Annotated in this window: 47 protein-coding genes and 2 pseudogenes (2 of these 49 only partly in view); 20 read left to right on the top strand and 29 right to left on the bottom strand. The window is 66.4% G+C overall.

Annotated features, from left to right (window positions below; translation table 11 throughout):
• Positions 1-190: the 5' end (the start) of a BA14K family protein gene (locus N2603_RS24400; RefSeq protein WP_018647518.1), read on the bottom strand. It extends 512 nt beyond the left edge of the window; only the first 190 of its 702 coding nucleotides appear in the window; the start codon lies at positions 188-190; its stop codon lies off the left edge, out of view.
• 243 nt (positions 191-433) lie between these two features.
• Here N2603_RS24400 and N2603_RS24395 point away from each other — a divergent pair, with 243 nt between their 5' ends.
• Entirely contained in the window at positions 434-841 is a 408-nt protein-coding gene (locus N2603_RS24395) for an NADH:ubiquinone oxidoreductase subunit NDUFA12 (protein ID WP_026312721.1), read from the top strand.
• Positions 842-1,198: 357 nt separating this feature from the next.
• Here N2603_RS24395 and N2603_RS24390 read toward each other — a convergent pair whose 3' ends face one another.
• A complete protein-coding gene (locus tag N2603_RS24390; RefSeq protein WP_260384154.1) occupies positions 1,199-1,918 on the bottom strand; it encodes a DUF899 family protein in 720 nt (239 codons plus the stop codon).
• A gap of 82 nt (positions 1,919-2,000) precedes the next feature.
• Positions 2,001-2,687: a DJ-1/PfpI family protein gene (locus tag N2603_RS24385; RefSeq protein ID WP_018646952.1), complete on the bottom strand. Its 687-nt coding sequence runs from the start codon at positions 2,685-2,687 to the stop codon at positions 2,001-2,003.
• 105 nt (positions 2,688-2,792) lie between these two features.
• On the opposite strand from N2603_RS24385, the gene N2603_RS24380 reads away from it, so the two are divergent.
• On the top strand, positions 2,793-3,731 hold the full coding sequence (locus N2603_RS24380) for a GlxA family transcriptional regulator (protein WP_260384153.1): 939 nt from the start codon (positions 2,793-2,795) through the stop codon (positions 3,729-3,731).
• 35 nt (positions 3,732-3,766) lie between these two features.
• Positions 3,767-4,561: a methyltransferase domain-containing protein gene (locus tag N2603_RS24375; protein ID WP_260384152.1), complete on the top strand. Its 795-nt coding sequence runs from the start codon at positions 3,767-3,769 to the stop codon at positions 4,559-4,561.
• A gap of 7 nt (positions 4,562-4,568) precedes the next feature.
• Here N2603_RS24375 and N2603_RS24370 read toward each other — a convergent pair whose 3' ends face one another.
• A complete protein-coding gene (locus N2603_RS24370) occupies positions 4,569-5,576 on the bottom strand; it encodes a Na+-dependent transporter (protein ID WP_260384151.1) in 1,008 nt (335 codons plus the stop codon).
• A gap of 119 nt (positions 5,577-5,695) precedes the next feature.
• Positions 5,696-6,643, bottom strand: coding sequence for an alpha/beta hydrolase (locus N2603_RS24365; RefSeq protein ID WP_260384150.1), 948 nt, complete (start codon positions 6,641-6,643; stop codon positions 5,696-5,698).
• A gap of 220 nt (positions 6,644-6,863) precedes the next feature.
• Here N2603_RS24365 and N2603_RS24360 point away from each other — a divergent pair, with 220 nt between their 5' ends.
• A complete protein-coding gene (locus tag N2603_RS24360; protein ID WP_260384149.1) occupies positions 6,864-7,901 on the top strand; it encodes a DUF2155 domain-containing protein in 1,038 nt (345 codons plus the stop codon).
• 10 nt (positions 7,902-7,911) lie between these two features.
• Here the strand turns inward: N2603_RS24360 and aat are convergent, their stop codons facing one another.
• From aat to N2603_RS24310, 10 genes are all read right to left on the bottom strand, one after another.
• Entirely contained in the window at positions 7,912-8,592 is a 681-nt protein-coding gene (aat, locus tag N2603_RS24355; RefSeq protein WP_020608089.1) for a leucyl/phenylalanyl-tRNA--protein transferase, read from the bottom strand.
• Between the two features lie 52 nt (positions 8,593-8,644).
• The gene (locus N2603_RS24350) at positions 8,645-9,760 is read right to left on the bottom strand and encodes a sensor histidine kinase (RefSeq protein WP_018646959.1); all 1,116 of its coding nucleotides are present in this window, start codon (positions 9,758-9,760) and stop codon (positions 8,645-8,647) included.
• Positions 9,757-10,197 (bottom strand): response regulator, encoded by a 441-nt coding sequence (locus N2603_RS24345; protein WP_018646960.1) that lies wholly within the window; start codon positions 10,195-10,197, stop codon positions 9,757-9,759. The genes N2603_RS24350 and N2603_RS24345 overlap by 4 nt, the downstream gene beginning before the upstream one ends.
• Complete coding sequence (locus tag N2603_RS24340; RefSeq protein ID WP_260384148.1) at positions 10,194-11,711, bottom strand: sensor histidine kinase; 1,518 nt, start codon at positions 11,709-11,711, stop codon at positions 10,194-10,196. Before N2603_RS24340 ends, N2603_RS24345 begins: the two co-directional genes overlap by 4 nt.
• A 107-nt stretch (positions 11,712-11,818) precedes the next feature.
• On the bottom strand, positions 11,819-13,177 hold the full coding sequence (accC, locus tag N2603_RS24335; RefSeq protein ID WP_260424242.1) for an acetyl-CoA carboxylase biotin carboxylase subunit: 1,359 nt from the start codon (positions 13,175-13,177) through the stop codon (positions 11,819-11,821).
• A gap of 60 nt (positions 13,178-13,237) precedes the next feature.
• Positions 13,238-13,726 carry an acetyl-CoA carboxylase biotin carboxyl carrier protein gene (accB, locus tag N2603_RS24330; protein WP_260384147.1) on the bottom strand — a complete coding sequence of 163 codons (489 nt, stop codon included), beginning with the start codon at positions 13,724-13,726 and terminating at the stop codon, positions 13,238-13,240.
• A 35-nt stretch (positions 13,727-13,761) separates the two neighbouring features.
• Positions 13,762-14,229 (bottom strand): type II 3-dehydroquinate dehydratase, encoded by a 468-nt coding sequence (gene aroQ / locus N2603_RS24325; protein WP_129273091.1) that lies wholly within the window; start codon positions 14,227-14,229, stop codon positions 13,762-13,764.
• Between the two features lie 225 nt (positions 14,230-14,454).
• The gene (locus tag N2603_RS24320; RefSeq protein ID WP_260384146.1) at positions 14,455-15,249 is read right to left on the bottom strand and encodes a DUF1236 domain-containing protein; all 795 of its coding nucleotides are present in this window, start codon (positions 15,247-15,249) and stop codon (positions 14,455-14,457) included.
• Positions 15,250-15,463: 214 nt separating this feature from the next.
• Positions 15,464-16,231, bottom strand: a complete 768-nt coding sequence (locus N2603_RS24315) for a DsbA family protein (RefSeq protein ID WP_260384145.1) — start codon at positions 16,229-16,231, stop codon at positions 15,464-15,466.
• Between the two features lie 98 nt (positions 16,232-16,329).
• A complete protein-coding gene (locus tag N2603_RS24310; protein WP_260384144.1) occupies positions 16,330-17,733 on the bottom strand; it encodes a M48 family metalloprotease in 1,404 nt (467 codons plus the stop codon).
• Between the two features lie 206 nt (positions 17,734-17,939).
• Between N2603_RS24310 and N2603_RS24305 the strand changes: the two genes are divergently transcribed.
• The 3 genes from N2603_RS24305 (at position 17,940) to N2603_RS24295 (ending at position 21,191) form a co-directional block, all read left to right on the top strand.
• Complete coding sequence (locus N2603_RS24305) at positions 17,940-19,127, top strand: pyridoxal phosphate-dependent aminotransferase (RefSeq protein WP_260384143.1); 1,188 nt, start codon at positions 17,940-17,942, stop codon at positions 19,125-19,127.
• A gap of 87 nt (positions 19,128-19,214) precedes the next feature.
• Positions 19,215-19,772 carry a biotin transporter BioY gene (locus tag N2603_RS24300; RefSeq protein WP_018646969.1) on the top strand — a complete coding sequence of 186 codons (558 nt, stop codon included), beginning with the start codon at positions 19,215-19,217 and terminating at the stop codon, positions 19,770-19,772.
• Between the two features lie 84 nt (positions 19,773-19,856).
• Positions 19,857-21,191 carry a dicarboxylate/amino acid:cation symporter gene (locus N2603_RS24295; protein WP_018646970.1) on the top strand — a complete coding sequence of 445 codons (1,335 nt, stop codon included), beginning with the start codon at positions 19,857-19,859 and terminating at the stop codon, positions 21,189-21,191.
• Positions 21,192-21,210: 19 nt separating this feature from the next.
• Here the strand turns inward: N2603_RS24295 and N2603_RS24290 are convergent.
• Positions 21,211-22,097 (bottom strand): annotated as a pseudogene (locus tag N2603_RS24290) (SDR family oxidoreductase).
• A gap of 92 nt (positions 22,098-22,189) precedes the next feature.
• Here N2603_RS24290 and N2603_RS24285 point away from each other — a divergent pair.
• The 3 genes from N2603_RS24285 (at position 22,190) to N2603_RS24275 (ending at position 26,131) form a co-directional block, all read left to right on the top strand.
• Positions 22,190-23,026 carry a helix-turn-helix transcriptional regulator gene (locus N2603_RS24285; protein ID WP_260384142.1) on the top strand — a complete coding sequence of 279 codons (837 nt, stop codon included), beginning with the start codon at positions 22,190-22,192 and terminating at the stop codon, positions 23,024-23,026.
• A 48-nt stretch (positions 23,027-23,074) separates the two neighbouring features.
• Positions 23,075-25,216: a tetratricopeptide repeat protein gene (locus N2603_RS24280; protein ID WP_260384141.1), complete on the top strand. Its 2,142-nt coding sequence runs from the start codon at positions 23,075-23,077 to the stop codon at positions 25,214-25,216.
• Between the two features lie 180 nt (positions 25,217-25,396).
• The gene (locus tag N2603_RS24275) at positions 25,397-26,131 is read left to right on the top strand and encodes a phosphotransferase enzyme family protein (protein ID WP_260424241.1); all 735 of its coding nucleotides are present in this window, start codon (positions 25,397-25,399) and stop codon (positions 26,129-26,131) included.
• A gap of 33 nt (positions 26,132-26,164) precedes the next feature.
• Here N2603_RS24275 and N2603_RS24270 read toward each other — a convergent pair whose 3' ends face one another.
• Together N2603_RS24270 and N2603_RS24265 are read right to left on the bottom strand one after the other, a co-directional pair.
• Entirely contained in the window at positions 26,165-27,397 is a 1,233-nt protein-coding gene (locus N2603_RS24270) for an NAD(P)/FAD-dependent oxidoreductase (protein ID WP_260384140.1), read from the bottom strand.
• 27 nt (positions 27,398-27,424) lie between these two features.
• Positions 27,425-28,921: an amidase gene (locus N2603_RS24265; protein WP_260384139.1), complete on the bottom strand. Its 1,497-nt coding sequence runs from the start codon at positions 28,919-28,921 to the stop codon at positions 27,425-27,427.
• A gap of 209 nt (positions 28,922-29,130) precedes the next feature.
• On the opposite strand from N2603_RS24265, the gene N2603_RS24260 reads away from it, so the two are divergent.
• Positions 29,131-29,811 (top strand): helix-turn-helix domain-containing protein, encoded by a 681-nt coding sequence (locus N2603_RS24260; RefSeq protein ID WP_260384138.1) that lies wholly within the window; start codon positions 29,131-29,133, stop codon positions 29,809-29,811.
• A 62-nt stretch (positions 29,812-29,873) separates the two neighbouring features.
• On the opposite strand, the gene N2603_RS24255 is transcribed toward N2603_RS24260, so the two are convergent.
• The gene (locus N2603_RS24255; RefSeq protein ID WP_260384137.1) at positions 29,874-32,969 is read right to left on the bottom strand and encodes an Rne/Rng family ribonuclease; all 3,096 of its coding nucleotides are present in this window, start codon (positions 32,967-32,969) and stop codon (positions 29,874-29,876) included.
• Positions 32,970-33,672: 703 nt separating this feature from the next.
• On the opposite strand from N2603_RS24255, the gene N2603_RS24250 reads away from it, so the two are divergent.
• From N2603_RS24250 to N2603_RS24230, 5 genes are all read left to right on the top strand, one after another.
• Complete coding sequence (locus N2603_RS24250; protein ID WP_260384136.1) at positions 33,673-34,971, top strand: N-acetylmuramoyl-L-alanine amidase; 1,299 nt, start codon at positions 33,673-33,675, stop codon at positions 34,969-34,971.
• 245 nt (positions 34,972-35,216) lie between these two features.
• The gene (locus N2603_RS24245) at positions 35,217-37,727 is read left to right on the top strand and encodes a penicillin-binding protein 1A (protein ID WP_018641683.1); all 2,511 of its coding nucleotides are present in this window, start codon (positions 35,217-35,219) and stop codon (positions 37,725-37,727) included.
• A 106-nt stretch (positions 37,728-37,833) separates the two neighbouring features.
• Positions 37,834-38,965, top strand: a protein-coding gene (prfB, locus tag N2603_RS24240; RefSeq protein ID WP_100234372.1) for a peptide chain release factor 2 whose coding sequence is annotated in 2 segments (ribosomal slippage) — positions 37,834-37,902 and positions 37,904-38,965 — 1,131 coding nt in all. Because the reading frame shifts where the segments join, the coding sequence is not laid out codon by codon here.
• Positions 38,966-38,967: 2 nt separating this feature from the next.
• On the top strand, positions 38,968-39,849 hold the full coding sequence (locus N2603_RS24235; RefSeq protein WP_260384135.1) for an NAD(P)-dependent oxidoreductase: 882 nt from the start codon (positions 38,968-38,970) through the stop codon (positions 39,847-39,849).
• Between the two features lie 135 nt (positions 39,850-39,984).
• On the top strand, positions 39,985-40,911 hold the full coding sequence (locus tag N2603_RS24230; RefSeq protein ID WP_260384134.1) for a DMT family transporter: 927 nt from the start codon (positions 39,985-39,987) through the stop codon (positions 40,909-40,911).
• Between the two features lie 51 nt (positions 40,912-40,962).
• Here the strand turns inward: N2603_RS24230 and N2603_RS24225 are convergent, their stop codons facing one another.
• Genes N2603_RS24225 through N2603_RS24205 form a run of 5 tightly spaced genes read right to left on the bottom strand, consistent with a single transcriptional unit; the run spans position 40,963 to position 46,473 of the window.
• The gene (locus N2603_RS24225) at positions 40,963-42,243 is read right to left on the bottom strand and encodes an O-antigen ligase family protein (RefSeq protein ID WP_260384133.1); all 1,281 of its coding nucleotides are present in this window, start codon (positions 42,241-42,243) and stop codon (positions 40,963-40,965) included.
• Positions 42,240-43,634, bottom strand: coding sequence for a glycosyltransferase family 4 protein (locus N2603_RS24220; protein WP_260384132.1), 1,395 nt, complete (start codon positions 43,632-43,634; stop codon positions 42,240-42,242). Before N2603_RS24220 ends, N2603_RS24225 begins: the two co-directional genes overlap by 4 nt.
• Positions 43,631-44,371, bottom strand: coding sequence for an ABC transporter ATP-binding protein (locus N2603_RS24215; protein WP_260384131.1), 741 nt, complete (start codon positions 44,369-44,371; stop codon positions 43,631-43,633). Before N2603_RS24215 ends, N2603_RS24220 begins: the two co-directional genes overlap by 4 nt.
• 3 nt (positions 44,372-44,374) lie before the next feature.
• Positions 44,375-46,303 carry a glycosyltransferase gene (locus N2603_RS24210; protein WP_260384130.1) on the bottom strand — a complete coding sequence of 643 codons (1,929 nt, stop codon included), beginning with the start codon at positions 46,301-46,303 and terminating at the stop codon, positions 44,375-44,377.
• Positions 46,304-46,311: 8 nt separating this feature from the next.
• A complete protein-coding gene (locus tag N2603_RS24205) occupies positions 46,312-46,473 on the bottom strand; it encodes a hypothetical protein (protein ID WP_260384129.1) in 162 nt (53 codons plus the stop codon).
• A gap of 126 nt (positions 46,474-46,599) precedes the next feature.
• On the opposite strand from N2603_RS24205, the gene N2603_RS24200 reads away from it, so the two are divergent.
• A complete protein-coding gene (locus N2603_RS24200; protein ID WP_260384128.1) occupies positions 46,600-47,496 on the top strand; it encodes a DUF6502 family protein in 897 nt (298 codons plus the stop codon).
• The gene (locus N2603_RS24195) at positions 47,493-48,692 is read left to right on the top strand and encodes a DUF5666 domain-containing protein (RefSeq protein WP_260384127.1); all 1,200 of its coding nucleotides are present in this window, start codon (positions 47,493-47,495) and stop codon (positions 48,690-48,692) included. Before N2603_RS24200 ends, N2603_RS24195 begins: the two co-directional genes overlap by 4 nt.
• 33 nt (positions 48,693-48,725) lie before the next feature.
• On the opposite strand, the gene N2603_RS24190 is transcribed toward N2603_RS24195, so the two are convergent.
• A complete protein-coding gene (locus N2603_RS24190) occupies positions 48,726-50,093 on the bottom strand; it encodes a M23 family metallopeptidase (protein WP_260384126.1) in 1,368 nt (455 codons plus the stop codon).
• A gap of 112 nt (positions 50,094-50,205) precedes the next feature.
• Positions 50,206-50,886 (bottom strand): peroxiredoxin, encoded by a 681-nt coding sequence (locus N2603_RS24185; protein ID WP_260384125.1) that lies wholly within the window; start codon positions 50,884-50,886, stop codon positions 50,206-50,208.
• A gap of 195 nt (positions 50,887-51,081) precedes the next feature.
• Here N2603_RS24185 and N2603_RS24180 point away from each other — a divergent pair, with 195 nt between their 5' ends.
• Positions 51,082-54,888, top strand: a complete 3,807-nt coding sequence (locus N2603_RS24180) for an AsmA-like C-terminal region-containing protein (protein WP_260384124.1) — start codon at positions 51,082-51,084, stop codon at positions 54,886-54,888.
• Between the two features lie 57 nt (positions 54,889-54,945).
• Here the strand turns inward: N2603_RS24180 and N2603_RS24175 are convergent.
• Positions 54,946-56,641: pseudogene (locus tag N2603_RS24175) on the bottom strand (methyl-accepting chemotaxis protein).
• On the opposite strand from N2603_RS24175, the gene N2603_RS24170 reads away from it, so the two are divergent.
• The gene (locus N2603_RS24170; protein WP_145831989.1) at positions 56,624-56,836 is read left to right on the top strand and encodes a hypothetical protein; all 213 of its coding nucleotides are present in this window, start codon (positions 56,624-56,626) and stop codon (positions 56,834-56,836) included. The pseudogene N2603_RS24175 and the gene N2603_RS24170 sit on opposite strands and share 18 nt — an antisense overlap.
• 166 nt (positions 56,837-57,002) lie before the next feature.
• Here N2603_RS24170 and N2603_RS24165 read toward each other — a convergent pair whose 3' ends face one another.
• Positions 57,003-57,446 (bottom strand): DoxX family protein, encoded by a 444-nt coding sequence (locus N2603_RS24165; RefSeq protein ID WP_260384123.1) that lies wholly within the window; start codon positions 57,444-57,446, stop codon positions 57,003-57,005.
• A 219-nt stretch (positions 57,447-57,665) separates the two neighbouring features.
• Positions 57,666-57,671, bottom strand: the final stretch of a protein-coding gene (locus N2603_RS24160) for an MFS transporter (RefSeq protein ID WP_260384122.1). It continues 1,251 nt past the right edge of the window; 6 of the gene's 1,257 nt are visible here — the last part of the coding sequence; its start codon lies beyond the right edge, outside the window; the stop codon is at positions 57,666-57,668.

Below are 57,671 nucleotides of genomic sequence, written 5' to 3'. Positions count from 1 at the left end.
AGGCCGCGCCGCCGCCGCCAATCCTCGCGCCGCCGCCGCCGCCGCCGAAGTGAGCACCCCCACCACCGCCGTGGAAGGCCGCACCACCACCGCCGCCGCGACCACCATGGCCCTGTGCGAAGCTCGGGGTCGCCAGCGGAAGAACCAGCGCCAAGGTGGCTGCCGCGCTCAAGACTTTCAGACTTTTCATGATCAAACTCCTTTCCCGGAAGCCAACCCCACGACAGCGCGGTGGTTCCTGGATCACGCCGGTTTGCGTGTGAGGAAGCGTCTCACCGGACCGCTGTACCCGGCATGAACGGATCGCGTCCGATTTGCGGCGGAAGCGGGTGTCCAGGGCGCGCATTTGTGGCGGGGCGTGCCCGCACCCGGCGAACTGGACATTTCGCCCTCCGGATGGCATCAGGACCCGACGAAGCAGGGCCCTTGCCGCATGAAACAATTCTTTCTCAAGTTCTTCACCTGGTGGAGTGGCCAGACGTTTGGCACCCAGCTCTGGACCAAGCGGTACGGCGAGCTGGTCGGCCAGGACGAGCAGGGCAATCTCTATTATCGCACCCGCGGCGGGGAGATCGATCCGACCCTCGGCTTCGAGCGGCGCTGGGTGATCTATAACGGCTATGCCGAGGCGAGCCGCATCCCGCCGGCCTGGCACGGCTGGATCCATCATGTCGTCGACACCCCGCCGACCGAGATCAACTACCAGCCCCGTGAGTGGGAAAAGCCGCACCAGCCGAATCTCACCGGCACGGCCAAGGCGTACCGGCCCTCCGGCTCGACGCTCGCCAGCGGCAAGCGTCCCAAGGCGACCGGCGACTACCAGCCCTGGACGCCCGGCTAAACCACCCGCGATATTCAATCGTTCGACTGGATGCACATGCATCCCCGCTACACCGCTGTGGACAACGGGAACAGCGGGGATGTCGCTTGCGCGGGCGTTGCATTGATACGGGCGATGCGGCTCAATGATCCCATCTTACGGAGATGGGAGACCATCGCGTTCGGTTCGGGCAACAGCTCGCGACTGTCCCGAAATGCAGCGGCCGCCGACAAGGACTCGATCGGGAGATAGGCCCCCGGTCAGGAAGCTCCGAAATCGCCCGATGTGAATGTGCAGCCGCCGTGAGACAGGAAAGGCCGCTTGTGAAACCGAGCGGCCTTTTTCTTTGACGCCGCTTCGTCAGCCGGTTTGTGCACCTCAGTCGTAGCGCACCTTCGGGAAGAAGTCGCCGCGGCCTTCAGGCGTCATGTCGAGCAGGCCCCAGAGCGGATCGACCAGATCACCGGCGCGATGATGCTGCTTCGCCGCGGGCGGCGCGAAGCTCATCTCCGAGCCCCAGAAGTGCCTGATCTTGCCGTTCGCTCTCTTGAAGACGTTGAAGATCGTTTCGTCCCAGTTCTGCCCCTCGGGAACGTGGTGCTGCGCGCGCATACCCCTGGAGAATTTCGAAGTGTCGCCGAAGTAGTCCGCGTCAAAGCCGTTGCCGGCGGTGGACAGCAGCGACAGATGTTCCCAACCGCGTTCGTGGGCCCAGGCGGCGAGACGCGCGATCGGCGATTTTGCAACGATGTGAAGTGCGGCACGCTCGCCGATATGCCGTGCGGCGCCGTCGAGCCCGTCAAGCAAATGGGTACAGCCGGGGCAGGGCAGCTCGCGCTCCGGCCCATACATGAAGCTGTACAGGATCAGCGTGTCATGCGGGCCGAACAGCTCCGACATCCTGACCTGTTCCGGCATGCTCGTTTTGCCGATGCGCTCGAAGACGTAATTCTGGGGCACCTCGCCGCCGAGTGGCAGCGCGCGACGCCTGGCGGAAACGGCCTCAATCTGGGCCCGGAGGGCAATCTCCTCGTCCAGCAGCGCATTTCGCGCGGCACGATACTCGGTGCTTTCGTTGGGATAGTGGAGATGCTCCATGATTGCGCTCCGGATGCCGTGAGTTTCGTGCGGGCTTAACTCGTCCCCCGAAATCTCAGTTCCACCACCGAAGCCCGAATGCCTACATCACACGCGCCGCCGCGCGTTCGACGGCATCGAGGCGGTAGGCCTGCAAAGGCTCAATGCGCTGTTTGACGAAAGCGAGCACTTCGGCGGGCGCGGTATCGGGCGAGCCGGAATTGAACGGCGGCGCCGGATTGTATTCGATCCCGAGCTGGATCGCCTCCGCCGCGGTGCGGTTGACCAGGATCGACACCAGCGTCAGCGCGAAATCGATACCTGCGGTGACGCCGCCGCCCGTCACGCGGTTGCGATCGACGCAGACGCGCGTCTTGGTCGGCGTCGCGCCGAACTGGCTGAGCATCTCCATCGCGCTCCAATGGGTGGCGGCGCGGTAGCCCTTCAATAGGCCGGCGGCGCCGAGCGCCAGCGAACCCGTGCAGACCGAGGTGACGTATTTGGCGCCCTCGGCCTGCCGGCGCAGGAAGTCGAGCACCTCCTCGTCATTGAGCAGGTCGTCGGTGCCGCGGCCGCCGGGCACGCAGATCACGTCGAGTTGCGGGCAGTCGGCGAATGTCGTGGTCGGCGTCACGATGAGCGCGGAATCGCTCGGGACCGGCTCGATCCGCTTCCAGATCAAGTGCAGCTGGGCGCCGGGAACGGCGGAGAACACCTGCAACGGGCCGGTGAAGTCGAGCTGGGTGACGCGCGGGAACACCAAAAGTCCAATCTGGAGCGGCGCCGACATGAGAACCTCCAATGAAGAGCTTGACGGGCGCAAACTGGCATGATGCCCTTCTGTCCAAAATGGCGTAATTCCCTCTATTTCGGACATTTCATTCGGAGCGGGCCCATGATCGGCATCCTGATCTTCCCGGACTTCCAGCTGCTCGACGCGGCAGGTCCGATCTCGGTATTCGAGATCGCGGCGCGTGCGTCCGGCAAGCCGCTTGCACTGCGGGTGCTGGCGGCGAAGGCGGGGCTCGTACGCAGCTCGTCGGGTGTCGAGATGATGGCGCGAGATCTCAAGTCGGCGAACGCCATCACGACGCTCGTCATCGCGGGCGGCGCCGGCGTTGCGGAGGCAGCGCGCTGCGAGGTCACGCGGGCCTTCGTGCAACGGCTGGCCAAGCGCGGTGTGCGGGTCGCCAGCGTCTGCTCGGGCGCCTTTGTGCTCGCCGAAGCCGGCTTGCTCGACGGCCGCCGCGCCACGACGCATTGGGGCCGAACGCGCGAGTTCGTCGCGCGCTATCCGAGGGTGAAGTTCGAGCCGGACCAGATTTTTACCCGCGACGGTCACGTGTGGACGTCGGCGGGCATCAGCGCGGGAATTGACCTCGCGCTGGCGATGGTCACCGAGGACGACGGCGAGGAGATCGCGCAGGCGACGGCGCGGCAGCTTGTGCTGTACCACCGTCGCAGCGGCGGCCAGTCGCAATTCTCCTCGCTGCTGGAGTTGAAGGCGCCGAACGGCCGCTTCGGCGCGCTGCTGTCCTGGGCGCGCGAAAATCTCGACGCGCCGCTGACCGTGGAGGAGCTCGCCGATCGCGCCGGGATGAGCGCGCGGCATTTTGCCCGCGCCTTCGCTGCCGAGACCGGCACCACGCCCTCCAAGGCGGTCGAGCGGCTCCGGCTCGAAGTTGCGCGCGAACGCGTGCAGTCCTCGCGCGAGGCCATCGAGCTCGTTGCGGAAACGACCGGCTTCCGCGACCCCGAGCGCATGCGCCGCGCCTTCATCCGTGCCTTCGGCCAGCCGCCGCAGGCGCTGCGGCGCGCGGCGCGGGCGGGGTAGGACATCTCACTTGCCGTGCGACCATGGAGGCGACGATGAGCGGAATGGAGTACAGCAATGAGAACGCGAAGCGGCTCCAGCGACTCTATCTCACGGAAGATGTGAAGGCCCAGCGCGCGGAGACCATCCGGCAGCTCGACCTGTCTGCCGGCGAGCGTGTTCTCGATATCGGATGCGGTCCGGGCTATCTCTGCGAAAGCATGGCTGAACTCGTCGGGCCTCATGGATCTGTCGTAGGCATCGATGTGTCGACCGACCTGATCGCCTTCTGCAACCGGCAGAAGGCTTCGGAGTGGATTTCATATGCCCTCGGCAACGCGACGGAACTGGATCAGCCCGATGCATCGTTCGACGCCGTCGTGTGCACTCAGGTCGCCGAGTATGTGCCCGATGTCGACCGCGTCCTCATCGAGGCATGTCGCGTCCTGAAACCGGGCGGCCGAACGATTTTTGTCGCAACGGATTGGGACGCCGTGGTCTGGCATTCCGATAGCCGGGAACGCATGGCTGCCATCATGAAATCATGGGAGGCGCATTGCGCCCATCCGCGTCTGCCCAGGTCGATGGCCTTAAGACTGGTCAATGCCGGATTTCGTCTGGACGGCGCGTCCGTCTTTCCGATTCTCAATTTGCGGTACGATGACGCGAGCTACAGCAAGGGACTGGCACAGGGGATCCGGGATTTCGTCGGCCGCACGAACGACGTTTCAGCCGATGATCTCACTGCATGGCACAGCGAGTTCGAGCGCCTCGACGGGGCGGGACAATATTTCTTCAGCACCAATCGCTATATCTTCAAGGCGTCGAAACCTGCTCCGGCGCCGGCATGAGAGCGGCCTAGCTCGTGCTGTCTGCGGCAGCCGCGCCGGCGCCGCCGCTGTGCGCCGTCAGGCGCCGCGCGATCGGCGTCAGCAGATAGGGCGCAAGATGGATCGGAAACTGCGTCAGCGCGAAATAGAGCCAGGTCGTCGGCGGCAACGCGCCTGCGGTTGCCGCCAGCATCAGGCCGAGATTGCGCTGTGACACCATCAGGCCGATCGCAAACGCACGCTCGGTGCCGGCGCGGCGGAAGATCAGTGTCGTCAGCGCGAGCAGGGTGAAATAGACCGCGAAGGCGAGCAGCGCGACGCCGATCGCGAACACGGGATCGGCGACGAAGTCACGCGCGACGTCGCCCATCACGGCGGACGCGAAGACCAGCAGGATGAGGATGTTGAAGCCGTCGATCGGCCGCTTGTGGCGGTGGATCGCAGCGGCGCCGACAATCCAGCGGATCGCCGTCGCGCCAATCAGCGATGCCGCGAGGATGCCGAGCAGCTTCAGGCCGAGCGTGAGCGGCGAGATGCTCAGCATGCCGCCGAGAAACAGGCTCGCGAACAATGAAGCGGTGAAGGGCACGAGCGCGGTCGCGGTGACCAGCGTGACCAGCGGGAGCGTCGCATCGAGGCCGATCAGCGCTGCGAGCGCGGGCGCGGCCATCATCGGCGAGGCCATGGCCTGGAGCATCAGCGCGAGGAAGAGGCCGGGCGAGCTTCGGTCGAGCCCGCTGCCATGGGCGAGCAGTCCGACGATCAGCGGCACGGCGATCGTGGTCCAGGCCGTCGCGCCCGCGATCAAGGCAGGCCGGCGCAGATGGCCGTAGAGCGCCACGAGATCGACCCGCATGAAGGAGATGCAGAGCAGGCAGAGGATCGCCTCGGTTACGTAGGGACGCAGCAGCGCGCCGAGCGGCGGCACTGCGACCGCGATGAACGCGATGGCCGCCACGGCGCGCGTGCCCTGGTCACCGAGCCAGGTCAGGGCGCGAAGGGGGAGGGCGAGGAGGGTTTTGAGGAGGGAAGGCATCTCGATCGGCGTTGTAAGTGCGTAGCCCGGATGAGCGCAGCGATATCCGGGACAGGTCTTTCCGTGTGGTGAGAGCGGTCCCGCATGTCGCTACGCTCATGCGGGCTACGGCGTTCGATCTACCCCAATCCCTTCAACCACGCGCCGATCTCGCTCACGGCGACATTGGCCTGCTGCAAGAGCTTGCCCATGGTGAAGAAGCCATGGAACTGGCCGGGATAGTGCTTGTACGCGACTGATACGCCGGCCTGCTTCAGGCGCGCGGCATATTCATCGCCTTCGTCGCGCAGGGGATCGGCGCCGGCGGTCAGCACATAGGCCGGCGGCAGGCCCGCGAGGTCTTGCGCGCGGGCCGGCGAGGCCCGCCAGTCGTGGATGTCGGCGGTGCCGTTGAGATAGTGATCGCGGAACCAGCGGATCACCGAATGGGTCAGCAGCACGCTGGTCTCGGGCTCGCGGTGCGAGCCGTGCGTCATGGCGAAATCGGTCGCCGGATAGATCAGCAGCTGGCCGGCGATCGCGGGGCTGCCGGCGTCGCGGGCGGCGAGCGCAACGACCGCGGCGAGATTGCCGCCGGCGCTGTCGCCGCCGATCGAGAGGCGGGAGGCGTCGATGCCGAGCTCGCGCGCGTGGGCGGCGATCCATCTGGTCGCGGCGATCGCGTCATCGGCGGCGGCTGGAAACTTGTGCTCGGGCGCGAGGCGGTAGTCGACCGAGATCACGATCAGCGCGCCTGAATCTGCAAGCTGGCGGCAGACCACGTCGTGGGAGTCGAGATCGCCGATCACCCAGCCGCCGCCGTGGAAGAATACCAGAGCCGCCGAAAGACCATCGTGCCGGCGCGGTTCGCTCGGAACGTAGAGGCGGGCGGGGATCTCCCCGTGCGGCGCCGGGATCGCGAGAGAGGTGACGCGGGCGAGTTCCGGCGGCTCCGGGTTGGTGGCAAAGCGCGCCTGCAGGTAATAGGCGCGGGCCTCCGGCGCGGTCAGGGTCTCGTAGGCAGGGCGGCCGGCCTCCTGGAAGGCCCTGTAGACTGCGGCGGCATCGGGATCGAGGGCAACGGGCATCGGGGGCGACCTCTGAGGTTTCTGGTTATGGTTGGACGTCGTGTCCGGGAGGCGAATGCCCGCCTTATGCCCGCCTTGGGTGCCGGGAGGGGGTATCCGACTATCCCATCCGGGAGCCGGTCTGGCCAGACAGCGCCGGGAAGGGCTGGGATGCCGCCCTTCCCCCGCCGTATTCGGCGTGTTAACCGGAGGGCCTGCGAGCGGCGGTATCCCCTGTAGAATGTCCAACAAGCCCGATTCGCTGTTGAAGCCGCGCGAGATGTTCAAAACCTTTTCCCTGACAGGCCTTGCGGCGCTTTTGGCCGCTACCGCGCTGACGGTTGCGACGCCTGCGCAGGCCCAGATCGGCACCATCTTCTCCGATCCGCCGCCGAGGCCGCCGGGTGCGATTCCGCGCGGCCAGCCGCAGCCTCAGATCCCTGACGACGACGAGGAGGTCCCCGAGCTGCCGCCGCAGGGCCGCGTGCTGCCCTCGCGCCCGATGGCGCCGCCTCAGGGACGGCAGGGGAATGTCATGCCGGGACCGGTCGAGACTCAGCCTCTGGCGCCGCCGCCGGGCTCGACCGTCGCTCCGCCAAATCAGCCGCCCTCCGCCGCGATCGCTCCGCCCAGTCCGCAAGGCGCCCCGGGTGCGCCCGGTCAGCGCCAGCCGCAGCAGAAGGGAGGGCCGGGCGGCGCCGTGCCGCAGACGCCGGCGAGCCTCCAGCCGGGCGACGAGGTCGTGACCGAGCCGCCGGCCCAGAAGATCGTGAACAAGAAGGCGACCTTCTCCGGCCTCGACAAGATCACCGGGCGCATCATCAATTTCGACGAGGAGATCGGCGAGACTGTCCAGTTCGGAGCGCTCCGCGTCAAGACCGACGCCTGCTACGCGCGCCCGGCGACGGAAGCCGCCAACACCGACGCCTTCGTCGAGGTCGACGAGATCACCTTGCAGGGTGAGGTGAAGCGGATCTTCTCGGGCTGGATGTATGCGGCGAGCCCAGGCCTGCACGGCGTCGAGCATCCGATCTACGACATCTGGCTCACCGACTGCAAAGAGCCGCAGCAGACCATTGCGACCGCGGCGCCCGATCCTGCGAACAAGCCCGCGCCTCCGCCGCCGCCTCCCGCGCAGAAGAAGGCCGCGCCCAAGCAGGCGGTGCAGCAGCGTCCGGCGCAGCCGTTGCCGCCTCCACCGCAAGCGCAACCAGCGCCGCCACCTCCGCAGCCGCAGGAGCAGCGGGGTCTGTTCGGCTTGCCCGGCTTCGGCCGCTAGCCTCGTTTGTCTATTGCCTTGAAGCGATGATCTCGAGCGCGCGTGCGCCCGGGATCGCGTCGCCAGACGAGAGCCTCAGGAAGTCGCCGGCATCTCCAGCGAGCGCCTTGTCGAGCAGCGCAGTGTAGCGCCGCCGCGAAATCTCGACCGCGCCAAAACTCTTCAGATGCTCGGTGACGTACTGCGTGTCGAGCAGCTCGAAGCCGCCATGGATCAGCCGCGCCACCAGATGCACCAGCGCGACCTTCGAGGCATCGCGCGCGGTGTGAAACATGCTCTCGCCGAAGAAGGCGCGTCCCAGGCTCACGCCGTAGAGCCCGCCGACGAGCTCGTCGCCCTGCCATGCCTCAACGCTGTGGCAGTGGCCGAGCTCGAACAGGCCGCCATAGAGGTCGCGGATGCGCTTGTTGATCCAGGTGTCTTCGCGCCCGGCCTGCGGCGCGGCGCAGCCGGCGATCGTGGCCTTGAAGGCGGTGTTGACGGTCACACGAAACGCCTCCGAGCGCACGGTGCGTGCAAGACGCGAGGCCACGCGAAAACCGGCGAGCGGGATGACGCCGCGCAGCTCCGGCTCGACCCAGAACAGGGTCGGATCGTCGGCGCTTTCGGCCATCGGAAAGATGCCGCAGGCATAGGCGCGCAGCAGTACGGCCGGCGTGATCTCAGACGAGGCGGAATCGCGCGAAGTCATGGCCTGCGACAATAGCAGGATCGCAATGCGGTTGCGATGGGGGCGAGGCGGGTCAGCTCGCGGCGGCGTTGTTGGCCTTGCCGGGCGGCGCGGGCAGGCGCTGGAACCGGAGCACGATGCGGGTTCCGGAATGGGTGGGGTCACGCTCCACCGAGGCGTCGAGCTTGGTGGCCATGGCGGCGACGATGCGCTGGCCCATGCCGGTGGAACGCGGGTCGGCCTTGACGTTGTCGCCGACGCCGTCGTCGGCGATCGTCAGCAGGAGATCCTCGCCCTGCGAGGTCAGCTCGACGTGGATCGGGCCGGCGCCGTCGGGATAGGCGTATTTCACCGCGTTCATCACCAGCTCGTTGACGATGATGCCGACGGCGACCGCGCGGTCCGGGTCGATCTCGATCGGCTCGGCCTTCAGCGTCAGGCGCGACATCCGGTTACCTTCGGCCGAGCGGCGCAGATCCTCGAGCAGCGAATCCAGATACTGGTTCAGCACCACGCTCTTCAGATCCTGCGAGGTGTAGAGGCGGCGGTGCACCTGCGCGACCGCGGCGACGCGGCCCATCGCGTTGGTCAGCGCGGCCTTGACCTCTTCCTGCGCGGCGGAGCTGGCCTGAAGGTGCAGCAGGGAGGCGATGATCTGGAGCGAGTTGCCGACGCGGTGATTGACCTCGCGCAGCAAGAGCTCGCGCTCGGCGGCAAGCGCGGCGTAGCGGTCGCGCGAGGCGTGAACCTCGGCTTCCGCCTCCTCGCGTGCCCTCTGCAGCTCGGCCTGGCGCAGCGCGCCCTCGGCGGCGACGTGGAGCAGGGGGATGAAGTCACCCTTGACGTCCTTGACGAGATAATCGGCCGCACCCGCCTTCAGCGCGGTGACAGCGATGCTGGAGTCCTGCGAGGCCGTGACGAACACCACGGGAGGCGCGTCCGGGATCGCCATGATCTGCTCGAGCGTCTCGAGGCCGTCGAGGCCCGGCATGTACTGGTCGAGCGCAATAACGTCGATGCTGCCTTTGATACCGTCCTGCGCGCCGGCCCCGCGGATGTGCTCGAGGCCTTCCTCGCCGCTGGCGGCGTGGATGACCCTGTAGCCGCGCCGCGTCAGGCCGCGTTCGACCAGGCGCGCGAGCGCGTCGTCGTCGTCGATATAGAGCAGTGTCGGCGTTGGCTGGTTCATGGGGCGGCGGGCGGAACCTGGATGACCGAGAAGAACAGCCCGAGCTGCCGGATGGCGTTGGCGAAATTCTCGTAATTGACGGGTTTGGTGATGTAGACGTTGCAGCCGAGCTCGTAGCAGCGCTTGATCTCCTGGGAATCGTCGGTGGTCGTGAGCACGACCACCGGCGAGGCCTTGAGATATCTGTTTTCCTTGATCTGCTTCAGGATGTCGATCCCGCTCATGTCGGGCAGGTTGAGGTCGAGCAGGATCAGGAGGGCGTTGCCCTTCTGGGGAAGCCCGCTGCCGTCGGCGCCGAACAGATGCTTCATCGCATCGGTGCCGTTGGCGAACGAGATGATCTCGTTGTTGACGCCGGAGCGGCGGATGTTGCGCTCGATCAGCCGGGCGTGCCCCTCGTCGTCCTCGATCATGATGATGGTGACTGGCTGCGTCATCGATCTGTCTTCCGGGTGGTGGCGTTCCAGGCGACGGGCAGCGTGATGGTGAACGTGCTGCCCGCGTTGAGTTCCGACGATACCGACATGGTGCCGCCGAGACGACGCACAAGTGCACGCACATGTGCAAGACCTATGCCCTGTCCCGGCTTGTCCTGGGTTCCCGCACGGCGGAACAGGTCGAATATCCGCTGATGATCCCTAGCGTCGATGCCGCGGCCGTTGTCGCTGATCTCGAAGATAGCGTAGCCGAGCTTGGTCCGCCCGCGAATTCTGATCTCGCCGGGCACGCCGTTCTTCAAGTACTTGATCGCGTTGTCGATCAGATTCGAGAAGATCTGCTCCAGCGCAAGGCGATCGCTGACGATGTCAGGCAGCGGCTCGACGTGGATCTCGGCCTGCGCTTCGACGGCCTGATGCGCCAGCGTCGACACGATGGCCTCGACGAACTCGCGGATGTCGATCTTCTCCGGCTGGAATTCGCGCCGGCCCTCGCGGGTGAGGTTGAGGATCGCCGAGATCAGCCGGTCCATCTTGGCGATCGACGATTTGATGAAGCCGAGCGCCTCGGAGAAATCCTCGGAAAGCTGCTTGTCGGGACCTTCGAGTGCGATCTCGCCGGAGGCCAAGGGCGGCCCGTCGGCCGGAACGTGGGTGAGGCTGCTGACGCGACGGAAGATGTCGCCGCCGAGCTCTTCGAGCTCGCTGGTGAAGCCCATGATGTTGACGAGCGGTGAGCGCAGGTCGTGGCTCACGATATAGGCGAAACGCTGGATCTCGTTGTTGGCCTCGCGCAGGTCAGCCGTGCGTTCGTCGACGACGGCCTCCAGATTGAGGTTGGCATCGCGCAGACGCGTCTCGGCCTCGTCGCGAATGCGCGCCGAGCGCCGCAGCAGCCAGATCGAGATCAGGGCGAGCACCACCACGAGGCCCGAGCCGATGCCGGTGAGGGACGCGGCCAGCGTCTGGCTGCGGTCGGCATTGACGGAGCGCTGCCGGAACAGCCGCTCCTCTTCGCGGATCATCGCGTTGGCGAAGTTGGTGATCGTGGTGGTCGTGGTGCCGGCGGCGGCCTCGCGGACGAGCGCCTTGGCATCGTCGGGCCGACCTTGCTTGACGAAATCCATCTCGCGCGCGAACTGGCCGAGCCGGACCTCGATCGCGGCGCTCAGCTTCTCGACGCTGTCGCGCTGCGCCGGACTGTCGCCGATTTGGCGCGTGAGCTTGTCGAGCGCCGGAATGATCGCTGCGATGGCCCGCTCATGATCCGCCTGGAAATCCGGTCCCTGCGTCAGGAGAAAGCCGCGAGCGCTGCTCTCGGCCCGTCGGACCTCGAGCAGCAGCGTGTTGACCTGGTTCTCCACCTCGATGGTGTGGAGCACCCATTTGCTGTCGTCGCGCGCCTTGTTGACGAGGTAGACCGAGCCGGCGCTGATCACGGTCAGCACCACAAGGCCCGCTGCGAACAGCAGGATGTGCCAAAACGCGCGCCGCCGCTGCGCTTCAGCCGTCACGACGGTGTCGCCCGGTCGAGATCAATGGAAATCCAACGCCCCTTTTCAAACAGCTCCCAGCTGCTCAAAACGCCCGTGAAGGCAACGGGTTCCCGGCGGTGGGGGATTTATTTGGGGGCGGGTTCCGCCTTGCCGGCCAGATACTGTTCCAGCCAGTGGATGTGATAGTCCCCGTTGATGATGTCGTCCTGACGAACGAGGTCGCGGAACAGCGGCAGTGTGGTCTCGATGCCTTCGACCACCATCTCGTCCAGCGCCCGGCGCAGCCGCATCAGGCATTCGGCGCGGGTCTTGCCGTGCACGATCAGCTTGCCGACGAGGGAATCGTAATAGGGCGGGATCGTGTAGCCCTGATAGACGGCGGAATCGATCCGCACGCCGAGCCCGCCGGGCGGGTGATATTGCGTGATGCGGCCCGGCGAGGGCCGGAAGGTCTGCGGATTCTCCGCGTTGATCCGGCACTCGATGGCGTGGCCGATGATCTGGATCTCGCTCTGCTTCGCCGGCAGCTCGCCGCCGGCGGCGATGCGGATCTGCTCCAGCACGAGGTCGATGTCGGTGATGCTCTCGGTGACGGGATGCTCGACCTGGATGCGCGTGTTCATCTCGATGAAGTAGAACTCGCCGTCCTCGAACAGGAACTCGATGGTGCCGACGCCGAGATATTTCATCTCGCGCATCGCCTTGGCGCAGGTCTCGCCGATCTTGGCGCGCGCGGCGGCGGCCAGCACGGGCGAGGGGCCTTCCTCCCAGACCTTCTGGTGGCGGCGTTGCAGCGAGCAGTCGCGCTCGCCGAGATGGATCGCGCCGCCGCGGCCGTCGCCGAGGATCTGGATCTCGATATGGCGCGGCTTCTGGAGGTATTTTTCGAGATAGACCGAGGCATCGCCGAAGGCGGATTTGGCCTCGTTGGCCGCCGTCGACAGCGCCAGCTGGAGGTCGGCCTCGCTGTGGGCGACCTTCATGCCGCGGCCGCCGCCGCCCGCCGCCGCCTTCACCAGCACGGGAAAGCCGATCTTCTTCGCGATCGCCATGGCGTCATCGTCGGGGCCGACCGCACCGTCCGAGCCGGGCACCACGGGGATGCCGAGCTTCTTGGCGGTCTTCTTGGCCTCGATCTTGTCGCCCATCAGGCGGATGTGCTCGGCCTTGGGGCCGATGAAATGCAGATTGTGCTCGCCGAGGATTTCCGCGAAGCGCGCGTTCTCGGAGAGGAAGCCGTAGCCGGGATGCACGGCATCGGCGCCGGTGATCTCGCAGGCCGCGAGCAGCGCGGGCACGTTGAGATAGCTGTCCTTGGACGCCGGCGGCCCGATGCAGACGCTCTCGTCCGACAGGCGCACATGCATGGCATCAGCGTCGGCCGTGGAGTGAACGGCAACGGTCGCGATCCCGAGCTCCTTGCAGGCCCTGAGGATGCGAAGGGCGATCTCGCCGCGGTTGGCTATGAGGATCTTGTCGAACATGGTGCCCTTGAGGGACTGGCGCGCGGAAAGCGGCGAGGGCGGGCTGGCCGCCCTCAACAATTACTCGATGATGACCAGCGGCTCGCCGTACTCGACCGGCTGGCCGTCCTCGACCAGGATCTGCGTCACCGTGCCGGCGCGCGGCGAGGGGATCTGGTTCATGGTCTTCATGGCTTCGATGATCAGCAGGGTCTGGCCGACCGAGACCTTGCTGCCGACCTCGATGAACGGCTTGGCGCCGGGCTCCGGCGCCCAATAGGCGGTGCCGACCATCGGCGAGGTCACCGCGCCGGGATGCTTCGACAGGTCTGCCGCTGCGGGTGCTGCGGCGGCGACGGCTGCCGGCAGAGCGGCGGGAGCGGCTGCAATCGGCATCGGCATGGTCGCGGCGACGCTGATGTTGCGGGCGACGCGCAGGCGCAGGCCCGCGCGCTCGATCTCGATCTCCGTAAGGCTGGTCTCGTCGAGCAGAAGGGCGAGCTCGCGGACGAGCGCGGAATCCTCGCTGGAAAACTTTGCGGCTGCTTTGTCGTCTGGCTGGCGCGCCATGTTGTTTGATCCGAATGTTCTGTTGGAAGGGAGCGTCAGGCTTTGGGCTTGATGCCGAGCTTGGCGGCAAGGCCCTGGATGGCGAGGCGGTAGCCTTCGATGCCGAAACCGCACAGCGAGGCGAACGCGGCGCGCGCGGTGTAGGAGTGGTGACGAAAACTCTCGCGGGCGTGGATGTTGGTCACATGCACCTCGACCGTCGGGATCTGCACCGCGAGCAGCGCGTCGTGCAGCGCGATCGAGGTGTGCGAATAGCCGCCGGCATTGATGATGATGCCCTTCATCTTGCGCGCATGCGCCTCGTGGATGAAGTCAATCAGCTCGCCCTCGCGGTTGGACTGGCGGCAGTCGGCCTTGAGGCCGAACGCCGCCGCCGTCTCGCGGCACAGCGCCTCGACGTCGGCCAGCGTCGCATGACCATACTTTTCAGGCTCGCGCGTCCCCAACATGTTGAGGTTCGGCCCGTTGAGAACGAGGATCGTGTCGGTTGCTGGTTCTGCCATTCCAATCCCGGAAGAGGTGCTTCGGCGTGGCGGGGTTATAGGTAACAAAGCGCCCTAGGGGAAGCCTTGAAGGACCTCCCAAGGGGCTTCAGGCACCTCATCCGGGGTGCAAAAACCTGTGCGGAAGCTACGGAAATTGCTTGTTAACCAGTCCAAAGCATGGCTGCCGGCCAAACGCAAGGAGGCGGGCATTGCTGCCCGCCCCCGAGATAGTCGTCATCAGCCCTAGACGTCGAGAACCGCGATGATCTCGTAGGTGTTCGGATCGATGATCACGATCTGCTCGCGGACCATGACGTAGCGATAGGTCCGCCACTCCGGATAGATCGTCGCAACCCGGGACGGCAGGGCGTGCAGCTCGATGCCCTCGCGCGGAATGCGGGTGCCGACCGAGACCGCGAAGTTCACATTGGTCACGGGAGCCACGCGCTGCTCGCGGATCACCGAGGTGATCTGGGTCCGCTGCTCGGTCGAGAGCTTGGCGGCCGCGCCAACCTGGCCGGTCGTCGTCTGCGACCGCTCGGTCCCGGTCTGGGTCTGGGTCTGGGTTTGCGAACCCTGGTGGCCAGGCGCGTTCATACCGCTGCGGTCTTCCTGACCTTGGGCCTTCATGTCCTTGGTGCCCTTGGTCTCGGTTTCCTTGCTCATGCTACCCTTGGACTTCTCGTCGCTCCGCGGGCTCTGGCCGACCGTCGACGACTTCTCCGACTGCGTCGACTTCTCACGCGTCGCACCCGGCTGGTCCTTGTTCATCTTGTCGGACTGAGTCGACTTGTCATGAGCGCTCGGCTGATCCTTCATGCCACCGGCCTGACCAACCGTTCCCTTGTCATGCTTGTCTTGCTTGTCCATGGACTCTTGCTTGCCCATGGAGCCGCTGCGCTCGCCAGAAGGCTGCGTACTGTGCTGGGTCTGCTGGCCACCCCCGTAGTCCTTGGTTCCGGTTCCTTGCGCGTTGGCAAAACCGGTGCCGGAGATCAGCGCCAAGGCTGCAACCGAGACCAAAAAGCGATTAGTCATTTGAACCTCTCCTCACGTGATTTCTTTGCGTCATTGCCCGCGCCGACAACGAAAGGAGAGCGTGGTCGTTCCGAATTCCAGGGGGTTCCGACGCGCTTTGTTTATTGAACGCCGGATGAACAGTCTCGCCCGGATCGCGACAAACTGCGTGCGAACCCGCGCAAAAAAAGAGGCCGGCGGTGAGCCGGCCTCTTTCAACGCAATGTCGTGTCGCTCAGCAGGTCGCCTTGCCGCAGCGGGCAATGCCGATCTTTTCCTTCAGGCCTTCAACGCCGACCGCGCCGATCACGATCTGCTTGCCGATCACGTAGCTCGGCGTGCCGTTCATGCCCATCGCCTCGGCGAGCTTGAAGTTCTCTTCGATGGTGGCGCGCACTTCGGGGCTGGTGAGGTCCTTCTCGATTTTCGCGGTGTCGAGCCCGGCGTCCTTGGCCGCCTGCATGGCGCGCGCCTTGTCGGCCGCGCCGCGGCCGCCGAGCAGCTTCTGGTGGAAATCGAGATACTTCTTGCCGGAGGGATCCTGCATACGCACGGCGACCGCGACCTGGGCGGCTTCGACCGAGCCCTGGCTCAGCACCGGAAACTCCTTCAGCACGACCTTCAGCTTCGGATCGCCCTTCATGAGGGTCAGCATGTCATCCATCGCGCGCTTGCAGTAGCCGCAATTGTAATCGAAAAACTCGACGAAGGTGACGTCGCCGTCCTTGTTGCCGAGCACGACCTGGCGCGGCGAGTTGAAGATCGCCTCGGAGTTCTGCGCGATGCTGGCCTCGTGCTTCTGCGTTTCGGCTGCGGCCTGGCGCTTGGTGAGCTCGGTCATCGCTTCCTCGAGCACCTCGGGATGGGTGACGAGATAGTTCTTGATGATCGCCTCGATGTCGGTGCGCTGGGCATCGGAGAAGCTGTCGGCCGACGCGGGCGCGGCTGCGCCGAACATGGCGAGCGCAAACAGCGCGGGGGCAAGCAGACGCAGCGAAGGCATAGGCAAATCCTCTTATCCAAAGCAGGTTTCGGAAAACGTCCCGGCGGACTCAAAGCTCGGTGTCGTGACGTCGTGGTCTCAAGGCGTCGTTCCAGTTTTCAGTTGCGCGGCGGCTTGGCCGCCACGATGTCGTCGGCCTTGACCCATCCGGGCGTGCCGACGGCGAAACGGGTTTTCGCGCGCGTTGCGAGCTCGCGGGCGGTCTTGTTGTCGCCGCGCAGGTAAGCGGCCTGCGCCGATGCGAGATCCGCCTCGGCATAGTCGCCCTTCCGGCCATAGGCCATCGCGAGCTGGGTATAACCGAGCACCGCCTCGGGCTCCCGCGCCACGGCGGTGCGAAGAATCCGAACGGCGTCTTCGGTGTAGGCTTTATTATCGGTTCCAACCAGAGCCTGCCCAAGTAACATCTCGATGAGGGGCGAGTTGTTGGAGAGTGCGACAGCCTTGCGCAGCGGAGCGATGGCCTCGGCGGGCTTGCCGCTCTCGAGCAGCGCCTGGCCGCGTACCTCGTAGAAATACGGGTTGTTGGGCTGGACCTGGATCAGGGCGTCGATCTGGGCGAGGGCGCTGCGCAGATCGCCGTGCAGATAGGTGCTGATGGCCCGGGCATAGCGCGCCGGCATGCTGTCGTTGGTCTGCGGATAGCGGCGATACACCGTCTCCGGCCGCTCCATGAAGGCCGAGATCTTGGCGCGCACCATGTCGTGGCGGAGCTGGAGTGCGGGATCGTCCTTCTTCTCCCAATAGGGACTGCTGCTGGCGAACTCCTGCAGTGCCGCGACGCGCTCGGCCGGCATCGGATGCGACTGGAGATAGGGGTCGGCGCCGCGCGCGGCGAACAGGCTCTCGCTGGTGAAGCGCTTGAAGGTCTCGTACATGCCCCTCGGCGACTGCTGGGTCGCGGTCAGGAATTTCACGCCGGCGCGGTCGGCGTTCTCCTCCTGCTGGCGCTGGTAGGACAGCAGCGTGCGGCGGATCATCTCCTGCGGTCCGGCGATCGCGGCGGCGCCCGCATTGGCAAGGCCGTTGTTGCCGGCGCTGCTTGAGCTGCGGGTGCTGCCGGCTGCGATCGCACCGGCGCCGAGCAGCATCGCGATGATCATCTGGGTCTGCGCGTTGGCGAGCTGCTCGCGCAGCTTGGACAGATGCCCGCCGGCCAGATGCCCGGTCTCGTGCGCGAGCACGCCGATGATCTGGTTCGGCGTCTCCGACTGGAGGATCGCGCCGTAATTGACGAAGATGCGGCGGCCGTCCGCGACGAACGCGTTGAACGCGCTGTCGTTGATGATCACCATCTGGATGTTCTGCTTCTCCAGACCGGCGACGCGCAGGATCGGGCGGGTATATTCGCGCAGCAGCTGTTCGGTCTCGGTATCGCGCAGGATCGGCGGCCCCTTGCTCTGCGCACGTGCCGCCGGGAGCGGCGCCAGTGCGATCGCCGCGGCCGTGACGAGGGCGGTGAGGGCGGAGGCCTTCTTGCGCAATGCGGTCTGGAGCAACATCAGGCGGTCTTGGTCAAACGGTCTCGGCAAAGGGACCTGGAATGCAGTTTTCGTGATTGGTTTTGGCGATTGGCGGCGGACCGGATACGCGATATGGCCTATGAGCCGTACCCCTTATGAGCCGTACAATGCGGCCAGTCTGGGGCGCAAGCGCCCCGTTTTGAAGGACCGGACGGACCGGTCCGCCAGCGAAATAGCAGAAATCGATGCAGGATGCGACATTGAGGAACCGGTTGGGGCAGTGGCTCGAGCCCTCCCGCCGCAGCGACGTTCCCCCGTTCATGGTGATGGACGTGATGGCCGCGGCGGCCCGAATCGAGGCCGCCGGCGGTCATGTCATCCACATGGAGGTCGGCCAGCCCGCGGCCGGCGCGCCGAAAACCGCGATCGCGGCCGCCCATGCCGCGCTCGAGGCCGGCCGGATCGACTATACCTCCGCGCTCGGCATCCCTTCCTTGCGCGAGCGGATCGCGCGGCACTATCGCGACATCCATGGGTGTGACGTCAGCCCCGAGCGGATTGTGGTGACGACGGGCTCGTCCGGCGGATTCATCCTCGCGTTCCTGTCGATGTTCGAGCCCGGGGACCGCGTCGCCGTGACGGTGCCGGGCTATCCGCCATACCGCCACATCCTGACTGCGCTCGGCTGCGAGCCGGTGCTGATCGAGACGACGAACGAGACACGCCACGCGCTCACCGGCGAGGCGCTGCTTGCCGCCCATCGCAAGGCGCCGCTGAAGGGCGTGCTGGTCGGCAGTCCCGCCAATCCAACGGGAACGATGATGTCCCGCGAGGCGCTCTCCGGCCTGATCGCGGCGGCGGAAGACGCCAAAATCCGCTTCATCTCGGACGAGATCTATCACGGGCTGGACTACGCGTTTCCGGCGGTGACGGCCGCGGCGCTGTCCGACCACGCACTCGTGATCAATTCGTTCTCGAAGTATTTTTGCATGACGGGCTGGCGCGTCGGCTGGATGGTCGTGCCGGAGATTTTGGTGCGCCCGATCGAGCGGCTGCAGCAGAACCTGTCGATCTCGGTGCCCTCGCTGTCGCAGATCGCCGCCGAGGCCGCCTTCGACGGCGCCGCCGAGATGGAGGAGATCAAGCACGGCTATCAGGAAAACCGGCGCATTTTGATCGAGGGACTGCCCAGGGCGGGGCTCACCAGGTTCCTGCCGGCTGACGGCGCGTTCTATCTCTATGCCGACGTCTCCGATTTCACCTCGGACAGTTTCGAGTTCGCCAAGCAGATGCTGAAGCAGGCCCATGTGGCGGCGACGCCGGGCGTCGATTTCGATCCCATCCATGGCCGTTCATTCATACGGTTCTCTTATGCCCGTTCGGCAGAAGAGATGCGGGAGGCAGTTGACCGGATCGCTCACTGGCTTAAATAGCCGCCAGTTTTCGCCAGCCTTCCGGAGTGCAACTTGTCTGACCGTTCCGTGCCCACCGCCGCCACGCATTCTCCTCTCGCCGCATTGATGTGGCCGACCCGTCCGGGCGAAACAGTCGGTGCACTGCGTGCAGTCGCGCTGATTGCGCTCGGCACCGCCTTGATGGCGCTATCAGCCAAGGTGAACCTGCCGCTGCCTTACGTGCCGATGACGTTGCAGACGCTGGTGGTGCTGATGATCGGCGCCGCCTATGGCTGGCGCCTTGGCAGCGCAACCATGATCGCCTACCTCGTCGAGGGTGCGCTTGGCCTGCCGGTGTTCGCTGGTCCCGTGGGTGGGATTGCACCGCTGGTCGGCCCGACCGCGGGCTATCTGTTCGGCTTCGTGCTCGCTGCCTTCGTCACCGGCTGGCTCGCCGAGCGCGGCTGGGATCGCAGCGTGGTGCTGCTGTTCGCCGCGATGGCCGTCGGCCACATCGTCATTCTGGCCGCCGGCTTCGGCTGGCTGGCCTTCGGCCTCGGTCTGGGCGCGGCGAAGGCCTGGCAGGTGGGCCTTGCGCCGTTCATTGCGGCGTCCCTGGTCAAGAACGCGCTGGGCGCGACGCTGATGCCGGCGGCGCGCCGGCTCGTCGATCGTCGCGGGTAAAGCGCACCATTCCGATCGGTTCCAATTGACAGGGCCGGCCAAGTTGATCTTGGCTGGCCCCAATGTTCGAGGGGGAGTGAAACGATGACGACGACAACGATGGCGGGGGCGCCGGTCGCGCCGGCCGCAGCAAAGCCGTGGTACAAAGTCCTCTATGTCCAGGTGCTGATCGCCATCGTGCTCGGCGCCATCGTCGGCTGGCTGTGGCCGTCGTTCGCCACCAACGACTGGATCAAGGCGATGGGCGACGGCTTCATCAAGCTGATCAAGATGGTGATCGCCCCGATCATCTTCTGCACCGTGGTCTCGGGCATCGCCCATATCCAGGATGCCAAGAAGGTCGGCCGCATCGGCGTCAAGGCGCTGGTCTATTTCGAGGTCGTCTCGACCTTCGCGCTGGTGATCGGTCTCATCGTCGGCAATCTCGTCAGGCCGGGCGCAGGCTTCGGCAATGCGGCGGCGAGCGAGGCGGCCGTTGCGAACTACGCCAAGCAGGCCGCCGGCCAGAAGTCCGTCGACTTCGTGCTGCACATCATTCCGGACACCGTGGTCGGCGCCTTCGCACAAGGCGAGATCCTGCAGGTGCTGCTGTTCTCGGTGCTGTTCGGCTTCGCCATCATGAGTCTGGGTGAGCGCGGCCACACCATCCGCAGCTTCATCGACGATGCCGCGCATGCGGTGTTCGGCGTCATCTCCATCGTGATGCGCGCGGCGCCGATCGGTGCGTTCGGCGCGATGGCCTACACCATTGGCAAGTTCGGCACCGGCGCGATCCTCAATTTGATCGGCCTGATCGCGACGTTCTACGTCACGGCTGCGCTGTTCGTGTTCGTCGTGCTCGGCATCATCGCGCGCATGGCGGGGTTCTCGATCTTCAAGTTCCTCGCCTACATCAAGGACGAGCTGCTCATCGTGCTCGGTACCTCCTCCTCGGAAAGCGCGCTGCCGTCCTTGATGGAGAAACTGGAGCGGCTCGGCTGCTCGAAGTCGGTGGTCGGCCTCGTGGTGCCCACGGGCTATTCGTTCAACCTCGACGGCACCAACATCTACATGACGCTGGCGACGCTGTTCATCGCTCAGGCGCTCGGCGTCGATCTCTCCTTCGGCCAGCAGCTGACCATCCTGGTGGTGGCGATGCTGACCTCGAAGGGCGCCTCCGGCATCACCGGCGCGGGCTTCATCACGCTGGCGGCAACGCTCGCCGTGGTCGATCCGCGCCTCGTGCCGGGCATGGCGATCGTGCTCGGCATCGACAAGTTCATGAGCGAGTGCCGCGCCTTGACCAATCTCTGCGGCAACGGCGTCGCCTGCGTGATCGTCGCCTGGTGGGAAGGTGAGCTCGACCGCGACAAGCTCAACGCCAACCTCTCCAAGCAGGTCGACCCGACCGACATGGAGACGGCGATCACGACGGACTGATCCGGACGCGAGCCACGCGTCAGACCTCGAAGTAATAGGGCTGGTCGAGATCCTCGATCAGCCCTTTTTCTTTGGGCTCCCAGCCGAGTACCGCACGCGTCTTCGCGCTCGAGGTCGGAACGTCGATGGTGGCGAACCGCGCGAACCATCCGAAATGGGACTCGGCTTCGTCACTGGACTTCGCGACCACGGGCACGCCGAGCCGTTTGCCGATCACTTCGGCAATCGTCTTGAACGGCACGCCTTCCTCGGCGATGGCGTGATAGCGGCGGGCGGATGCGCCTTGCTCCAGCGCGAGCCGGTAGACACGCGCGGCGTCGAAGCGGTGCGCGGCCGGCCAGCGGTTGCTGCCATCGCCGATATAGGCCGCAGTGCCTTTCTCGCGCGCGATCGCGATCAGGCGCGGGACAAATCCGTGGTCGCCCTCGCCGTGGGTGGTGGGGGCGGCAGCCGCACGATGCCGGCGCGGACGCCTTGATGCATCAGATCTTCGGCGGTCGCTTCCGAGACGCGTGGAAAGTGGCGGGCTGCGGCATCGTCCTCGGTCGCGAGGCGTCCGGGCGCGAGCAGGGCCACGCCTGACGTGACGATCAGCGGGCGATCGGAGCCCCTCAACCCGTCGCCGAGCGCCAGGATGGCGCGGCGGTCGAGCTCGCAATTCTCGGCGAACTTCGAGAAATCGTGGTTGAAGGCGAGGTGGAGCACGCCGTCGGATGCGGCCGCGCCGCTGCGTAAGGAGGCATGGTCCTCGAGCGAGCCGCGATGGACCGCGGCGCCCATCGCCGCGACGGCGGCAGCACCGGCGTCGGTCCGGGTAAGGCCGGTGACCGCGTGGCCGGCGGCGATCAGGTCGCGAACGACGGCGGAGCCGACAAAGCCGGTGGCGCCGGTGACGAATACGCGCATGAGATATCTCCTCGGGGTTGGTGGCGAGGACCATCTGCGCTAGACTTATCCGGGTAAAGTAGTGACATTATCGGGGTATAATAGCTAACAGGATGAGTGAGACCGCCCCAGCCGAGAACCTGCTCGGGACCTACCTGAAGGACCGCCGCACCCGGCTCGATGCCGCCGCGTTCGGCCTCAGTGGCAGCCGCAGGCGCACGCCCGGGCTCCGTCGCGAGGAGGTGGCGCAGCGCGCCAATATCAGCCCGACCTGGTACACTTGGCTGGAGCAGGGCCGGGGCGGGGCACCCTCGGCCGACGTGCTCGATCGCATCGCCCGCGCCTTGATGCTGACCGATGTCGAGCGCGAGCATCTGTTCCTGATCGGCCTCGGCCGCCCGCCCGAGGTGCGCTATCAGGCGGCGGAGGGCGTCTCGCCCCGGCTGCAGCGCGTGCTCGACGCGCTCGCATTCAGCCCTGCATTGGTGCGGACCGCGACCTGGGACGTCGTCGCCTGGAATCGCGCGGCGAGCGTGGTGCTGACCGACTATGGCGCGATCCCGCCGGGCCAGCGCAACATCCTGCGCTTCATCTTCTGCGATCCGCGCGTGCGCGCCGCGCAATACGACTGGGACAGCGTGGCGCGCTTCGTGGTGGCGGCATTCAGGGCGGATGCGGCGCGCGCCGGCGCCGTCTCGCATGTCGCCGATTTCGTCGACGAGCTCTGCCGCACCAGCCCGGAATTCGCCGCGCTCTGGCGCGACAACGACGTGCGCCATCATGGCGACGGTACCAAGCGGCTGCGGCATCCCGTTCACGGCACCATGTCGTTCGAATATTCGAGCTTCAACGTGGAGGGCCGCTCCGACCTCAGCATGATAGTCTACAACCCGGCGACGCCTGATGACGCCGACCGCATCAGGACATTGCTCGCCGAGCGCGCCGACTGACGGAATTTTCGAGCTCGCGCGTTTAACCCGCATCTCGGAGCTTGAGGGGTGGGTATCGTGAGCGACGCGGCTGTGAATCCGATTGTGTTGCAGGCGGCGGAGCATTTTGCGGCGGGGCGGCCGGACGAGGCGGATGCTCTGTGCGCCGAGGTTCTGAAGGCAGAGCCGGATCACGTCCCGGCGCTGCATCTGGCCGCCGTCGCCGCCTTCGTCAGCGACCGCGCGGCGGAGGGCGCCGCGTTGCTCGGCCGCATCTTCAGCGTCGATCCCGAGCACGCGCCGGCGCTCGTCACGCTCGGCGATGCACTCGCGGTGAAGGGCGAGCAGGAGGGGGCGGTCGCGGCATTCCGGCGCGCGCTGGTGCGGCGGCCCGACGATGCCGGCCTGCACAACAAGCTCGGCGTCGCGCTCGGCGAGCTCGCGCGCTTCGACGAGGCCGAGGCCGCCTATCGCCGCGCACTCGCGCTCGATGCGCATCTGACGCGGGCCTGCTTCAACCTCGCCGTCGTGCTCGCGGAGCAGGGGCGGCTAGCCGAGGCCGACGAGGCCTATCGCGCGGTCATCGCGCGGGAGCCTTCGTATCGTGGCGTCTGGCTCAATCTCGGCAATCTCCTCATCGACCAGGTGCGGCTCGGCGAGGCCGAGGTGGCCTATCGCCACGCGCTCGACGTTGATCCTGATGATCCCGGCGTGCTGTGCAATCTCGGGGCCGCGCTCTATCGGCAAGGGTCGCTGGAGGACGCCATCGTCCAGTATCGCCGCGCCATCGCGCTTGCACCCGACAATGCTCCGGCGCTGCGCCTGCTCGGTCTGGTCCTGCACGAGGCCGGTCATCTGCAGGAGGCCGCTGAGGCCTACAGGCGGAGCTTTGCGCGCGATCCGTCGGACAATGTGATCGCCAGCAACCTTGGTGCCTGTCTCTCCGAGCTCGGCGAACTGGACGAGGCGATCTCGGCCTGCGAGCACGCGCTGCTGCTGAAGCCGGATCACGCTCCGGCCTGGACCAATCTCGGCATCATCTTCGAGAAGCAGGAGCGCGCTGCCGACGCGGTCGCGGCGCATCGCTGCGCGGTCGTCGCCGATCCCAAATATGCCAAGGGCCACGCCAATCTCGCGGTCGCGCTGCGCAATGCCGGCGAGATCGACGAGGCGCTCGCGGTCTCGCATCGTGCCATCGCGCTCGATCCCGAGCAGCCGCTGGCACAGTACAACCACGCGCATTTTCTGCTGATGAACGGCCATTTCGCTGAAGGTTTCGATGCCTATCGCTGGCGATGGAGGTGCAAGATGCTGTCGGACGGCGATCCCGTGTTCGCCGAGCCGGAATGGCAGGGCGAGCCGCTCGATGGCCGCACGCTGCTGCTGTTCGCCGAATACGGCCTTGGCGATGCCCTGCATTTCGTGCGCTATGTGTCGATGGTGGCCGCGAAGGGCGGCCGGATCGTTCTGCAGGTTCAGCCCGCGCTCGCCGGACTGCTGCAGCAGCTGTCCGACGTTACCGTGATCCCGCGCGGCGTGCCGCTGCCGCCGTTCGATCTGCAACTGCCGCTGATGAGCCTGCCGCGCATCTTCGGCACCACGCTCGACACCGTTCCGGCTGATGTCCCGTACCTCCATCCCGAACTCGCAAAACTGTCGCGCTGGCGCGCGGCGCTTGCGGATGTGACGGCGCTGAAGGTCGGCGTGGTCTGGGCCGGCAATGCCAGGCACAAGGGCGACCGGCAGCGCTCGCTGTCAGCCGAAGCCGTGCTGCCGCGCCTCGTGATGCCGGGCGTGCAGCTCTACAGCCTGCAGAAGGAGCCGCGCCCGGAGGATGCCGCGGTGCTGGCCGCGCTCGGCACGGACATCATCGATCTTGCGCCCGCGCTCGGCGATTTCGCCGACACCGCGGCGGCGGTCGCGGCGCTCGATCTCGTCATCGCCGTCGACACGTCGGTTGCGCACCTAGCCGGCGCGCTGGGACGCACCGTTTGGATGCTGACGCCTTACGCGCTCGACTGGCGCTGGCTGCGGGATCGCGAGGACAGCCCGTGGTACCCAACCATGCGGCTGTTCCGCCAGCGCAGCCCCCGCGAATGGGACGATCCGTTGCTGCGCCTCTCGGCTGCGCTCGCGGTGCTTGCCGCAAGCGCGGAGAGCTGGACCAATGCTTGCTGCCGCAGCTCAATTGCAGATGGGGCGACGAAGTAGGCCGCGCGGGACTAGGGCGCGTACTCATTGGAGCCGGGGCCTTTCGTGTTGCGGGGGCGCAACAATCGGATACGGCCGTCACGGCAGGCCTGTTGCATCGTCTGCTTCGGGCCAATAGTGGCATTCGCCAAAACGTCTTTTGCCAGCCAACTCGATGAGGAGCGCCTTTTGATGTCGCCAGTGGGATGGGAGGCAATCCGGCAGTGGGGTGAAGATGTCGCTCGCATCGAACCCCTCACTGGCGGAGTCGCCAACGACGTGTGGAGCGTGCGAGTCCACGGGCACCTCGCAGTCGGTCGTCTCGGTACAAGGAGCGACGCTGATCTCGCATGGGAAACCGACCTCCTCCAACACCTCGATCGTGAAGGTCTAACCGTGCCGGTGCCGATCCCGACGACAGACGGCAGGTTGTTCGCGGACGGTCTAGTGGTGATGACATACGTGGAAGGCGGACCGCCCGAGACGGAGGCCGACTGGCGTCGCGTGGCGGACACGCTCCGCCGACTGCATCAGTTGACGCAGGGCTGGCCGCAGCGCCCAGGTTGGCGATCGTCGACCGATCTCCTGCACGCCGAAACCGGGACGAGGATCGATCTCGGCGCGATGCCGCCTGAGAGCGTTGCTCGATGCCGAGCAGCGTGGGCACGGCTCGCCGGACGGCAGACATCCGTCGTTCACGGCAACCCTAACAATCCCGGTAACGTCCGAATAACCGCGAACCGGGTCGCACTGATCGACTGGGACGAGTCGCACGTCGACGTCTCCGACCTCGATCTGGTGCTGCCCCACAACGCCGCCGGTCTCGACACTGGCGCGCACGACATTGCCGCCCAAGCGTCGGCCGCATGGGAAGCCGCCGTCTGCTGGGACGACGAGTACGCAATCAAGCGGCTCACCGAAGTTCGAGCGGTCTGAACGGCCGCGCGGCCGCATCATAGACGCCGCATCCTAGAACCGCTCCGGCCGGTAAGGCGCAGGATCGATCGACGGCGTCTCGCCGCTCATGATCTCGGCGAGCAGGCGCCCGGTCGCAGGTCCCAGCGTAAAGCCCTGATGGCCGTGGCCGAAATTCATCCAGAGGCCGGGATGGCGCGGCGCCTGTCCGAGCACCGGCAGCATGTCGGGCGTGCAGGGGCGGGTGCCGAACCACGGATCGGGCTCGACGCGCTTGCCGAGATCGATCAGCTCGCGTGCGGAGGCTTCGGCGCTGGCGAGCTGCACGGGCGTTGCGAGCGCATCCGGACCGGTCAGCTCGGCGCCGGTGGTGATGCGGATGCCCTTGGCCATCGGACCCATGGCGTAGCCGCCGCCCTTGTCGACGAGCGGCAGATCGAGCGAGGCGCCGCCGCTGTAATGCATGTGGTAGCCGCGCTTGCGCACCAGCGGGATGCGATAGCCGAACTTGAACAGGAGATCCGGCGACCATGGCCCGAGCGTCACGACGGCATGGGCGGCGTCGATGCGTCCCTGATCGGTGTCGACCGACCAGCCGCTCGTGGTCTGCTGCAGCGACTGCGCATCGCCGAGCACGATCCTGCCGCCGAGGCGCGCGAACAGCTCGGCATAGGCCGTGACCAGCGCGCCCGGATCGGACACGGTCCAGGTGTCGAGCCAATGGATCGCGCCGGGCAGGTCATCGCGCAGGATCGGCTCGGCCTTGGTCAATTCGCTGCCTGACAACACGCGAAAGTTCACGCCGAATTCGCGCTGGTCTTGTTCCGCGTCCTTGATCGACTGCTCCAGGGCTGCGGCATCGCGATAGAGCGCGCGATAGCCGGCGCGGCGGATCAGATTGTCGGCGTGGGCTTCGCGGATGAGGATGTCGTGCTCGCTCGTGGCGTCGCCGATCAGGCGCGCCCAGCCGACGATGGCTTCGCGATGCCGCTTCGGCGCCGAATGCCACCAGTAGCGCAGCAGCGGCTCGATGTGACGATGCAGCGAGGACAGGCTGTAGCGCACGTCATTGGTGCGGCCGGTCGCGATCTTCAGCAGTGTGGCGAGGTCGCGCGGCATCGGATAGGGGCGCACGGCTTCTGCCTGGATCATCCCGGCATTGCCGTAGCTGGTCTCGCGACCGGGCTCCCTGCGGTCGACGAGCGTGACGGCCCAGCCGCGCCGCTGCAGGTGCAGCGCTGCACCCACACCGACCATGCCGCCGCCGAGAACGATCGCGCTTTGCATCGGACAAATTCTCCTGTCAGGCCCGGGTCATTCCCAGGTGAGAAAATCGGGCGCGGCCGACAGCGGCGGCGCTGCGGCGAGTCGCGCGAGGTCAGGTACGGGCCGGCACATTTGTGCGTCGTTCGCGAAAGCCGCCTCGATGCTCGCGGCGACCGAGAGCACGATGGCATCGCCGCCGCGCGGGCCGACGATCTGCAGGCCGAACGGCAGGCCGGCCTCATCGAGGCCGAGCGGGATGCTGATCGCCGGGTGGCCGGCAAGCGTAACGGCATAGGCGAGCGCGAGCCAGTGGAAATAGGATTTGGTCGGCACGCCGTCGATCTCGGCGGGATAGAGCTCCGACCACGGCCGCGGGCTCAGCGTGATGGTCGGGCTGATCAGCACGTCGCAACGCGCGAAGAAGCTCTGGTAGGCGCGATAGATCCGCGTCTGCGTCGTGGCCGCGCGCGCGTGGTCCTCGAGCGTGTAGCCGAGGCCTTCCTCGACATTGGCGCGGACGTTCGGACCGAGCATGTCAGGCCGTTCTTTGTAGTTCTTGCCATGCGTCGCCAGGAACATGCCCGCGCGCAGCACGGCGAAGGCGTCGTCCGCACCGGAGCAGTCGGGCGTTGCCTCGCGGCTTTCGGCGAACAGCGGCGCGAGCTTGCTCACGCGATTGCGGAACACGCGGCGGATCGCCTGTTCGGTCGGCGCGAAGCCGAAGTCTTCGGTGAAGGCGAGACGCAGCTTGCCGAGATCGGCGGGACGCGGCGCGGCCCAGCGCTCGGCGCGCGCACGCAACGGTTCGCCGGGCAGGGTGTAGGCGAGCGGATCGCGGGCATCGTCGCTCGCCATCACCGACAGCATCAGCGCGGCGTCGGCGACGTTGCGCGCCATCGGCCCGTCGGTCGACAGGTTCGACCAGCCGAAGATGCGCTTCTCGCTTGGGACAAGGCCATAGGACGGACGCATGCCGACGATGCCGGAGAAGCCGGCCGGATTGCGCAAGCTTCCGCCGGTGTCGGAGCCCGAGGCGAGCGGGGCCATGCCGCAGGCGAGCGCCACCGCCGAGCCGCCGGAGGAGCCAGCCGCCGAGCGCATGGGATCGAACGGATTGCCGGTCGCGCCGAACACGGGGTTGCGGGTGTTGCCGCCGGCCGCCCATTCCGGCGTGTTGGTCTTGCCGAAGATGATGGCGCCGGCGGCCCGTATGCGAGCGACCGAGCCCTGGTCGGCGGCCGGCACGTTGTCGCGCAGCAGCGGGCTGCCGTAGGTGGAGCGCATCCCGGCGGTGTCCTGGGTGTCCTTGATCAGGACCGGCAGGCCATGCAGCGCGCCGCGATCCTCACCGCGCAGGATGGCTGCCTCGGCCTCCTTCGCCGCAGCGCGCGCGCCCGGCTCGTCCAGCGTCACGACAGCGTTGACGGCGCCATTGACGGCGGCGATGCGCGCGAGGCAGGCATCGAGCAGCTCGACAGGCGAGATCGTCCGCGCAGCCAGCAGGCGGCGCAGCTCAACGGCACTGGAATCGCACAGTTCGGACAACACCCGCTCCCTTTCAGATTATGAAAACGATTTAGCATATCGGAAAGCAGAGTGGGGCGCCAATATTCGCCAGTCTGAGCTATTTTCATGCACCAATGGAGCACGGCCTGCCCGATCAGCGCCAAATTAGGGCCGATTCGGACTGTTTAGGTCGAAAAGATTAGATCTATCGATCAACTATTTTTCTTTGGTCGTGCTAGCATCGCGACATGAGCGAGATCACGACATCAGAAACTGCCAATTCCCAGCTCGGCCAATGCCTCAAGGCCGCCCGCCAGGCGCGCGGCCTGACGCTCAAGCAAGTGGCGGAGCGGACCGGGATGGCGCTCTCGACCCTGTCCAAGGTCGAGAACGGCCTGATGTCGCTGACCTACGACAAGCTGCTCCAACTCACCTCGGGCCTGAAGATGGAGATCGCCGAGCTGTTTAATCCCGCGGTCGCTGCGCCCGCGCAGGGGCGGCCGGTGACTGCGCGGCGGAGCATCAGCCGGGCCGGGCAGGGGCAGGTGATCACCACGAAGTTCTACACCTACACCTATCAATGCACCGACCTGATCGGCAAACGCATGGTGCCGATCGTGGCCGAAGTGCGCGCGCGCTCGCTTGAGGAGTTCGGTCCGCTGCTGCGTCACGGCGGCGAGGAGTATTTCGTGGTGACGCGCGGACGCGTCGCGGTCCACACCGAGTTCTATGCGCCGGAGATCCTGGGCGAGGGCGACGGCATCTATCTCGATAGCACCATGGGCCACGCCTACCTCAATGCCGGCGAAGGACCTTCGGCAACAGGCGTCTGCCTCTGCACCAGCGAGGCGCCCGATCTCTACGACCAGCTCCGCCAGATCGCCGCGCGCGACGTCGCGCCGCTCGGGGATGACGAGCTGCCGTCGTAGGGGCGGCCCCCTGAAATGAAAAACGCCCGGCTTGGCCGGGCGTTTTTTGTTTGGCGTTCGGCTTACTCGCCGCCGCCGAAGCGGCGGGACCACCAGCCGGCGCGGCGTGGGGCAGCCGGCGTCTCGGTTGCCGCTTCCGGCGCGGGCTCCGGGGGCGGTGCGGGCGGAGCGACCGGCTCGGCTGCCTGTGCAAGCGGCGCTGCCGGCTCGCTCGCGCTGCTCGACAGGAAGCTCACCTTTTCGCGGACCGTGGAACGGCGCCGCGTGGCCTTGTCGTCGGTGGATTCTTCTTCTGTCGCAACGGGAGCGGGAGCCGGCTCGGGCTGGGCCGGCGCTGCAGCCTGAACTTCGGCACGCGGCTCCGGCTCGGCGATCTGCGGTTCAGCGCTGTCTTCGATCTGCGCGATCGAGGGCGCAGCCTCACCGCTGGCGCCGTCGAAATCGGCCACTGCATCGCTTGCTTCCGGCGCCGCATTGGCCGCGAGCTCGTCGCTGATGGAGCCGGCGAGACCTTCCTCGTTGCCGCCACGACGGCGACGTCCGCCCCTACGACCGCGCCGGCGCCGGCGCTCGCCGCTGCCCTGCTGCTCGCCACGGGCTGCCTGCTCCTCGCCTTCCTCGCCGTCCTGCTCGGACTCGGAATCCTCGTCGCCTTCGCTGGCTGCCACGGCCGCCTCGGGGAGACTGGGCGCACCATCCTCACGCAGTTCGCCCTCGCGCTGGCCACCGCGGCCGCGCCGGCGACGGCGGCGCTTGCGGCGCTGACCGTCCTGCTCGGGGGCAGCCTCTCCAGAAGCCTGCTCCTCAGTGAGACCTTCGGTCTCCTCGGACTCGATCTCGGATTCCAGCTCCGAATCGAACTCCTCGTCGTCATAGGCGTCTTCGACCAAGGGCGGCGGGCTCGCAGCCGCCTGCGCCGCGAGCAGCGCCTTGGCGGCTTCCAGCGTGTGCACCTGCTCACCGCGGTCGATGAGATAGGCCTGCGGGCCGCTGACGCTGGGATCGGCGATGACCGACAGCGTGACCTTGAAGCTGTTCTCGAGGTCGCGCAGATGGCCGCGCTTGTGGTTCAGCACATAGAGCGCGACGTCGGTGCGGGTGCGGACCACGAGATTGTGGGTCGCGCCCTTCATCAGGATCTCTTCGAGGCCGCGCAAGAGCTGCAGCGCCACCGAAGACACCGAACGGACGTGGCCGGTGCCGCCGCAATGCGGGCAGGGATCGGTCGAGCTCTCGAGCACGCTGGCGCGGATGCGCTGACGCGACATCTCCAGGAGGCCGAAATGCGAGATGCGGCCGACCTGGATGCGCGCGCGGTCCTGGCGCAGGCAGTCGGACAGCTTGCGCTCGACCGCCCGGTTGTTGCGCTTCTCGTCCATGTCGATGAAGTCGATGACGATCAGGCCGGCAAGGTCGCGCAGGCGAAGCTGGCGGGCGACCTCTTCGGCCGCCTCCAGATTGGTCTTGAGCGCGGTGTCTTCGATATGGTGCTCGCGGGTCGATCGTCCCGAGTTGACGTCGATCGAGACCAGCGCCTCGGTCTGGTTGATCACGACATAGCCGCCGGAGCGAAGCTGCACGGTCGGCGAGAACATCGCATCGAGCTGGCTCTCGACGCCCATGCGCGAGAACAGCGGCTGGCCGTCGCGGTACTGCTTCACCGCGCCGACATTGGCGGGCATCAGCATCTTCATGAAGTCGCGCGCTTCGCGGTAGCCGCCGTCGCCGGCAACCTGGATCTCGTCGATCTCCTTGTTGTAGAGGTCGCGCAGCGAGCGCTTGATCAGCGAGCCTTCCTCATAGACGAGAGTCGGGGCCTGCGACTTCAGCGTCAGGTCGCGCACCGTCTCCCACATCCGGATCAGGTACTCGAAGTCGCGCTTGATCTCGGGCTTGGTGCGGGAGGCGCCTGCGGTGCGCAGGATGATGCCCATGCCCTCGGGCACGTCGAGATCCTGCACGACCTCCTTGAGACGAGAACGGTCCTGCGCGCTGGTGATCTTGCGGCTGATGCCGCCGCCGCGGGCAGTGTTGGGCATCAGCACGGCATAGCGGCCGGCGAGCGAGAGATAGGTCGTCAGCGCCGCGCCCTTGTTGCCGCGCTCTTCCTTGACGACCTGCACCAGCATCACCTGGCGGCGCTTGATGACTTCCTGGATCTTGTACTGGCGGCGCGGGCGGAAGGTACGCTCCGGCACTTCCTCCAGCACGTCGTCGCCGCCGACGGATTCGACGACTTCCTCTTCGGCTTCCTCGCCGTCTTCTTCGTCCTCGTCGTCGTCGTCTTCGCCGGCTGCTTCCGCGGCTTCGGCATGCGGCGCTTCAACGCTCTCGCCGGCGGCGTAGACGGCATCGGCCGGCTCGGTGGCCGACGTCACGGCTTCGGCGAGAGCCTCGGCGTGCGCTTCGAAGGCGTGAGCTTCGACGGATTGGGCCTCCTGCGGCTCGGCAACGGGCTCGCTCGCCACGACAGGCTCGGCGCCGACCGCGGCGACGGGCGCGGGCGTCTCGTCGGCATGATCATGGTCATGGTCATGATGATCGTGTTCGCCGTCATGACCATGGTCGTCATGATCGTGAGGGTGATCGTCGTCATGGGCGTGGTGGTGGTCGTCGCGCCCGCGATCGTCGTGATCGTGCTCGCCGTGGTGCTCCGCCTCGGTGTGCAGATGCTCGCCTTCGAGCGGAGCGCCTTCGGTGTAGTCCGGCTGCGGCGCGCCCTCGAGCGGCTGGGCGGCGGGATCGGCGCCGAGACCCTCGACGATCTCGCTACGCACGCGCTCGCCATGACCGCGGCGGCGGGCATTGCGGTGGCGCGAGCGGCGGCGGCCGTGGGAACGGTTCTCGCTCTCTTCCTCGGCCTCGCGATGGGCCTGTTCCTCGGCCTCGATCAGCGCCTGCCGGTCGGCGACCGGGATCTGGTAGTAGTCGGGATGGATTTCGCTGAAGGCGAGGAAGCCATGGCGGTTGCCGCCATATTCGACGAAGGCGGCCTGGAGCGAAGGTTCGACCCTTGTGACCTTGGCGAGGTAGATATTTCCGCGCAGTTGCTTGCGTTGCGCGGTCTCGAAATCAAACTCTTCGACGCGATTGCCGCGGACCACGACGACCCGGGTCTCTTCCGGGTGGGTGGCATCGATCAACATCTTGTTGGGCATGTCTTAACTCTTGGCGGCGGCGGGCGCGACTCACCGTGGGCGCAATCTGCGCTGCCGGGTGACGCGACGGTCCACCTGATTCGGGGGTGAGGGGAAGGCCGAAACGCCGTCTCTCGCGCCTTGCCGAACCGGAAGCTTCAGGACCACAGCGGCGCGCGGGATTGTCACTCCGCAGCGTCGCGAATGGTCCTTCAGAGTTCGTCGGCACAGTCTGGCGCATCAAGCGTCGGCCCGTATGAAACATTGGGCGGCGGGGCCGCCCCTCAATCAGTTGCTGCAGGCCAGGCATGGCGCGAGCGCGCTCGCCCTGGGGGATCACGAACCGTCCCCTTGGGATCAAGGGACCGGGTAATGGGTTACGTCGCTGTCTGAACCGTCCCGGAAACGAGGTAACCGGAAACCGTCCGCCGCCGGGGCTTGGCCCGCTCCGCCTCGCTGCCGCGCACCGCGCTGGCCTTAGAGGAGAACGGAAAACGCTGGAATTCCCAAATCTTGGGAGCTCCGGCGCTGCACCGGGAGGCTGAATGCGACACAACCGGAAATATCGGCCGTCAGCATTCCGTACATACGAGGAATGGACCATCGGTGCAAGGGAGCGTCGCACGGCGGTCACAGTCAGCGAGTTTCGCGAATTCGTCATTAAGGATCGATTAACCCTGTGGTTCTATTGCGTTAAAATAGCTGCTCGGAGGCACGGAAATCGGTGGCGAGCCGCGCAAAACAAAGGGTCTTGCTGGGATGCGTGCTGTTGTGCGCTGCGGCATTGCCGTGCGCCGATTCCTCGCGCCTGAGCGCGGCGGAGAGCCGGTCGCAACCCGCTGTTGCGGCAGCAAATTTTCCAATCGCCTCGGGCGCCCGGCTGGCCGGTGACGGCAAGCAGACCCGCTTCATCCTCGACATCGACCAGACCGTGACGTTCCGCGCCGTGACGCTCGCCGACCCATACCGGGTGGTGGTGGACGTCCCCCAGGTCAATTTTCAGCTCCCCGCGGGGACCGGAGCGGCGGGACGGGGCCTGGTCAAGGCCTTCCGCTACGGGCTCGTCATGCCCGGCGGCTCGCGAATCGTGTTCGACCTGACCGGGCCGGCCAAAATTGCCAATTCCTATGTGGTCGAGGCGGCCAACGGTCAGCCCGCCCGGCTCGTGCTCGAGCTGGAGGAGGTTGACCGCGCCGCCTTCGTGCAGGCGCTCGGCCCGGAAAACCGTCCAGAGCTGCGGCCTGCGGTCGCCGAGGCGCCGCCTGCAACCGTTCCCGCCGTAGCAGCCCCGGACACGCCGCAGCAGAAGGCTGACAGCCGGCCGGTCGTCGTGATCGATCCCGGCCATGGCGGCATCGACAACGGCACGCAGTCGAGCGGCGAGAGCGAGAAGAACCTGGTGCTGGCCTTTGCCCGGGCGCTGCGCGACCGGCTGGACAAGGCCGGCAAGTACCGCGTGGTGATGACGCGGGACGACGACACCTTCATCCCCCTCAATGACCGGGTCAAAGTCGCGCGCAACCTCAAGGCCGCGCTGTTCGTGTCGATCCATGCCGATGCGCTGCCGCGGGCCGAGGGCGATGCCCAGGGCGCCACCATCTATACGCTGTCCGACAAGGCCTCTGACGCCGAGGCCCAGCGTCTGGCGGATGCGGAAAACCGCGCGGACGCGATCGCCGGCTTCAACCTCGCGGAGGAGCCGACCGATGTCGCCGACATCCTGATCGACCTGACGCAACGAGAAACCCGTACGTTTTCAAACCGTTTTGCCCATCTGCTGATGGGCGAAATGAAGTCCACGGTGCGGATGCACAAGCATCCGCTGAAATCGGCCGGTTTCCGGGTGCTGAAGGCCCCGGACGTGCCCTCGGTGCTGGTCGAGATCGGTTATGTCTCCAACAAGGGCGACCTCGAGCACCTGGTGTCCGAGGGCTGGCGGTCCAAGGCCGTGGGCTCGATGGCGCAGGCGATCGACGGGTTCCTGGCCAAACGGCTGGCGACGTCCGCCGGCGCGTCGAATTGAAGAGGGTTTTTCCGTCCCGCCGCAAAGGCCCTAGTTTGGCCACAGCGGACGCTTTATAAAAATGCCGCAGGGGGTTCCGGAATCGGAGAGAATCCCGCTCGGCAAGCGTCTTTAGGCCCAGCTTGATGTGATTGCGTAGGCCGATGAATTCGCGACGTGAGGTTGGCGCCAGTTTGGGGTGCCAGTTTTTAGGTCCTATGGGGCTGATACTGGGCTGATCCAGAGTTTGAACGGATAAACACATAATGCGCTTGCTGGTGCGGTTCATGGGCTTCCTGTTCGCCGCGGGAACAGTGGTGTTCCTTGTCGGTGTCGGGGCCGTGGCAGGCCTGATCTGGCATTTCTCCAAGGACTTGCCGGACTACTCTCAGCTTCAGGATTACGAGCCGCCGGTGATGACGCGTGTGCACGCGGTCGACGGATCGCTGCTCGGCGAATACGCCAAGGAGCGGCGGCTGTATCTGCCGATCCAGGCGGTGCCGAAGCTCGTGATCAACGCCTTCCTCGCGGCCGAGGACAAGAATTTCTACGAGCATGGCGGCATCGACTACACCGGCATGGCGCGCGCGGGCGTGCTCTATCTTCAGAACTTCGGCTCCAACCGCCGTCCGCAGGGCGCTTCCACGATCACCCAGCAGGTCGCCAAGAACTTCCTGCTGACCAACGAGGTCTCCTTCTCCCGCAAGATCAAGGAAGCCTTGCTGGCGATGCGGATCGAGAAGACCTATTCGAAGGACAAGATCCTCGAGCTGTATCTGAACGAGATTTATCTCGGCCTCGGCGCCTACGGCATCGCGGCCGCCTCGCTGGTTTATTTCGACAAGTCCGTGAACGAGCTGACGGTGGCGGAAGCGTCCTATCTGGCGGCGCTGCCGAAGATGCCGGCGACGCTGCATCCGGTGCGCAACCGCGACCGCGCCATCGAGCGCCGCAACTACGTGATCGACCGTCTCGTGGAGAATGGCTGGATCAAGCAGGCCGACGCCGACAAGTCGCGCAAGGAGCCGCTGGCCGTCACCAACCGTTCCAACGCCGCCCACACCTTCGCCGGCGAATATTTCGCCGAGGAAGTCCGCCGCGACATCTTCGAGCGTTACGGCGAGAAGAAGCTGTATGAGGGCGGTCTCTCCGTCCGCACCACGCTCGATCCCAAGATCCAGGTCATGGCGCGCAAGACCATGGTCTCCGGCCTCGTGAATTATGACGAGCAGCAGGGCTATCGCGGCGCCATGAGCAAGCTCGATATCTCCGGCGACTGGGGCGTGAAGCTCGCAGAGATCAAGTCGCTGTCGGATATCTCGCCGTGGCGCATGGCGGTGGTGCTGGAGACCAGCGACCAGTCGGCGCGCATCGGCTTCCAGCCGAGCCGCGAACTCGGCGGTGCCGTCAGCAAGCAGCGCGAGACCGGCCTCGTCACCCTCGACGGCGTGCGCTGGGCGAGGGCGGTCCAGGGCAATGCCAAGGGCAAGACGCCGACCTCAGTGGCGCAAGTGCTGGCGCCCGGCGACGTGATCTATGCCGATCCGCTCTACAGCAAGGAGGGACAGCCGGTCGAAGGCCAGTACCGGCTGCGCCAGATCCCCGAAGTCTCCGGCGCGATGGCGGTGATGGATCCCTGGACCGGCCGCGTGCTCGCAATGGTCGGCGGCTTCTCGTTCGACCAGAGCCAGTTCAACCGCGCCACGCAGGCCTACCGGCAGCCCGGGTCGTCGTTCAAGCCGATCGTCTATTCGGCCGCGCTCGACAACGGCTACACGCCTTCGACGGTCGTGCTCGACGCGCCGATCGAAATCGACCAGGGCCAGGGCGCCGGCGTTTGGCGGCCAGAGAATTTTGATGCCGGTAAATATAACGGTCCGATGACGCTGCGTAATGCGCTTCGACTGTCGCGTAACACCGTGACGGTGCGGCTTGCCCAGGACATCGGCATGCCGTTGATTGGCGAGTATGCTAGGCGTTTCGGCGTCTATGATGAGCTGCCCAATTACCTGTCGTACTCCCTGGGCGCCGGCGAGACCACCGCGATGCGCATGGTCACAGCCTACTCGATGCTCGCCAATGGCGGCCGCCGTGTGAAGCCGACCCTGATCGACCGCATCCAGGACCGCTACGGCCATACCATCTACAAGCACGACCAGCGCGAATGCCGCGGCTGCGACGCGCCAGGCGGCTGGAAGAACCAGCCCGAGCCGCAGCTGATCGACCGCCGCGAGCAGGTGCTGGATTCCATGACCGCCTACCAGATCACCGAGCTGTTGGAAGGCGTGGTCCAGGCCGGCACGGCAACAGTACTTAAGGAAGTGGGCAAGCCGATCGCGGGCAAGACCGGCACCACCAACGAGGCCAAGGACGCCTGGTTCGTCGGCTACTCGCCGGACATCGCGGTCGCGGTCTATATGGGCTATGACAAGCCGCGTCCGCTCGGCAGAGGCAATGCGGCGACCGGCGGCCATCTCGCCGCGCCAATCGTGCGTGATTTCCTCAAGCTGGCGCTTGCCGACAAGCCCGCCGTGCCGTTCAAGGTGCCGGCCGGCATCAAGCTGGTGCGCGTCGTCGCCAAGACCGGCATGCGTGCCGGCCCCGGCGAGACCGGTGGAACCATCCTCGAGGCCTTCAAGCCGGGCACGGCGCCGCCGGACAACTACGCAGTTATCGGAGTCGCCGACGCCGACGCGCGCGGCGGCATGCCGGCCTCGCAGCAGCAGCAGCCGGATTCCGGCTTCCTGATACGGCCGGGCACCGGCGGGCTGTGGTAGCGGATAACAGCGACGATCGCGGTTCCGGCGGTTGCGCTTTGCAGCCGTCGCCGTTACATCCCGTTGCAATCGAACGCGGACCAATTCCGCGACATCAGAGAACGACATGCGCGCCGAAATCGAACGGTTGGTAGAAGAGATCAAGCAGTCAGTCGGGCTGCTGAGGAGGCATCTTTGACGTCGAGAAATCGACGGCACGCCTCGCCGAGCTGAACAAGCTCGCAGAAGATCCCAACCTCTGGAACGATCCCCAGAAGGCCCAGAAGCTGATGCAGGAGCGCACCTCGCTCGAGGATTCGCTTTCGGGCATCGGCAAGGTCGAGCAGGAGCTCGAAGACGACATCGGCATGATCGAGCTCGGCGAGGCCGAGGGCGATGACGGCGTCGTTGCCGAAGCCGAAGCTGCGCTGAAGAACCTCAAGAAGGAAGTCGCGCGGCGCGAGCTCGAGGCGCTGCTCTCAGGCGAAGCCGACCGCTTCGATTCCTATCTCGAGGTCCATGCCGGCGCCGGCGGCACCGAGAGCCAGGACTGGGCGCAGATGCTCCTGCGCATGTACACGCGCTGGGCCGAAACGCACGGCTTCAAGGTCGAGTACCTCGAAGAGTCCGAGGGCGAAGAGGCCGGCATCAAGTCCGCGACCATCCAGGTCTCCGGGCACAACGCCTATGGCTGGCTGAAGACCGAAGCCGGCGTGCACCGCCTTGTGCGCATCTCGCCGTTCGATTCAAACGCGCGGCGGCACACCTCGTTCTCGAGCGTGCAGGTGTTCCCCGTCATCGACGACAGCATCAAGATCGACATCAAGGAATCCGACGTCCGCACCGACACCATGCGTTCGGGCGGCGCCGGCGGCCAGCACGTCAACAAGACCGAATCCGCGGTGCGCCTGACGCACATCCCGACCGGCGTCGCCGTGGTCTGCCAGGCCGGCCGCTCCCAGCACAAGAACCGGGCGCAGGCCTGGGACATGCTGCGCGCGCGGCTCTACGAGATCGAGCTGAAGAAGCGCGAGGAGAAGGCCGCCGCCGACCAGGCCGCCAAGACCGATATCGGCTGGGGCCACCAGATCCGCTCCTACGTGCTGCAGCCCTATCAGATGGTGAAGGATCTGCGCACGGGCGTGCAGACCTCCGACACATCGGGCGTGCTCGGCGGCGATCTCGACGAGTTCATGGCCGCAACGCTGGCGCAGCGCGCCTTCGGCACCACCGCGGGCGACGTCGAGGACGTGGACTAGCCATGCCCCGCGTCGCCTTCATCGGGCTTGGGCGGATGGGCCACGGGATGGCCGGCCGCTATCTCGATGCCGGCTTCACGGTGGCGCTGTGGAATCGCAGCAAGACAAAAGCGGAAGATTTGATCGCGCGCGGCGCGCATTGGGCGACCTCGCCGGAGGACGCCGCGATCGATGCCGACGCGGTCCTGACCATGGTTGCCGACGACGAGGCCTCGCGCGCGGTCTGGCTCGGGCCGCAAGGAGCGGCCAAGACGGCGAAGGCCGGCACCATCGCGATCGAATGCTCCACCGTCTCCTATGACCACGCCCGCGAGATGGGCCGCGAGTTCAATGCGCGCGGGCTGATCTATATCGATTGCCCCGTGACGGGTTTGCCGGATGCGGCGGCCGCCGGAAAGCTGACGCTGCTGGTCGGTGCCGACGCCGCCGATCTCGAACGTGCACGACCCTATCTCGAGCCGATCGGTTCGACCATCCGCCATTTCGGCGCGGTCGGCTCCGGCACGGTCTACAAGCTCATCAACAATCTCATGGGCGCGATCCAGATCGCCGGCCTCGCCGAGGGCCTTGCCATCGCCGAGCAGGCCGGGCTCGACATGAACCTCGTGCTGGAGTCGATCCAGGCAGGCGTTGCCGCCAGCCCGCAGGTGCAGCGCCACTCCAAGCGCATGGTCGCCCGCGATTTTTCCGGCGCGACCTTCACGGCAGCGCTGCGGCACAAGGATGCCGCCTACGCCGTGACGCTCGCCGAGAGCCTGCTCGCCGGCAAGCCGCTGGTCGCGCGCGCCGCCGTCGAGGCCTACGCGCAGGCCAAAGCGGTGATGCCGGATGACGATGAAGGCAAGATGATCGAGCTGGTGTCGCGGCCGAAGAAGCCATCCTAGCCAGGACATTGAGATGGGGCAGCCTCGTTCGCCCTGTCTCTTCCGCACACGGGAATTCCAAACTTCATCGGAAATCGGGTGGCTCTGCGTGCCGTGTTGGCTTAGGCGGCAGGTTCGGCCGCCGAGATGAGACACATGCCCCCGAAAGACAACCGGATCGATGCGCGAGACTGGTCGCTGTTCGCCGTGCTCTCGATCCTCTGGGGCGGCTCGTTCTTCTTCAACGGCGCGGCGCTGCGGGAATTGCCGCCGTTGATGCTTGTGCTGCTGCGCGTCGCGCTCGGCGCGGCCATGCTGCTGCCGTTGCTGCGGATGCAAGGCATCGGTCTTCCCAAGGGCGTGGCCGGCTGGCGCCCGTTCGTCGCGATCGGCCTGCTCAACAACGTCGTCCCGTTCTCGCTGATCGTGATCGGCCAGACCTACGTTCCGAGTGGGCTCGCTTCGATCCTGAATGCCACCACACCGTTGTTCACGGTGATCGTCATGGCCGGGGCTGGCGAGGAAGCGTTGCAGATGCGGCGTCTGGCCGGCGTGGCGCTGGGCGTCGTCGGCGTGGTCATCCTGCGCGGATGGGGCATCGAGACGCGGCCGGGGCAGGGGCTCGGCATCCTGCTCTGCCTCGGCGGCGCGTTCAGCTATGGCTTTGCGGCGCTGGCCGCGCGGCGGCTGCTCAAGGACTCTCCGCCGCTTGGAACGGCGACATTTCAATTGATGGCGTCCACGGTGATGATGGCGGTAGTCGCCGGTATGGTGGAGCAGCCGTGGCATCTGCCGATGCCGGGCGTCGCGACCTGGCTCGCGGTGCTCGGCCTTGCCGCCCTTTCGACGGCGCTCGCCTACATCGTCTTCTTCCAGATCATCCGGCGCTCGGGCGCGACCAATGTCATGCTGGTGACGCTGCTCATTCCCGTCACTGCCATCCTGCTGGGCTGGCTGGTGCTGGGGGAGCCGATCTCCATGCGCGAGATCGCGGGTGCCATCGTCATCGGCAGCGCGTTGCTGGTGATCGACGGGCGCGTGCTCGGCTTGTTGCGCCGCGTGAGTTCCCGATCCGCCGCTTGACCCCGCGGAAGATCGCGGCGCTTACCTGGCGAGGTCGGTCACGTCCGCAGGTCACTTCTGGCTGCCGGCTTTCGCCTTCAGGACCATGCCGCCGGCAACGCCGACGCCAAGCACATACATCCAGCCCTCGTGGAAATCGAACAGGTGTGAGTTGAGGAGCGAGCTTGCGATGTTCTGCACGACTGCGGCGAGGCCGATCCAGGCGGCAAGGCCTTCGCCGAGGAACAGCTGTAGCTGCGCGATCCACATGGCGTAGAGCAGGACGACTCCCAAAAGCCCCCATTGCACCGCGACGTTGAGGGTCTGGTTGTGCGGGTTGTTGACGACTTCGGCAGCAAGGCTGCTTTCGCTGGTGGCGGCGCGCTCGAACTGGCGCTTGATCGAGCCGGTGCCGTGGCCGATCAGAGGCGCCTCGGTGAAGGCGTGAAGCGCTTTGCGCCAATAGGTCAGCCGCTGCGCGGTCGAGGCGCGGCTGATGTCCTCATGGCCGTAGCGGTATTCGATCGCGACGTCGGCGATGCGCTGGCGCAGATAGGGCGAGGTCGTCCAGGCCAGTGCACTCGCGGCGACCGCGCCCGCAAGCAGGACCAGCGCCGCGCGGCGGTTCAGATGCTTCCACGCAAACAAGGCCAGCAGCACCGCGATGCAGAGCAGGGCAGTGCGGGCCGCGGCGACGAACACCATGTTGGTGACGAACAGCAGGATCAAGGACAGGCAGACGAGTGTTGCGGCCGCGCGTCGGTCGCGCCAGAAGGTGAGCGCGGGCAGCGCAAGCGCAAAAGCGCACAGCGTGAACTCCTGGCTCTGGTCGATGTAGTTCTTGACGGGAACGCCTGATGACGCAGTCGCGGTGATCTTCCAGTCGGGATGGAGCAGCACGATCCAGGAGAACACGGCAAGCAGGGCGCAGGAGGCGAGAAAGGCGATGCAGACGTGCAAGCCGCGCTCGGACCGGCTGAAATGGTAGAGCAGCGGCGGAATCAGCACGAGCTTTGCGACCGGCTTGATCGCATGCAGCCGGTCCGCCCACGCCCCCTCCGACCACAGCGTGCCAAGCAGCGCGAGCAGCAGGAGCACGAAGGGCAGGGCAAATGCCGGCCGCGCGAGCTGGCGCGCATAGTCGCGCCAGGCGATGGTCGGCGTCACCGCGAGCAGCCAGAGCCCGACGAAGATCGAAGGCGCCGTGGTGGACCATGGCAGCGATGCCGCGATCAGGATGACGAGCACATCTGCAGTCCGGACCAACGCGACCCGGTTGCGCCAGCTCCGCCATCCCGTCCGGCAGCCCTGCCGATCGGCAGGCCCGGACCACATCGCGGATTCGGCCGTCATCCGTACGATGCGAGCGGCGCGGCGACCAGTCTTTCCGCGGGCACCTGGCGGCCGAGGAAATCGCGGGCCTGCGTCTCGTAACCGAAGCGCTTCGCAAGCTCCTGGCGCCGCGCCCGGATCTTGCCGCGCCACTCCTCCTGCCGCGTCAGGACGCGGGTGACGGATGCGGCGATCGAGTCCGTCGAATACGGGTCGAAATAATCGGCCAGCTCGCCGGCGACCTCGCGGAAGACTGCGATGTCCGAGCACAGCACCGGCGTGTTCGCGGCCAGCGCCTCGATGATCGGCACGCCAAAACCTTCGGCAAGGCTCGGCATGATCAGGCCGTGCGCCTCCGCGATCAAGGCGGCCTTCTCGTGCTCGTCGACATAGCCGGCGAAGCGGACGTTGGGCGGGAGGTTGCGCATCCGGCTGATCTCGCCGGCATAGCCGATCACGACGAGATCGGCCTGCGGCACGGCGCGGAAGGCGCGGACGACGGCGGCGACGTTCTTGCGCGGCTCGTTCGAGACGATCACGACGAAGCTCGGCCGCCCCGGACGCCCCGACGGGGCTGGAAGGTGCAGGACATCCGGGGCGTCGAACCGGGTGCGGGGATACACGACCCGCGCCGGTAGGTGCGCAAATTGCGGCAACAGTTCCCTGAACCGCATCATGCTGTAGTTTGAAACGAAGGCGAGCTCGTCGGCCTGGCGCAGGCTGGTGCGGATTCGCGCCAGGAACTGCCGGGTGGCGATGTCGCTGAGCTTGAGATCGGTGAGCGGCAACAGGTCGTGGACGACGCAGATCACCTTGGCGTCCGGCCTGCGCTTGATCGCCACGCGGGTCGGGGTGTCCACGACGATCACGTCGTAGTCGCGCGCGTCGATCCGCGGCGGCGGGAGCAGGAAGAAGGCCGAGGAGTCCTGATAGTTGAAGAATCCCGGCTCGAGCTGAAAGTCGCCGAATAGTTCGAGGTGGCTCAAATCCGGCGGTATGTATTCGAGCGCGGCGGGCCGGTTCTCGATCTGGTGCGCGTTCAGGCCACGCAGGCAGATCGCGCGCAGCAGGCAAAGGATGTTGTCCCGCGACAGTAACGTGCCGACCCTGTGACGGAGCCAGTCGAATTTGCGACGCGTGCCGCTGAGCGTCACCGGCCCGCTCACGTTGATTTCGTCGAGGAAGCGATAGAGAGCAAGCAGCTCGATGTTGCGGGACTGCGCCCCGAACAGCTTCGTGCGCCGCTCGCGCCGCAACAGTTTGCGGTAGCGCTTCGAGGTCTCCACCAGCAGCGTGAGTTCGTGGCCCTCCGAGGCGAGCGAACGCACCAGCTCCCGCGTGAAATGGAAGATGCCGCGCTTGTGATTGGGTTGTCCGAGCGACTCGGAGACGACGAGGATGTTCTGTTTCATGCGCGTTTCTCGCGGAGCTCAAAGGTGTGCGTGGCCGGGGGCTCGACCGTGACGGTCGAGGCGATGCGCCCGTGATCGAGGTTGATGATGCTGGTGCAGGTACGGCGCAGCAGCGGCTGGTCGTGCGAGGCGATGATCACGATCGCCGCCTGCGACACCATGTGCAGCAGCCGCTCCTGCGCCTTCTCCGCGAAATGCTCGTCGACCACGCTGAGCCATTCGTCGAGCAGCAGGATGTCGGCCGGGAAGGCGGTCGCGGTCGCAAACAACACCCGCATCAGCATTCCCGAGGAGAACATCCTTAATGGAAGCCGCTGCATGCGGGGCTCCAGCTCTGTGAACGCCCAGATCTCGTCGATCATGGCGCGGGTCGGCCTGCGGCCGCTGATCCGCAGCAGCAGCGCGATGTTGTCCTCCGCCACGAAATCGAGGTTGACGCCGGCGTTGAGGCCGAGCAGGGGCACGACATTGCCCTGCAGCGCGATGCTGCCGCTGCTCGGCGGATACACCCCGGCGATCAGCCGCAGCAGCGTCGACTTGCCGGAGCCGTTGGGACCGGCGAGCCCGATGCGGCTGCCCGCTTCGGCCTCGATCGTGACATTGTCGACGGCGCGGATGATCCGCATCTCGCCCGGCTCGCGGATGAGGTGCCCGAGCAGCCGCCGCTTCAGCGAGAAGTCGTAGGCGCCGTAGAGCGGGTAATCGAGACAGACGTTGCGAAGACTGATCGAGACCATGCGTCAGATCCAGAATGCCGCTTTGCGCAGATGGACCAGCGTCAGCACGCTCGCAAAGACCAGGAGCGCCAGCGCGACGAGGACGTAGACGATGCTGACGGGATCGACATGGCCGCCCGCCAGCGGCTCGCGCCACACCGCGAACAGATGGGTCAGCGGATTGAGCCGCATCACCGTCGAGCGGTGGTTGATCATGTCGGACGACCAGATCACCGGCGAGGCGAGAAAGGCGAGCATCAGCGTGGATTCGATGATCGGCTTGAGGTCGCGATAGCGCGTCGCCATGGCGCCGAGGACGAGGCTCAGGGCGAAGGTGCAGGCGACGAACAGCAGCAGACCGGGCAGCGCCGCCAGCGCGTGAGAGAGGTCGTGCGGCGAGAACACGAGCCACAGCAGCAGCGGCACACAGGCGTTATGGAGTGCGAACAGCGCGTGACGGAAGGTGCATTGCAGGAGGAAGATCACCGGCGGCAGTGCCCGGTCGCGGATCAGGCTCGCGGAGTTCTGGAGCGCCGTGGTCGCATCCAGCACCACGCCGTTGAGGAAGGTCCAGGCCGTCATCGACAGCGCCAGCATCGGCAGGCGGGCCGTCATGTTGGCGTTCGACATCTGGCCGATCACCGAGCCCAGCACCACGACCACGATGGCCATCTGCAGCGACATCCAGAACGGGCCGAGCAGTGAGCGGACGTAGCGGTGCCGCATGTCGGACCAGGCAAGCGCCACCGCGATCCGGACTGTATCCAGCCAGCCGGTCGCCTGCGGTGGCTCGGCGGTCGCAGGTCGCGCCTCGCTGGAGGCGGCGACGGCGTTGCGGTAGACGGTCTCCATGCCCTGCTTGAAGGCCGTGGCCGAATAGCGGGAGAGGGCGCGCGAGCGCGCCGCAAGTCCCATGCGGCGGCGCCGCTCGGGATCGCGGATCAGGGTGTCGATGGCCTCACCCAGCTTCTCGGCATCGCCCGGCGGCACCGTGATGGCTTCGATGCCGTGGCGGGCAACGCGCGGTACCGCGGTGTCGAGCGCCGTATTCACGACCGGGCGCCCGGCAGCCATGGCCTCGAGCTGGACCAGGCCGAAGGTCTCGGCATTGGTCACCGATGGCATTACGAAGACGTCGGCGAGGCACATCAGCTTGATGCGCTCGCAATCGTTGACCGAGCCGATCAGGCGAACGCGGTCACCGAGGCCGAGCTCCTGGATCAACTGCTCGAGCCGCGGCCGCTCGACGCCCTCGCCGATGATCCAGGTCTCGAAATTGTGCGCAGCCGCGGCGCGGATGAGTACGTCAAAACCCTTGTAGGGCACCAGCCGACCGCAGGCGAGAACGAGCCGGCCGCGGTCGTTGACGTGGTGCGGCTCGATCTTCGGCCAGTCATAGCCCGAGGTATCGATGCCGAATGGCACGACGTGGCATTTGTCCTCGAATTCGCGCAGCAGTGGCGTGTTGTCGACCAGCACGTGGTCGGACACGATGATCGCCTTGGCCCGGCGCAGCGTCCGCCGCATCAGCGGCTCGATGAACCAGCGCAGGCCGGCATGGGTGACGATGTCGGCGTGCCAGTGCACCACCAGCGGCCGCTTGGCGCCGAGTCCGAAGGCGAAGACGAGGTCGGCCAGAGGGAAGGGGGCGTGGAGCGCGAGCAGATCGTGCTCGGCGCTTCTGCGCCAGAGACGCCAAGGATAGGTCGGGGCGGCGGGCAGCGACAGCACATTGCCGAACGAACGCACGCGCTCGACCGGCACGTCGTTGACGACGATCTCGCGCCGCTCGGCCGATTGCGAACAGACCAGCACGGCGGAGGCGAAGGCATCCTTCAGGCTCGCGCAGATGTCGCGGATCACCGTGAGCGTGCCGCCGAACAGATCGGGATAGTAGATCTTGAAGATGTGCAGCACCGACGGACGGCGCGGGGTTTCGCTGGTGTGATGCATGATCGCGGTCAGCCTGCGAGAAGCGCTGCAAGGAACGGTGCGGCCAGCACCGAGATGAAGATCACGCCGCGCAGCAGTGCGGGCAGCATCGGCTCGATTGCGGCGTGGCCCCAAACGGGAGCCGGTACAGCACGTGGTGAACTGGAAATGCGGACCAAGCGGTCTGCCATGGGTGTGAGTCCCTCTACGTCGCGCCCTCAGTGGCGTTCCGTATATGTGGGAAAATTTACCACGTCAATCGGCAGGCAGGAAAAAGTGGGATTGTGTCCCACGCCGTAGATCGCTACAATTCAGACATGAATGCCAAGCCCGGGTCGAAAGCAGCGGCACCACAGCCGAATGCCGCCGCGAAGCTGCACGCGCCCCTTGCGCGGCTGCTGCGCCCGCTCGTGCGGCTCTGCATCCGCAGCGGCATGACCTTTCCCGCGCTGGCGCAGTTGCTTCGCGAGCTCTTCGTCAACGTCGCCGAGCATGATTTCGCGCTGGAAGGAAAGGAGCAAACCGACAGCCGCGTCAGCCTGCTCACCGGCATCCATCGCAAGGAGGTGGCGCGGCTGCGCGGCGCAGGCGCGCCGGTGCATGAGGCGCCGGCAGCGGTGTCGCTGACCAGCGCGGTGATCGCGCGCTGGCTCGCCGCGCCCGAATTCACCGACGCGAAGGGCGAGCCGCTGGCGCTGCCGCGCACGGCGGGTGGCGATGCGCCGTCGTTCGAGCAGCTCGTCGCCTCCGTCACCAAGGACGTGCGCCCGCGCGCGGTGCTCGACGAGTGGATCGACCGCAAGCTCGTCACGATCAACGAAGCCGACGAGATCGAGCTGGTCGAGGCCGCCTTCGTCCCATCAGGCGAGGACGACAGCAAATGGCACTATCTCGGCCGCAACCTGCACGACCACATCGCTGCCGCCGCGCAGAACGTCTCGGATGGACCGCGCTATCTCGAACGCGCGGTGCACTACAACAACATCTCGCCCAAGCTGGCGCGGCGTCTCGAGGCGCGCTCGCGCGAGCTCGCCATGGACGCGCTGAAGACCGCCAACCGCGAGGCCAACCGGGCGCTGGCCAAGGACAAGGGCGGTGATGCCCGCTGGAATTTCGGCATCTACATCTACAGCGAGGACGCCGACGAGGAGAGCGAGACGAAGGCAGGCGGCAAGGACGGTGCAAAGGACGCCGGCAAAGAGGGCGGTTCATGAGCCGGCCGCCGCTGATCTCCCGCCGTCTGCTGTTGATGGGATTCTGGCTCGCCGGCACCGCGATGGCCAGCGCGCAGGTCAAGCGCGGCACCGACCAGGGCATCGGCGGCACCGGAATCACGCGTGGCGATGATCACGGCATCGGCGGCACCGGCATCGTCGGTGTGATCCAGCGCTTCGGCAGCATCTACGTCAACGGCGAGCGCGTCACCTATGCCAGCGACGTCCCGGTCCGCATCGATGGCGAGCCGGCCAGCACCAGCAGCTTGCGCATCGGCCAGCTCGCGCGCGTGGTCGCGACCCGGCAGGCTGACGGCACGCTGGCCACGCGCAGCATCGCGATCGCGAGCGAGGTCGCCGGGCCGGTCGAGCAGGTGAAGGGCAACGAGCTGACGGTGCTCGGCCAGAAGATCGTCGCGGGCGACAAGGAGAGCAAGATTCGTCCGGGCACGCAGGTCGCCGTCTTCGGTCTGCGCCGCACCGATGGCGTCATCGTCGCAAGCCTGGTCGAGCCGCGGCGCGATTCAGTTGCGCGCGTCACCGGCCTCGTCGTGCGCGGGCCTGATGGCCTGCGTATCGGGGGCTTGAGGCTGAACGGCGTCGATCCGTTGCTGGTCGGCCAGCGTGTCCAGATCGAGGGCAGCGCGAGCCAGGGCACGATGCAGGCCGCGCGCACGCGGATCGACGATTTCTCGGATCTCGTCGGCGCGAGCCGGCTGTCGATCGAGGCCTATGTGCAAAGGGCGGGCGCCAACCTCCAGCTCGGCTCGGGGCTGATCGCACGTGACGGCTCACGCTTCGGGCCCGCGGCGGGCGAGGCGCGCATGGTGGTCAACGGCGTGTTCGATCGCTCGCGCGGCCTGCAGCTCGATTCGGCCCAGGCGGTCAGTCAATTCCCGGGCGCGCCGCGGCAGGCGCCCGGTGGCACTGGCCAACCGAACCGCTCGCCCGGTGGCTCGATCCTGCATCCGAACAGCGGCACGCCGAATCCGACCAGTGGTCAGCCCGGCGCTCCCGGTGCGCCCGCGCCGGGATCGCCCCCCGGTGCGAATCCCGGTTCCGCGCCGCCAGGGCCGAGTGGTCCGTCAGGTCCCGGCGGTTTTGGCGCGCCCGGTGGCAACCCGATGGGGCCCGGCGGCGGTATGGGTGGTGGTGGCTTCGGAGGTCCCGGCGGCGGAATGGGTGGCCGGCGCTAAGGACGGCGTGGACCGAAACAGAAGGGCGCGGGCTTAGCCCGCGCTGAGGCGCACGCCGGCGCGCAAGAACTTCTGCGGATCGACCGCTTCGCCGTCGATGCGGGTCTCATAGTGCAGATGCGGACCGGTGGAGCGGCCGGTCGAGCCGACGAGGCCGACGACCTGGCCGATCTTCACGACCTCGCCGACCTTGACGCTGATCTCGGAGAGATGGCCGTAGCGGGTCGAAAGACCGTTGCCGTGATCGACCTCGACCATGCGGCCGTAGCCGCCGGACCAGCCGGCGGAGACCACCTTGCCATAGGCGGTGACGCGGACGGGATCGCCGGTCGCGGCGCGGAAGTCGAGGCCGGTGTGCATCGCGGGCCGGCCCAGGAAGGGATCGCTGCGCACGCCGAAACCGGAGGTGAACTCGACCTCGCCGATGACGGGCTTGCGATAGGGCACCAGCGCCAGCGTGCGATTGAGCCGGTCCAGCTCGGCGCGCGTCGTGTTGATGCGATTGAGCTGCTTCTCGAACGGTCCGGCGTTGGCCGTCAGCTTGACCGGGACGAAGGGGCCGCCCATCGCGCTGCGCGGCACGGCGGCTTCGAGGCTGGCGAGGTTCAGGCCGAGATCGCTGACGACGCCCCGCATCCGGCGCATGCGCGAATCCATGCCGTCTTCGACGGCGCTGAGTGCCGCCATCTGGCGGCGCTCAACCTGGTCGAGCGAGGTGGTGAGCCGGACCAGGACGTTGTCGAAACCCTGGTTCTTGGCGAACTGGCTGGTCGGCGGAGCCAGCACGGCAGGCGCGCGCGATTCGAGGCGCGCTTCACGATCCGGCGGTGCCACGAAGATCACGGTGTCGCTGATCGGCGACGGTTTTGGCGTGCCCTGCGTTGCGCTCGGGTTGGCATCGCTGCGCTGTGGCGCGGTGCGCGGGATCGATCCGGTCACGTCTGGCATGGCGCCCAGCGCCGTCGCCCGGGACTCCAGCGCCGTCTGGCGCTTCATGATCTGGTCGAGCTTCTGGTCGAACTGCTCCTGGTCGAGCAGCTGGCGGCTGGTGGTGCGATCGACCTTGGCGCGCAGCTCGGCGATGCGGTCCTCATAGGCGTATTGCATCTCGGCCTGGCGGGCGATCAGCCGGGTCAAGACGTCGTCGCGGAAGGCGAAATAGGTGGCGGTCGCGGCCGACCACAGTCCGAGCAGCACGATCGTGCCGACCACGATCCAGAACACGACCGGGCCGAGGCGAACCTGCTTGCCGTGATGGACGATGGTGTAGGCGTCGTCGGCGTCGGGAAGGGGAATCGCGGCAGTCGCCGCAACAGCTACGGGACGCCGATGGAAGGCCCGTCCGTGGTCGTGAGGATGATGCTGGGGGTACTGCGAATATTGGGCAGAACTTTTCGACATCGGCACTCCCGGCGCCGGTCGGATGGGTTCCTTGCGGCCTAATTGCCGCAGCAATCTGGGCCGGTCATGGTTAATTTTCCGGAAACGGAACCGCGAGAACTTAACGGGCTGGTTAAAGACTTGTTGCCGCTTCCAGCACCTGATCGGCATGGCCGTCGACCCGGACGTTGCGCCAGATCCTGGCCACCTTGCCGTCGCTCCCGACCAGCACCGTGGTGCGAAGAATCCCGAGGAAGCTCTTGCCATACATGGACTTTTCGCCCCACGCGCCATACGCCTCCAGCATCTCGTGCTTCTCGTCCGAGATCAGGGGAACGCCGAGGCTGTGCTTGTCGCGGAACTTCTCCTGGGCCTTTAACGAATCCGCGGAGACGCCGAGCACGGCAGTGCCGGCGTCGGCGAAGGCACCTGCAAGGCGGGTGAAGTCGATGGCCTCCCGGGTGCAGCCGGGCGTGTCGGCGCGGGGATAGAAGAACAGGACGAGCTTCCGGCCGGCATAGTCCGACAGCGTCGCCACGCCGCCGCCATCGCGGGGCAGGCGGAAGGCGGGCGCCTTCTGCCCCTCGGCCAGGACCGGCTTCGCCGCAGAGGCCGATTTGGAGGATTTTAACTGTTTCGATGTGGCCCCATGCGATGCTGTCTTTGCTATGGTCGCGGTTGATTTGCTGGCCGGTGTCCGCTGTGTTTTCGCGGCCTTTGTTTGAGTCGTTGCCTTGGTTTTCGGGGCCTTCTTTTTAGCTGTTGGACTGCCGGAGGGCGTTTTGGACGATTTCTTTCGGGATTTCTTGGACATACGCCTTCCTTTCGACGCTTTCGGCGGGTCAACCGAAGCGGTATTGCAGCTCTCGTCCGGTGTGCCGGAATCGCGCCCTTGGCTGGGCAAGTCTGACGACGCCGGAGTATGGTTACAAGGAATTCCACGCACCACCCCACTGCTCGTTGAACGCGCTCCCGGGGCGAAATGACGAACAGCAGGAATATTCGAGGTATGGCGGCAGTGCCGGCGCAGGGGGCTTCGCGTCCCGTGGACGGCTGCGGTCCCGGCGGTGCTCAGTCCTACGATGGGCGCCTGTATCGAGAGGCAATGGCAAGGAATACGTCGCCCCAGGATTACAATCGGGATTTCGATCGGCGCGGCGGTCAACAACAGCCGCAGGAATGGGACGAGGCCGACTGGGATCCGGATCAGGAAGCAGCGGCGGGCCACCGGGCGCGCCGGCTGTTGTCACGTTCCCATTCGGGCTTTCATCGCTTTGGGTCGCCGCGCCGCTGGCCGGGCGGCGGTCGCTGGCTGAAGCGGCTGGCTGTCGTCGTCGGCGCCCTCATCGTCATCTTTATCGGCTGTTTCGGTGCGCTGTGGTGGCGGCTCGGCGCCGGCCCCATCAATCTCGACATCGCGACGCCCTGGCTTGCCGCCGCCATCGAGGACAATATCGGCCACGGCAACACGGTTGAGGTCGGCGGCACCCAGATCGAGCGCGCCGGGCGGGTCCGTATCGCCGTGCGCATTCGCGACATCATCGTGCGCGACCGCGACCACGCCATCGTCGCCAGCGCCCCGAAGGCCGAGGTGAGGCTGTCGGGCGCAGGCCTGCTGATGGGCCATCTGCGCGCGGAAAGCCTCAACCTGGTCGATGCCGAGCTTGCGATCCGGATTGCGCCCGACGGCACCGTCACGGTCTCGGCTGGCGACACCGCCAAACCGCTGGCAACCGGCGTTGCCTCCAAGAAGGATGCGGGCCTGCCGCCGACATTCCCGCGCAACGGCGTTCCGCCGCCGCCATTCGCTACGGCGCCCGCGGGCCAGGACCCATCTCAAGCCGCATCGCAAGGCGCGCCTCAGGCGACCGCGCAGAGCGGCATTCTCCAGGGCCTCGACTGGCTCGACAGCTTGAGCATGACCGGCCTCGACGGCCAGAACCTCAACGAGATCGGCCTGAAGAACGGCAACCTGATCGTTGACGATCAGCAGCGCGGCAGCAAATGGAGCTTTGAGAACATCACGCTGAGCCTGCGCCGGCCGAGCCACGGCGGCGTCGCGCTCAGCCTCGGCGAGGAGGGCGCGCGTCCCTGGATGCTGCGCGCCACGATCGGTCCCGCCGAGAATGGCGTGCGCTCGGTCGACATCAAGGCCGACAAGGTCTCGACCTCCAACATCCTGCTGGCGCTGCGGGTGAAGGATCTCACCTATACCGCCGACCTGCCGCTGACCGGCGAGCTCAAGGGCGAGCTCGGCCGCGACGGCGTGCCGACCTTCTTCCGCGGCAAGATCGCGGTTGGCGCGGGCAACATCATCGACACCGATACGCCCGACTATCCGATGGCGATCGATTCCGCCGAGATCAATGTCGAGTGGGACGCCAATCGGCGGGTGCTGGTCGCACCCTTCAAGATCCTCTCCGGCGCCAACCGTCTGACGCTTCTGGCCCATCTTGAGCCGCCCAACGGTAACATCAACGACTGGCAGCTCGGCTTCAGCGGCGGATCGATCCTCCTCGGCGGTATCGACAACGAGCCGCCGCTCGTCTTCAACCGCATCGCGATCGGTTTCCGCTTCGATACCGACCACAAGCGCCTGTTGCTGACGCAGGCCGATATCAGCAACGGCGAGATCGGCGTCGCCGGCACCGGTGCCATCGACTATTCCGGCGAGCCGCGGCTGACGCTGGGCTTTGCGGGAACGCCGATGTCGGCCTCCGCGCTCAAGCGGATGTGGCCGACGCTTGTCGTTCCCGAGTTGCGTGAGTGGGTGATCGAGCGGATCGAGCGCGGCACACTCCAGCGCATCGAGATCGGTATCAACTCGCCGACCAGGAACCTTCCGCGCAAGGGGCCGCCGATCCCCGACGACGGCCTGTCGGTCAACATCGTCGCGAGCGGCGTCGCGGTTCGTCCCGTGGACGGCATGCCGGTGGTGCACGATGCCGATTTGAGGGCGCGCGTGACCGGACGCACGGCGACGGTGAATATCGGGCAGGGCATCGCCGACACGCCGGCCGGTCGCAAGATCACGATCTCCGACTTCACCTTCGAGGTGCCTGACATGGCGCCCAAGCCGTCGCCCTCGCGCACCAGGTTCCGCGTCGACGGTCCCGTGCCTGCTGCGGCCGAAATGCTCTCGAACGATCGGCTGAGCGATCTGTCGGCGACCGTGGTCGATCCCAACACCAGCAAGGGAACGTTCTCGGCGAACATCCAGCTCGGCATGCCGGTCAAGGGCGAACTGACCAAGTCCGACACGACCTATGCCGTCACCGCCGACCTCAACGGCTTTGCCGCCGACAAGCTGGTGATGAACCAGAGGCTCGAGGCCAACAATCTGAAGATCGCGGCCAACAACCAGGGCTACCAGGTCAAGGGTGACGTCAAGATCAACGGGCAGGCCGCCTCGCTCGACTACCGTAAGCCGGCCGAGGGCGATGCCGACGTCCGATTGCAGGCGACGCTGGACGATGCAAGCCGCGCGCGCCTCGGCTTCGATCTCAGCCCCGCCGTCAGCGGCTCGTTGCCGATCAAGCTGTCCGGCAAGATCGCCGGCGGTGCGGACCAGACGACGAAGCTCGGCGTCGAGGCCGACCTGACCTCGGTCAAGCTCGACAACATCCTGCCCGGCTGGGTCAAGCTGCCGGGCAGGTCCGGCAAGGCCAGTTTCAAGGTGGTGCCGACGGCGCAATCGACCCGCTTCGAGGACATCGTCATCGAAGGCAGCGGCGCCTCGATCAAGGGCTCGCTCGAGCTCGATCCGAATGGCGATCTCGTGAGCGCGAATTTCCCGACCTATGCGCCGTCCGACGGTGACAAGGCGTCGTTGAAGGTCGAGCGCGGCCAGGATGGCGTGGTGCGCGGCACCGTGCGCGGCGACGTGTTCGACGGCCGCGGTTTCCTGAAGTCGGCGATCTCAGGCAATTCCAAGGACGACAAGAGCAAGCTGAAGAACGTCGATTTCGACATCGACGTGAAGCTCGGTGCGGTCGCCGGCTTCAACGGCGAGGCGATGCGCAGCGTCGATGCCAAGATGTCGAAGCGCAGCGGCGCCATCAAGGCTTTCACCTTGAGCGGCAAGATCGGCCGCGATACGCCCGTTGCGGCTGACCTGCGCGGCGGCCGCGCCCAGGGCAACCGCGAGGTGATCTACCTCCAGACCAACGATGCCGGCGCGCTGCTGCGCTTCACCGACACCTACACCAAGGCGGTCGGCGGTCAGATGGTGGTGGCAATGGAGCCGCCGACATCGGAGCCGAACACCTCGCGCGAGGGGCTCATCAACGTGCGCGACTTCACGGTGAAGGGCGAGGCGCAGCTCGAGCGCGTTGCCGCCGGCGCGCCCAACGGCACCGGCAACGGCGTTTCCTTCAGTGCGCTCCGCGCCGAGTTCACCCGCCAGAACGGCGCGCTCACGATCCGCGACGGCGTGGTCAAGGGCCCGATGATCGGCGCCACCATCGAAGGCTCGATCGACTATCCCGGCAACCAGGTATGCATGAGCGGCACCTTCGTGCCGATGTACGGCTTGAACAACATGTTCGGACAGATTCCTGTCCTCGGGCTGTTTCTCGGCGGCGGCGACAAGGAGGGCCTGATCGGTGTGACCTACGAGGTCGTCGGCACACCGGCCGCGCCCGTGATGCGCGTCAATCCGGTGTCCGCGATGGTGCCGGGCGTGTTCCGCAAGATCTTCGAATTCAATACCGGCAAGCAGAATACGCCGTTCGAGGAATTCCCGTCCCAGTCCAACGACGGTTCGACCGGCTCGACGCGCCAGCTCTCGAGCGGCTGCAGCCTCGCGCGGCGGTAGGAGCGGGCTCAAGCGTCCCGCCCGGCATGACGCTGCGGAGCCTCCAGCGCCCGCAGCCTACGCCGCGCGCACGCCCTTCAGGAACGTCCCGACTTCGCCGGAGAGCTGCTCGGCCTGTTTGGAGAGGCTGCTGGCCGCGGCGAGCACCATGCCGGCGGCGTTGCCGGTCTCGTTGGCGGCGGTGGAGACGACGCCGATATTGGTGGTGACTTCCTTGGTTGCCTCGGCCGTCTGCGAGACGCTGCGCGCGATCTCGGCGGTGGCGGCGCCTTGCTCCTCGATGGCAGCTCCAATCGAGGTCGCGATGCGGCTGACCTCCTCGATGGTGGCGGTGATGCCGCCGATGGCGTCCACGGCCTCCTTGGTCGCGCCCTGGATCTGGGCGATCTTGTCGCCGATCTCGCGGGTGGCCTCCGCAGTCTGGCTCGCCAGCGACTTCACTTCGGAAGCGACGACGGCAAAGCCGCGGCCGGCCTCACCGGCACGCGCCGCCTCGATGGTGGCGTTGAGCGCGAGCAGGTTGGTCTGCGCCGCGATGCTGGAGATCAGCTCGGCGACGTGCTCGATCTGCTGGGCACCGTCCGAGAGCGCGCGCACGATGGTGTCGGTGCGGCGGGCGCTATCGACGGCGCGACCGGTCACTTCGGCGGATTGCGCGACCTGGCGGCTGATCTCGGTGATGGAGGAGGAGAGCTCTTCGGCGGCAGCGCCGACTGTCTGGACGCGCTGGCTGGCCTGGGTCGCGGCGGAGCCGACCACGGCGGCGCGGCGGTTGGTGCCTTCGGCGGTCGACGACATCGACTTGGCGGTGGTCTCGAGCTCGCCGGAGCCGGAGGCCATCAGGCCGACGAGCTGGCCGACGGAGGCGTCGAAGCGGTCGGCAAGCGCGATCAGGGCCTCGCGCTTCTCCTGCTCGCTGCGGGATTTGGCGGCGACCTGCTCGGCCTCCAGATTGCGCGCCGTCAGCGCGGTCTGCCTGAGGACTTCGAGCGTCTCGGCCATGCGGCCGATCTCGTCGCCGCGATCGGTCTCCTCGACCGGCTTGTCGATGGCGCCTTCGGAGATTTCCTGCATGCGGTTCTTCTGGCGGTCGAGCGCGCCGAGCACGTCGCGGGCAATCAGCCAGGACAGTGTCGCCATCAGCAGCATCAGGCCGACGCCGATCGCGGCGAGCTCCAGCGTCAGGGCGCGCACGTCGGCGTCGATGTCGTCGACATAGAGGCCATAGCTGATCGTCACGTTCCAGGGGGCGAATTTGCGCGTGAACACGGTCTTGCGCACGGGCTCGGTCTGGCCGGGGCGGGGATAGAGATAGGATGCGACGCCGCCCTGCGCATTCTGATTGGCCGCGTTGAGGATGGCGTCGGCGATGAGGACGCCGTTGGAGTCGGTCGCGCCGGTGATCTTGCCTTCAAAGCTGCTGGTTGGCGCCGTTCACGAACAGCGAGGTGTCGGGATTGTAAACGACGGGGTAGCCCTGGCCGCCGTTGAAGCTCATGCGGCGGCCGCGCTGGTGGAACTGGACCTTGGCCTCGGCCTGCGTCAGCTTGCCGGCGGCGACCTCGTCCTGGAGCGATTGTGCGTAGTTGTAGAGCAGCTCCACCGCGGTCCGCATCTGCTGGACGCGGTCCTCCATCATGCGGCTCTTGCTGAGCACCGCCGATACGCCGATGATGGCCGTCACCGTGAGCGCCGCGAGGCAGACCATGCTGGTGAGCTTGGTGCGGATCTTCAGATGGCTGAGCAGCTTCATCGCGGCCTCTACGAAATGGTTGTTATTGCTCGCGTCGGTAGCATGAAGTTCTTACCAATCATGAATGGACGCGTGCGACGCGCTGCCGCGCGCAACACTTTGCGCAGTCGGATGCGCAATCCTGCAGGCAAATCGCCGTGTTTTGGCGTCCGCCGCTGCGGACTGCCCGGGAAAATCGATCTTGGATTTTGGTAGCTACGGGATAGGGCCGGACCCGCAATGAATCGATTCGTTCATCGCATCATCATGTCCGTGCTGCTCGTCGCAGCCCTCGTTCTGATCTGGAACGTGCTTGGGGCGCGTTGATGCGGCACCGGCGGATGCGCCGGTGCCGCTGCTTGTGGAGTGATCCGGGGGCGCCTTAGCGCCGCGCGAACGCGCCGCCGGCTGCGCCGCTCTCCTTGCCCATCACGGCATCGACGCTGATCGGTCCGCCGCCGGCGGCCGACAGGTAGAGGCAGGCGAAGCAGAACAGGATCGCTGCGGTGCCGCCATTGAGCAGCGGCAGGAACACCGGCGCTTCGCCCCTGAACATGTGGCCCATGAAGTAGGCGAAGGCCATTTCACCCGAGAGGATGAAAGCGGCGAGGCGCGTGAACAGGCCGATCATCAGCAGCCCGCCAACCACCAGTTCGATCGTCCCGGCCGCGCCGTAGAGTGACATCAGTTCGACTTTGGCGAACATCGGCACAGGCGGGAACTTGAACAGCTTGGCAATGCCGTACTGGAACAGCAAGAGGCCGGTGATGAAGCGAAACAGGCTCAGAAGAACCGGTTGAAAGCGAGAGAGAAAAGAAAAGTCCATTGGTTTGCCCTCCATCCAATGTAGCGACTTGGACCGCATTCGGTTCCTCCTCGCAAGCCACCCAAGATTATTTTCGTGCTGACATTTTTGTCATGTCGGACAAAACACCGCAGGCTGGGGTTTCAGCCGCGTGCAGCCCGAATATTTTGCGCGTATTCGCACCAGTCCCACCCGTAATTTTCCGGTGACGCGAACGCGATCAGGTTACCCCTGAGATACCTAGCG

Origin of the sequence: Bradyrhizobium huanghuaihaiense (assembly GCF_025200885.1) — a bacterium.
In the GTDB taxonomy this organism is placed as follows: Bacteria; Pseudomonadota; Alphaproteobacteria; order Rhizobiales; family Xanthobacteraceae; genus Bradyrhizobium; species Bradyrhizobium huanghuaihaiense.
This window is presented reverse-complemented; position numbering and strand designations above follow the sequence as displayed.

Bases quoted from the DNA above. Each gene is read 5' to 3' on its own strand.
- N2603_RS24395 (WP_026312721.1), top strand. From the start codon at position 434: ATGAAACAATTCTTTCTCAAGTTCTTCACCTGGTGGAGTGGCCAGACG.
- N2603_RS24390 (WP_260384154.1), bottom strand. From the start codon at position 1,918: ATGGAGCATCTCCACTATCCCAACGAAAGCACCGAGTATCGTGCCGCG.
- N2603_RS24385 (WP_018646952.1), bottom strand. From the start codon at position 2,687: ATGTCGGCGCCGCTCCAGATTGGACTTTTGGTGTTCCCGCGCGTCACC.
- N2603_RS24380 (WP_260384153.1), top strand. From the start codon at position 2,793: ATGATCGGCATCCTGATCTTCCCGGACTTCCAGCTGCTCGACGCGGCA.
- N2603_RS24375 (WP_260384152.1), top strand. From the start codon at position 3,767: ATGAGCGGAATGGAGTACAGCAATGAGAACGCGAAGCGGCTCCAGCGA.
- N2603_RS24370 (WP_260384151.1), bottom strand. From the start codon at position 5,576: ATGCCTTCCCTCCTCAAAACCCTCCTCGCCCTCCCCCTTCGCGCCCTG.
- N2603_RS24365 (WP_260384150.1), bottom strand. From the start codon at position 6,643: ATGCCCGTTGCCCTCGATCCCGATGCCGCCGCAGTCTACAGGGCCTTC.
- N2603_RS24360 (WP_260384149.1), top strand. From the start codon at position 6,864: ATGTCCAACAAGCCCGATTCGCTGTTGAAGCCGCGCGAGATGTTCAAA.
- aat (WP_020608089.1), bottom strand. From the start codon at position 8,592: ATGACTTCGCGCGATTCCGCCTCGTCTGAGATCACGCCGGCCGTACTG.
- N2603_RS24350 (WP_018646959.1), bottom strand. From the start codon at position 9,760: ATGAACCAGCCAACGCCGACACTGCTCTATATCGACGACGACGACGCG.
- N2603_RS24345 (WP_018646960.1), bottom strand. From the start codon at position 10,197: ATGACGCAGCCAGTCACCATCATCATGATCGAGGACGACGAGGGGCAC.
- accC (WP_260424242.1), bottom strand. From the start codon at position 13,177: ATGTTCGACAAGATCCTCATAGCCAACCGCGGCGAGATCGCCCTTCGC.
- accB (WP_260384147.1), bottom strand. From the start codon at position 13,726: ATGGCGCGCCAGCCAGACGACAAAGCAGCCGCAAAGTTTTCCAGCGAG.
- aroQ (WP_129273091.1), bottom strand. From the start codon at position 14,229: ATGGCAGAACCAGCAACCGACACGATCCTCGTTCTCAACGGGCCGAAC.
- N2603_RS24320 (WP_260384146.1), bottom strand. From the start codon at position 15,249: ATGACTAATCGCTTTTTGGTCTCGGTTGCAGCCTTGGCGCTGATCTCC.
- N2603_RS24315 (WP_260384145.1), bottom strand. From the start codon at position 16,231: ATGCCTTCGCTGCGTCTGCTTGCCCCCGCGCTGTTTGCGCTCGCCATG.
- N2603_RS24310 (WP_260384144.1), bottom strand. From the start codon at position 17,733: ATGTTGCTCCAGACCGCATTGCGCAAGAAGGCCTCCGCCCTCACCGCC.
- N2603_RS24305 (WP_260384143.1), top strand. From the start codon at position 17,940: ATGCAGGATGCGACATTGAGGAACCGGTTGGGGCAGTGGCTCGAGCCC.
- N2603_RS24300 (WP_018646969.1), top strand. From the start codon at position 19,215: ATGTGGCCGACCCGTCCGGGCGAAACAGTCGGTGCACTGCGTGCAGTC.
- N2603_RS24295 (WP_018646970.1), top strand. From the start codon at position 19,857: ATGACGACGACAACGATGGCGGGGGCGCCGGTCGCGCCGGCCGCAGCA.
- N2603_RS24285 (WP_260384142.1), top strand. From the start codon at position 22,190: ATGAGTGAGACCGCCCCAGCCGAGAACCTGCTCGGGACCTACCTGAAG.
- N2603_RS24270 (WP_260384140.1), bottom strand. From the start codon at position 27,397: ATGCAAAGCGCGATCGTTCTCGGCGGCGGCATGGTCGGTGTGGGTGCA.
- N2603_RS24260 (WP_260384138.1), top strand. From the start codon at position 29,131: ATGAGCGAGATCACGACATCAGAAACTGCCAATTCCCAGCTCGGCCAA.
- N2603_RS24255 (WP_260384137.1), bottom strand. From the start codon at position 32,969: ATGCCCAACAAGATGTTGATCGATGCCACCCACCCGGAAGAGACCCGG.
- N2603_RS24245 (WP_018641683.1), top strand. From the start codon at position 35,217: ATGCGCTTGCTGGTGCGGTTCATGGGCTTCCTGTTCGCCGCGGGAACA.
- N2603_RS24235 (WP_260384135.1), top strand. From the start codon at position 38,968: ATGCCCCGCGTCGCCTTCATCGGGCTTGGGCGGATGGGCCACGGGATG.
- N2603_RS24230 (WP_260384134.1), top strand. From the start codon at position 39,985: ATGCCCCCGAAAGACAACCGGATCGATGCGCGAGACTGGTCGCTGTTC.
- N2603_RS24225 (WP_260384133.1), bottom strand. From the start codon at position 42,243: ATGACGGCCGAATCCGCGATGTGGTCCGGGCCTGCCGATCGGCAGGGC.
- N2603_RS24220 (WP_260384132.1), bottom strand. From the start codon at position 43,634: ATGAAACAGAACATCCTCGTCGTCTCCGAGTCGCTCGGACAACCCAAT.
- N2603_RS24215 (WP_260384131.1), bottom strand. From the start codon at position 44,371: ATGGTCTCGATCAGTCTTCGCAACGTCTGTCTCGATTACCCGCTCTAC.
- N2603_RS24210 (WP_260384130.1), bottom strand. From the start codon at position 46,303: ATGCATCACACCAGCGAAACCCCGCGCCGTCCGTCGGTGCTGCACATC.
- N2603_RS24205 (WP_260384129.1), bottom strand. From the start codon at position 46,473: ATGGCAGACCGCTTGGTCCGCATTTCCAGTTCACCACGTGCTGTACCG.
- N2603_RS24200 (WP_260384128.1), top strand. From the start codon at position 46,600: ATGAATGCCAAGCCCGGGTCGAAAGCAGCGGCACCACAGCCGAATGCC.
- N2603_RS24195 (WP_260384127.1), top strand. From the start codon at position 47,493: ATGAGCCGGCCGCCGCTGATCTCCCGCCGTCTGCTGTTGATGGGATTC.
- N2603_RS24190 (WP_260384126.1), bottom strand. From the start codon at position 50,093: ATGTCGAAAAGTTCTGCCCAATATTCGCAGTACCCCCAGCATCATCCT.
- N2603_RS24185 (WP_260384125.1), bottom strand. From the start codon at position 50,886: ATGTCCAAGAAATCCCGAAAGAAATCGTCCAAAACGCCCTCCGGCAGT.
- N2603_RS24180 (WP_260384124.1), top strand. From the start codon at position 51,082: ATGGCGGCAGTGCCGGCGCAGGGGGCTTCGCGTCCCGTGGACGGCTGC.
- N2603_RS24170 (WP_145831989.1), top strand. From the start codon at position 56,624: ATGGCTGAGCAGCTTCATCGCGGCCTCTACGAAATGGTTGTTATTGCT.
- N2603_RS24165 (WP_260384123.1), bottom strand. From the start codon at position 57,446: ATGGACTTTTCTTTTCTCTCTCGCTTTCAACCGGTTCTTCTGAGCCTG.